Source organism: Niallia sp. HCP3S3_B10, assembly GCF_052064465.1.
Lineage (GTDB): Bacteria > Bacillota > Bacilli > Bacillales > Cytobacillaceae > Niallia > Niallia hominis.
The window spans coordinates 1-56237 of sequence record NZ_JBQHVO010000029.1; the positions used below are offsets into that span (position 1 = coordinate 1).

Annotated in this window: 54 protein-coding genes and 1 riboswitch; of the genes, 41 read left to right on the plus strand and 13 right to left on the minus strand. The window is 35.2% G+C overall.

Going from position 1 to position 56237, the window contains the following annotated elements; all coding sequences use genetic code 11:
- The first annotated feature begins 292 nt into the window (after nucleotides 1-292).
- From ACTNDN_RS13560 to ACTNDN_RS13595, 8 genes are all read left to right on the plus strand, one after another.
- On the plus strand, nucleotides 293-1315 hold the full coding sequence (locus ACTNDN_RS13560; RefSeq protein ID WP_235248897.1) for an ABC transporter ATP-binding protein: 1023 nt from the start codon (nucleotides 293-295) through the stop codon (nucleotides 1313-1315).
- Nucleotides 1312-2322, plus strand: a complete 1011-nt coding sequence (locus tag ACTNDN_RS13565) for an ABC transporter ATP-binding protein (RefSeq protein WP_251627731.1) — start codon at nucleotides 1312-1314, stop codon at nucleotides 2320-2322. The genes ACTNDN_RS13560 and ACTNDN_RS13565 overlap by 4 nt, the downstream gene beginning before the upstream one ends.
- Nucleotides 2323-2337: 15 nt before the next feature.
- Nucleotides 2338-3288, plus strand: coding sequence for an ABC transporter permease (locus ACTNDN_RS13570; protein ID WP_031539562.1), 951 nt, complete (start codon nucleotides 2338-2340; stop codon nucleotides 3286-3288).
- Nucleotides 3289-3300: 12 nt separating this feature from the next.
- Entirely contained in the window at nucleotides 3301-4227 is a 927-nt protein-coding gene (gene opp4C / locus ACTNDN_RS13575; RefSeq protein WP_251627729.1) for an oligopeptide ABC transporter permease, read from the plus strand.
- A 49-nt stretch (nucleotides 4228-4276) separates the two neighbouring features.
- A complete protein-coding gene (locus ACTNDN_RS13580; protein WP_441131316.1) occupies nucleotides 4277-5896 on the plus strand; it encodes an ABC transporter substrate-binding protein in 1620 nt (539 codons plus the stop codon).
- Between the two features lie 519 nt (nucleotides 5897-6415).
- A complete protein-coding gene (locus tag ACTNDN_RS13585) occupies nucleotides 6416-8173 on the plus strand; it encodes an ABC transporter ATP-binding protein (protein ID WP_441131317.1) in 1758 nt (585 codons plus the stop codon).
- Entirely contained in the window at nucleotides 8136-9965 is a 1830-nt protein-coding gene (locus tag ACTNDN_RS13590; RefSeq protein ID WP_031539553.1) for an ABC transporter ATP-binding protein, read from the plus strand. Before ACTNDN_RS13585 ends, ACTNDN_RS13590 begins: the two co-directional genes overlap by 38 nt.
- Before the next feature lie 346 nt (nucleotides 9966-10311).
- On the plus strand, nucleotides 10312-11010 hold the full coding sequence (locus tag ACTNDN_RS13595; protein WP_441131318.1) for a GTP pyrophosphokinase: 699 nt from the start codon (nucleotides 10312-10314) through the stop codon (nucleotides 11008-11010).
- A gap of 556 nt (nucleotides 11011-11566) precedes the next feature.
- Here ACTNDN_RS13595 and ACTNDN_RS13600 read toward each other — a convergent pair.
- The gene (locus ACTNDN_RS13600) at nucleotides 11567-12844 is read right to left on the minus strand and encodes an IS110 family transposase (RefSeq protein ID WP_441131319.1); all 1278 of its coding nucleotides are present in this window, start codon (nucleotides 12842-12844) and stop codon (nucleotides 11567-11569) included.
- 728 nt (nucleotides 12845-13572) lie between these two features.
- On the opposite strand from ACTNDN_RS13600, the gene ACTNDN_RS13605 reads away from it, so the two are divergent.
- From ACTNDN_RS13605 to ACTNDN_RS13665, 13 genes are all read left to right on the plus strand, one after another.
- Nucleotides 13573-14727 (plus strand): DEAD/DEAH box helicase, encoded by a 1155-nt coding sequence (locus tag ACTNDN_RS13605; protein ID WP_441131320.1) that lies wholly within the window; start codon nucleotides 13573-13575, stop codon nucleotides 14725-14727.
- Between the two features lie 193 nt (nucleotides 14728-14920).
- Nucleotides 14921-15154, plus strand: a complete 234-nt coding sequence (locus ACTNDN_RS13610; protein WP_284561467.1) for a hypothetical protein — start codon at nucleotides 14921-14923, stop codon at nucleotides 15152-15154.
- Nucleotides 15155-15547: 393 nt separating this feature from the next.
- The gene (locus ACTNDN_RS13615; protein WP_441131321.1) at nucleotides 15548-16684 is read left to right on the plus strand and encodes a GerAB/ArcD/ProY family transporter; all 1137 of its coding nucleotides are present in this window, start codon (nucleotides 15548-15550) and stop codon (nucleotides 16682-16684) included.
- Between the two features lie 124 nt (nucleotides 16685-16808).
- The gene (locus ACTNDN_RS13620; RefSeq protein ID WP_441131322.1) at nucleotides 16809-17927 is read left to right on the plus strand and encodes a GerAB/ArcD/ProY family transporter; all 1119 of its coding nucleotides are present in this window, start codon (nucleotides 16809-16811) and stop codon (nucleotides 17925-17927) included.
- Entirely contained in the window at nucleotides 17924-19516 is a 1593-nt protein-coding gene (locus ACTNDN_RS13625; protein ID WP_441131323.1) for a spore germination protein, read from the plus strand. Before ACTNDN_RS13620 ends, ACTNDN_RS13625 begins: the two co-directional genes overlap by 4 nt.
- Nucleotides 19513-20709 carry a Ger(x)C family spore germination protein gene (locus ACTNDN_RS13630; protein WP_441131324.1) on the plus strand — a complete coding sequence of 399 codons (1197 nt, stop codon included), beginning with the start codon at nucleotides 19513-19515 and terminating at the stop codon, nucleotides 20707-20709. Before ACTNDN_RS13625 ends, ACTNDN_RS13630 begins: the two co-directional genes overlap by 4 nt.
- Nucleotides 20710-20875: 166 nt before the next feature.
- Nucleotides 20876-21226 (plus strand): lmo0954 family membrane protein, encoded by a 351-nt coding sequence (locus ACTNDN_RS13635; protein ID WP_441131325.1) that lies wholly within the window; start codon nucleotides 20876-20878, stop codon nucleotides 21224-21226.
- A 20-nt stretch (nucleotides 21227-21246) separates the two neighbouring features.
- A complete protein-coding gene (locus tag ACTNDN_RS13640; RefSeq protein WP_441131326.1) occupies nucleotides 21247-21897 on the plus strand; it encodes a PspA/IM30 family protein in 651 nt (216 codons plus the stop codon).
- Between the two features lie 288 nt (nucleotides 21898-22185).
- Entirely contained in the window at nucleotides 22186-22920 is a 735-nt protein-coding gene (gene liaF / locus ACTNDN_RS13645) for a cell wall-active antibiotics response protein LiaF (RefSeq protein ID WP_441131327.1), read from the plus strand.
- Nucleotides 22917-23963, plus strand: coding sequence for a sensor histidine kinase (locus ACTNDN_RS13650; RefSeq protein ID WP_251627710.1), 1047 nt, complete (start codon nucleotides 22917-22919; stop codon nucleotides 23961-23963). Before liaF ends, ACTNDN_RS13650 begins: the two co-directional genes overlap by 4 nt.
- Entirely contained in the window at nucleotides 23956-24588 is a 633-nt protein-coding gene (locus ACTNDN_RS13655; RefSeq protein ID WP_031537391.1) for a response regulator, read from the plus strand. The genes ACTNDN_RS13650 and ACTNDN_RS13655 overlap by 8 nt, the downstream gene beginning before the upstream one ends.
- A 197-nt stretch (nucleotides 24589-24785) precedes the next feature.
- Nucleotides 24786-26111, plus strand: coding sequence for an oligosaccharide flippase family protein (locus ACTNDN_RS13660; RefSeq protein WP_048716773.1), 1326 nt, complete (start codon nucleotides 24786-24788; stop codon nucleotides 26109-26111).
- An 88-nt stretch (nucleotides 26112-26199) separates the two neighbouring features.
- Complete coding sequence (locus ACTNDN_RS13665; protein ID WP_031537393.1) at nucleotides 26200-26760, plus strand: RNA polymerase sigma factor; 561 nt, start codon at nucleotides 26200-26202, stop codon at nucleotides 26758-26760.
- Nucleotides 26761-26948: 188 nt separating this feature from the next.
- Here ACTNDN_RS13665 and ACTNDN_RS13670 read toward each other — a convergent pair whose 3' ends face one another.
- Nucleotides 26949-27209, minus strand: coding sequence for a hypothetical protein (locus tag ACTNDN_RS13670; protein ID WP_031537394.1), 261 nt, complete (start codon nucleotides 27207-27209; stop codon nucleotides 26949-26951).
- Nucleotides 27210-27335: 126 nt separating this feature from the next.
- Between ACTNDN_RS13670 and ACTNDN_RS13675 the strand changes: the two genes are divergently transcribed.
- The 3 genes from ACTNDN_RS13675 (at nucleotide 27336) to ACTNDN_RS13685 (ending at nucleotide 29446) form a co-directional block, all read left to right on the plus strand.
- Entirely contained in the window at nucleotides 27336-28268 is a 933-nt protein-coding gene (locus ACTNDN_RS13675; RefSeq protein ID WP_031537397.1) for a magnesium transporter CorA family protein, read from the plus strand.
- A 106-nt stretch (nucleotides 28269-28374) separates the two neighbouring features.
- Nucleotides 28375-28881 (plus strand): acyl-CoA thioesterase, encoded by a 507-nt coding sequence (locus ACTNDN_RS13680; RefSeq protein ID WP_031537398.1) that lies wholly within the window; start codon nucleotides 28375-28377, stop codon nucleotides 28879-28881.
- Nucleotides 28882-29161: 280 nt separating this feature from the next.
- Nucleotides 29162-29446, plus strand: coding sequence for a hypothetical protein (locus tag ACTNDN_RS13685; protein WP_031537399.1), 285 nt, complete (start codon nucleotides 29162-29164; stop codon nucleotides 29444-29446).
- 72 nt (nucleotides 29447-29518) lie between these two features.
- Here ACTNDN_RS13685 and ACTNDN_RS13690 read toward each other — a convergent pair whose 3' ends face one another.
- The 3 genes from ACTNDN_RS13690 to ACTNDN_RS13700 form a co-directional block, all read right to left on the minus strand.
- Nucleotides 29519-30157 (minus strand): Bax inhibitor-1/YccA family protein, encoded by a 639-nt coding sequence (locus ACTNDN_RS13690; RefSeq protein ID WP_031537401.1) that lies wholly within the window; start codon nucleotides 30155-30157, stop codon nucleotides 29519-29521.
- A gap of 73 nt (nucleotides 30158-30230) precedes the next feature.
- Entirely contained in the window at nucleotides 30231-30608 is a 378-nt protein-coding gene (gene mscL / locus ACTNDN_RS13695; RefSeq protein WP_031537402.1) for a large conductance mechanosensitive channel protein MscL, read from the minus strand.
- A gap of 138 nt (nucleotides 30609-30746) precedes the next feature.
- Nucleotides 30747-31019 (minus strand): acylphosphatase, encoded by a 273-nt coding sequence (locus ACTNDN_RS13700; protein WP_031537403.1) that lies wholly within the window; start codon nucleotides 31017-31019, stop codon nucleotides 30747-30749.
- Between the two features lie 389 nt (nucleotides 31020-31408).
- On the opposite strand from ACTNDN_RS13700, the gene ACTNDN_RS13705 reads away from it, so the two are divergent.
- A complete protein-coding gene (locus tag ACTNDN_RS13705) occupies nucleotides 31409-32527 on the plus strand; it encodes a DUF4309 domain-containing protein (protein WP_031537405.1) in 1119 nt (372 codons plus the stop codon).
- Nucleotides 32528-32631: 104 nt separating this feature from the next.
- Here ACTNDN_RS13705 and ACTNDN_RS13710 read toward each other — a convergent pair whose 3' ends face one another.
- Nucleotides 32632-33864, minus strand: a complete 1233-nt coding sequence (locus tag ACTNDN_RS13710; protein WP_031537408.1) for an aminopeptidase — start codon at nucleotides 33862-33864, stop codon at nucleotides 32632-32634.
- Between the two features lie 213 nt (nucleotides 33865-34077).
- Here ACTNDN_RS13710 and pgmB point away from each other — a divergent pair, with 213 nt between their 5' ends.
- On the plus strand, nucleotides 34078-34743 hold the full coding sequence (gene pgmB, locus ACTNDN_RS13715; RefSeq protein WP_031537409.1) for a beta-phosphoglucomutase: 666 nt from the start codon (nucleotides 34078-34080) through the stop codon (nucleotides 34741-34743).
- A gap of 50 nt (nucleotides 34744-34793) precedes the next feature.
- On the opposite strand, the gene ACTNDN_RS13720 is transcribed toward pgmB, so the two are convergent.
- On the minus strand, nucleotides 34794-36878 hold the full coding sequence (locus ACTNDN_RS13720; protein WP_441131328.1) for a DNA topoisomerase 3: 2085 nt from the start codon (nucleotides 36876-36878) through the stop codon (nucleotides 34794-34796).
- Between the two features lie 241 nt (nucleotides 36879-37119).
- Nucleotides 37120-37278, minus strand: a complete 159-nt coding sequence (locus tag ACTNDN_RS13725) for a hypothetical protein (RefSeq protein WP_162837578.1) — start codon at nucleotides 37276-37278, stop codon at nucleotides 37120-37122.
- A 113-nt stretch (nucleotides 37279-37391) separates the two neighbouring features.
- On the opposite strand from ACTNDN_RS13725, the gene ACTNDN_RS13730 reads away from it, so the two are divergent.
- From ACTNDN_RS13730 to ACTNDN_RS13750, 5 genes are all read left to right on the plus strand, one after another.
- Nucleotides 37392-37772: a J-domain-containing protein gene (locus tag ACTNDN_RS13730; RefSeq protein WP_048717939.1), complete on the plus strand. Its 381-nt coding sequence runs from the start codon at nucleotides 37392-37394 to the stop codon at nucleotides 37770-37772.
- 251 nt (nucleotides 37773-38023) lie between these two features.
- Complete coding sequence (gene motA, locus ACTNDN_RS13735; protein WP_048717941.1) at nucleotides 38024-38824, plus strand: flagellar motor stator protein MotA; 801 nt, start codon at nucleotides 38024-38026, stop codon at nucleotides 38822-38824.
- Nucleotides 38817-39617: a flagellar motor protein MotB gene (gene motB, locus ACTNDN_RS13740; protein WP_031537415.1), complete on the plus strand. Its 801-nt coding sequence runs from the start codon at nucleotides 38817-38819 to the stop codon at nucleotides 39615-39617. Before motA ends, motB begins: the two co-directional genes overlap by 8 nt.
- Nucleotides 39618-39825: 208 nt before the next feature.
- On the plus strand, nucleotides 39826-40929 hold the full coding sequence (locus tag ACTNDN_RS13745; protein ID WP_031537416.1) for a carbohydrate kinase: 1104 nt from the start codon (nucleotides 39826-39828) through the stop codon (nucleotides 40927-40929).
- Nucleotides 40930-40942: 13 nt separating this feature from the next.
- Nucleotides 40943-41854 (plus strand): pseudouridine-5'-phosphate glycosidase, encoded by a 912-nt coding sequence (locus ACTNDN_RS13750; protein ID WP_031537417.1) that lies wholly within the window; start codon nucleotides 40943-40945, stop codon nucleotides 41852-41854.
- A 300-nt stretch (nucleotides 41855-42154) separates the two neighbouring features.
- Here ACTNDN_RS13750 and ACTNDN_RS13755 read toward each other — a convergent pair whose 3' ends face one another.
- Nucleotides 42155-42484: a helix-turn-helix domain-containing protein gene (locus tag ACTNDN_RS13755; RefSeq protein ID WP_081836628.1), complete on the minus strand. Its 330-nt coding sequence runs from the start codon at nucleotides 42482-42484 to the stop codon at nucleotides 42155-42157.
- Nucleotides 42485-43269: 785 nt separating this feature from the next.
- Nucleotides 43270-43354: riboswitch (cyclic di-GMP riboswitch) on the plus strand.
- Between the two features lie 32 nt (nucleotides 43355-43386).
- Between ACTNDN_RS13755 and ACTNDN_RS13760 the strand changes: the two genes are divergently transcribed.
- A complete protein-coding gene (locus ACTNDN_RS13760) occupies nucleotides 43387-43536 on the plus strand; it encodes an anti-repressor SinI family protein (protein ID WP_081836629.1) in 150 nt (49 codons plus the stop codon).
- A 157-nt stretch (nucleotides 43537-43693) separates the two neighbouring features.
- Here ACTNDN_RS13760 and ACTNDN_RS13765 read toward each other — a convergent pair whose 3' ends face one another.
- The gene (locus tag ACTNDN_RS13765) at nucleotides 43694-44017 is read right to left on the minus strand and encodes a helix-turn-helix domain-containing protein (protein WP_031537421.1); all 324 of its coding nucleotides are present in this window, start codon (nucleotides 44015-44017) and stop codon (nucleotides 43694-43696) included.
- A 273-nt stretch (nucleotides 44018-44290) separates the two neighbouring features.
- On the opposite strand from ACTNDN_RS13765, the gene treR reads away from it, so the two are divergent.
- From treR to map, 3 genes are all read left to right on the plus strand, one after another.
- Nucleotides 44291-45007 (plus strand): trehalose operon repressor, encoded by a 717-nt coding sequence (treR, locus tag ACTNDN_RS13770; RefSeq protein ID WP_031537423.1) that lies wholly within the window; start codon nucleotides 44291-44293, stop codon nucleotides 45005-45007.
- 76 nt (nucleotides 45008-45083) lie between these two features.
- Nucleotides 45084-45602 carry a type 1 glutamine amidotransferase domain-containing protein gene (locus tag ACTNDN_RS13775; protein ID WP_031537424.1) on the plus strand — a complete coding sequence of 173 codons (519 nt, stop codon included), beginning with the start codon at nucleotides 45084-45086 and terminating at the stop codon, nucleotides 45600-45602.
- 318 nt (nucleotides 45603-45920) lie between these two features.
- Nucleotides 45921-46673: a type I methionyl aminopeptidase gene (map, locus tag ACTNDN_RS13780; protein WP_441131329.1), complete on the plus strand. Its 753-nt coding sequence runs from the start codon at nucleotides 45921-45923 to the stop codon at nucleotides 46671-46673.
- Nucleotides 46674-46797: 124 nt separating this feature from the next.
- On the opposite strand, the gene ACTNDN_RS13785 is transcribed toward map, so the two are convergent.
- Nucleotides 46798-47022: a DUF1128 domain-containing protein gene (locus tag ACTNDN_RS13785; RefSeq protein WP_031537426.1), complete on the minus strand. Its 225-nt coding sequence runs from the start codon at nucleotides 47020-47022 to the stop codon at nucleotides 46798-46800.
- 154 nt (nucleotides 47023-47176) lie between these two features.
- Between ACTNDN_RS13785 and ACTNDN_RS13790 the strand changes: the two genes are divergently transcribed.
- The 3 genes from ACTNDN_RS13790 to ACTNDN_RS13800 all read left to right on the plus strand — a co-directional run bounded on the left by ACTNDN_RS13790 (nucleotide 47177) and on the right by ACTNDN_RS13800 (nucleotide 49154).
- Entirely contained in the window at nucleotides 47177-47650 is a 474-nt protein-coding gene (locus ACTNDN_RS13790) for a low molecular weight protein-tyrosine-phosphatase (RefSeq protein WP_031537427.1), read from the plus strand.
- Nucleotides 47651-47702: 52 nt separating this feature from the next.
- Nucleotides 47703-48077, plus strand: a complete 375-nt coding sequence (locus ACTNDN_RS13795) for a YtxH domain-containing protein (protein ID WP_031537428.1) — start codon at nucleotides 47703-47705, stop codon at nucleotides 48075-48077.
- 255 nt (nucleotides 48078-48332) lie between these two features.
- Nucleotides 48333-49154 carry a YihY/virulence factor BrkB family protein gene (locus tag ACTNDN_RS13800; protein ID WP_031537430.1) on the plus strand — a complete coding sequence of 274 codons (822 nt, stop codon included), beginning with the start codon at nucleotides 48333-48335 and terminating at the stop codon, nucleotides 49152-49154.
- 353 nt (nucleotides 49155-49507) lie between these two features.
- Here ACTNDN_RS13800 and ACTNDN_RS13805 read toward each other — a convergent pair whose 3' ends face one another.
- Nucleotides 49508-51439: a heavy metal translocating P-type ATPase gene (locus tag ACTNDN_RS13805; protein WP_031537431.1), complete on the minus strand. Its 1932-nt coding sequence runs from the start codon at nucleotides 51437-51439 to the stop codon at nucleotides 49508-49510.
- A gap of 195 nt (nucleotides 51440-51634) precedes the next feature.
- Entirely contained in the window at nucleotides 51635-52810 is a 1176-nt protein-coding gene (locus ACTNDN_RS13810) for an MFS transporter (RefSeq protein ID WP_031537433.1), read from the minus strand.
- A 240-nt stretch (nucleotides 52811-53050) separates the two neighbouring features.
- On the opposite strand from ACTNDN_RS13810, the gene cax reads away from it, so the two are divergent.
- From cax to ACTNDN_RS13825, 3 genes are all read left to right on the plus strand, one after another.
- Nucleotides 53051-54115: a calcium/proton exchanger gene (cax, locus tag ACTNDN_RS13815; RefSeq protein ID WP_441131330.1), complete on the plus strand. Its 1065-nt coding sequence runs from the start codon at nucleotides 53051-53053 to the stop codon at nucleotides 54113-54115.
- A 415-nt stretch (nucleotides 54116-54530) separates the two neighbouring features.
- On the plus strand, nucleotides 54531-55142 hold the full coding sequence (locus tag ACTNDN_RS13820) for a YczE/YyaS/YitT family protein (protein WP_048717961.1): 612 nt from the start codon (nucleotides 54531-54533) through the stop codon (nucleotides 55140-55142).
- A 98-nt stretch (nucleotides 55143-55240) separates the two neighbouring features.
- A complete protein-coding gene (locus ACTNDN_RS13825) occupies nucleotides 55241-56065 on the plus strand; it encodes a YfkD famly protein (protein ID WP_048717963.1) in 825 nt (274 codons plus the stop codon).
- Nucleotides 56066-56237: the final 172 nt, after the last annotated feature.

Genomic DNA, 56237 nt, shown 5'->3' on the forward strand with positions numbered 1-56237 from the left:
AACATCAGTTCACTAACGTTCACTGTGTTTCCTTTATCGAAAGAACGTGTTCTTCCAGTTTGTACGCTGATAACCAGGCGCTTACGCTTTACGAAATAACAGGGATTAAGATTCTAAGTTAGAGACCAATCTAGCTCCAGCGCCTATCAGCTAGCAAACTTCTGATCACCTCTTTTGCGTAGTCAACATCAGTTCACTAACGTTCACTGTGTTTCCTTTATCGAAAGAACGTGTTCTTCCAGTTTGTACGCTGATAACCAGGCGCTTACGCTTTATATTTAGGAGGGGAAGTATGGGGGAGAATATTTTAGAAGTGGATAAACTGCAAACGGCTTTTCGGACGGATAAGGGAGAGGTTGTGTCGGTAGAGGAGGTTTCATTTCAGCTTCAACCAGGTGAAACCATTGGTATTGTGGGAGAGTCTGGATGTGGTAAAAGTGTAACTTCTTTATCCATTATGAGGTTGCTAGGAAAACATGGATATATCAAAAACGGTTCGATTAATCTGAATGGAAATGATTTAACAAAATTAACAGAAGCAGAAATGCGTAAGGTTAGAGGAAATGAAATATCTATGATTTTTCAAGAACCAATGACCTCTTTAAATCCAGTTTTTACAATTGGTAATCAAATGGTGGAATTGATTCGTTTACATATGGGTTTAAATGCTAAGAAAGCTAAAAGCTATGCGGTAGAAATGCTTAAGAAAGTAGGTATTCCGAGAGCGGAGGTAATTATAGATGAATATCCACATGCGCTTTCTGGAGGAATGCGACAAAGGGTAATGATAGCGATGGCGCTATCTTGTAAACCTAAGCTATTAATTGCAGATGAGCCAACTACTGCATTAGATGTAACGATACAGGCACAGATTCTTGAATTAATGAAAAGCTTAAAAAATGAGTCAGAGACAGCTATTATGATGATTACACATGACTTAGGTGTAATTGCAGAAATGGCAGATAAAGTAATTGTCATGTATGCGGGACAAGTAGTAGAAGAAGCAGATGTCTTTACTCTTTTTGATGAGCCGAAGCATCCTTACACGAAAGGCTTAATCGACTCTATCCCACACCTAGAGTATGATGCTCAGGAAAAGCTATATTCCATTCCCGGTTCTGTTCCAACGTTGCAGCAAATGCCTAAAGGCTGTAGGTTTCACACACGATGTCCTTACGTGACTGAAAAATGCATTGCCGAAAAACCTCCCCATATTAGCATAGACAATAAACGAAATCATAAAGTTCGTTGTTGGCTATATGAGGAAAAACAGCAAGAGAGTATGTCAAATGAAGAGAGGGAGGTTACTGTATGAGCATAGAAACTTTACCTATAAAAGACGGAATATTCAAACAACTACAACCGTTAGTAGAAATTCAAAACCTAAAGAAATACTATCCAATTAAGAAGGGGATTTTATCGAAAACAGTTGGTCATGTCAAAGCGGTGGATGGGCTTAATTTTTCGATTTATCCTGGTGAAACCATTTCCCTTGTCGGGGAGTCTGGTTGTGGGAAATCCACTACAGGAAGAGCAATCGTAAAGCTTGATCCGCTGACAGACGGAAAAGTGTTATTTGAAGGAAAGGATATGGCGACAATTCAGCATAAGGAATTAAGAAAAATTAGGACGGAGATGCAAATAATCTTTCAGGATCCCTATTCTTCTCTTAATCCACGTAAGCGAATAGGCGATTTATTGGCAGAACCATTAATTGCCCATCGACTTGCCACGAAAGAAGAGGCAAACAAAAAGGTAGACCAAATACTTGAAATAGTAGGATTAACTAAATTTCATAAAAGTAGATATCCTCATGAATTTTCTGGTGGTCAAAGACAAAGGGTTGGCATTGCTAGAGCGCTTATGCTAAATCCGAAATTGATTGTTTGTGATGAACCAGTGTCAGCATTGGACGTTTCTATTCAAGCACAGGTGTTAAATCTATTAAAAGATTTGCAAAAGGAATTTAACTTAACCTATTTATTTATCGCGCATGGATTAGGAGCAGTTAAATATATAAGTGATCGAATAGCTGTTATGTATCTAGGAAAAATCGTTGAAATTGGAAAAACAGAAGAAATCTTTAAAAATCCCAAGCACCCCTATACGAAAGTATTGTTAAGTGCTTATCCTATTCCTAATCCCCATCTTCGAAATAGAGAAAGGATTGTCGTGGAAGGAGATGTTCCAAGTCCAGCAAATCCACCAAAGGGCTGTAGATTTCATACAAGATGTCCAATGGCTCAAGCTATTTGTAAGGAGAAGGAGCCGCTATTGAATGCTACAGATCATTCAGTCGCCTGCCATTTTCCACTAAATTAAAGGAGGGAGATTTGATTGTTTCAATATATTATTAGGAGATTATTAATTGCCATTCCAGTGTTGCTGGGAGTAACTGTTTTTAACTTTTTCATTATTAACCTAGCTCCAGGTAACCCTGTGGATATGTATATTAATCCAGATACAACCCAGGCAGATATCGATGCGAAGAAAGAAGCATTGGGACTTAATGATCCTATTTACATTCAGTACTTTAGATGGCTCGGAAATCTTCTTCAAGGAGATTTTGGATTTTCTTATACCACGTATGAACCAGTATTGGACTTAGTGCTAAATAGAGTTGGGCCAACCTTACTTCTTATGAGCACTGCCTTAATTATTGCTTATATCATTGCCATTCCAATTGGAATCTTAAGTGCCACCAAGCAGTATTCGTGGATTGATTATTTAACAACTACCTTTTCCTTTTTAGGTGTATCTATTCCTAACTTTTTCTTAGGATTAGGAAGTATTTATGTTTTTGCTCTCGTTTTAAATATTTTACCTACAGGTGGGATGTTTACACTTGGTAGCAACGGTGGATTTGCTGATACATTATTTCACCTTATTATGCCAGCAGCTATATTAGGGACTGCCATTGCAGGAAGTACAGTCCGTTATGTAAGAAGTAGCATGCTAGAAGTATTGGGGCAGGATTATTTGCGGACTGCTCGAGCGAAGGGATTAAAGGAATTTATCGTTACCAACAAACATGGATTAAAAAATGCGCTTATTCCTATTATTACTATTATTGGGATGGAGATACCGATTTTAATTGGTGGGGCAGTAGTAACAGAGCAAATTTTTCAATGGCCTGGTTTAGGGCAATTAACGATTCAGTCCATTTCATCACGGGACTATCCAACATTAATGGCGATAAATTTTATCGCAGCACTTGCTGTACTCTTCTCTAATTTGATTACTGATATTTTATATGCTGTTGTGGATCCAAGAATAAAGTATAACTAAGGGGGAGTGAACATGAGTATTCCTAATGTGAAAATGGATACGGATTTACCAGTAAATAATGTGGTGATTCCTGTTCAAGAACAGTTGGGGAATGAAGAAAGCTACCTGAAACTAATTACAAAGCGTTTTTTTAAACATAAGCTAGCAGTTGGTGGGCTGATTATTTTTTCATTAATGGTTTTGATTGCAGTCTTTGCTCCAGTAATTGCACCACATAATCCATATTCGGTAGATGGAGAATTTGCGGCACCTCCTTCTGCTGTGAATATCCTTGGTACAGATGAAGTGGGCAGAGATTTGTTTAGTCGCCTATTATATGCTGCTAGAGTTTCCTTATCAGTAGGAGTAGGGGCAGTTGCAATCTATGTTGCCATCGGTACCATTCTAGGAGCGATTGCAGGATACTTTGGAAAATGGGTAGACATGGTCATCATGCGTATTACAGATATATTTATGTCATTTCCGTATTTAATGGTTATTTTAGTCCTTGTAAGTATAATGGGACCTAGTCTTTTTAACGTTATTTTGGTATTGGGCTTGCTTGGTTGGCCGTCAATCGCCAGATTAGTAAGAGGGTGTGTTCTAACAATTAAAGAAATGGATTATATAAAAGCGGGTGTTGCCCTAGGCTATTCAACGCCTAAAATTGTATTTCAGCATATTCTACCAAACTGTATTGCACCTATTTTAGTAAATGCTACATTTGGTATTGCTTCTGCCATTATTATGGAAGCCTCCCTTAGTTTTCTGGGAATGGGCGTTCAGCCTCCAACAGCAAGCTGGGGAAATATGTTAAACGAAGCTCAATCTATAACAGTACTAGCAACGCAGCCCTGGTTATGGATTCCTCCTGGAGTAATGATATTACTTGCCGTTTTATCTATTAACTTTATGGGAGATGGATTAAGGGATGCAATGGATCCGAAGAGCCTTAAATAATGGAGTTTGTTATTTACTAACATTATAGAAAATAGACGGGGGAAAAATCATGAAAAAATTCAAAACAATATTTAGCATGTTTTCCATTGTAATATTATTGTTGCTTTCAGCATGTGCTGGTGCAAATAATACAGCATCAACAAGTGGAAGCTCAAAAGAAAATACGATGTATCTCGGCCTAGTAAATGCTCCAGTAAGCTTTAATCCAATAAACTCTTCTGATATTGCAGCAGCATGGTTAGAAAAGTTTATGTTTGATACTTTCCTAGAAATGACGGCACCATTAGAATTCACACCAAAACTAGCAGAATCGTTTGAGACAGAGGATAATCAAACATTTACAATAAAGATTAATAAGGATGCAAATTGGTCAGATGGCACGCCAGTTACCTCAGCAGACGTTGCCTTTACTTTGAATTTAGTTGCCAATCCAAAGACTGAAACAGCTGTTGGAGCTTATTTAACCCAATTAGACGGGTTAACGGTAAATGGAAAACTTCCAGACGGTGTAACAGAAATACCTTCTTTAACGATTGTTGACGATAAGACAATTCAATTTAAAACAAAGGAACCTGTTGATCCGAATATGGTAAAAGAACAGTTAGGATCAAAATTTATGATTCTACCAGAACATATACTAAAGGACGTAGCACCAGAAAATTTACAAAAAGATCCTTTCATGATGAGTCCAACTGTAACCAATGGACCTTTCAAATTTGTTAAGTATGCGAAAGATCAGTATATCGAATATGCGAAAAATGATGACTACTATTTAGGAGAAGTAGAATTAGATAAATTATTCGTGAAAATCATGCCAGCTGCAAACCTTGTAGCCCAATTACAAACAGGGGAGATTCATATGAATGCAGCCGGAGGTATCGGGAAAATAGCAGTTCAAGATTTTGAAACAGTAGAAGGCTTTGATAATGTAACCACAAAAACAGAGAAAACGTATGGATATCAAAACATGAGTTTTAATATGGATACAATGTCAGACCAAAAAGTGAGACAGGCAATTGCATATGCAATCGACCGTCAAAAGATTGTTGATCAATTGCTGAAAGGGGAAGGAGAAATTATAGACGGACCTTATACGTCTATCAGTCCATACCTGAATAAAGATCTAGAAACATACACATATGATCCAGAAAAGGCGAAGCAACTATTAGAAGAAGCCGGATGGGATTTCGATAAGACGATTGAATTCGTTGTACCAATCGGAAATAAAGTACGTGAGCAATCAGCAAATATTATTGCAGAAAATCTAAAAGCGGTTGGCTTAAAGCTTAATACGACAACGTATGATTTCCCAACTATTATGTCAAAAGCGAAAGCTGGAGATTATGATTTAATGTTAATTGGTTTTACTAATACAATTGATCCAGATTTAACTACGATATATGGTTCAAGTGGATCAAGCAACTACACGATGTATAACAATCCAAAGGTAGACGAATTACTTGAAAAAGGAAAACAAGAACCAGATACAGAAAAACGTAAACAGATTTATAATGAACTTCAAGAAATTTGGAGTGAAGAACTGCCAATCTTTACATTATATTCTGACTATGACTTTGCAGCAGTATCGAAAGATGTAGCATTTGGAGGACCAAAGATTTTCGGTTTCCATAATGAACTATATAAATGGTCATTGACAGGTGCAAACTAATAAAAAAAGAACGACTGAGCCTATTTTGGCAACGTCGTTCTTTTTTTAGTGAGTAGGGGGATTGCTAGTGATAAGTGTTTAAGTGTAGAAAGGAAAAGAGAGAGCGGCTCTCTAAGCCCGAAAGCGAGAGAAAAGGAGTGACAAGGTAACAGAGAGCCACTCTCTAATCCGTCTTCTTTAAATAAACAATCAAAAGAGTAACAGATAAAAATTCTACATCTTGTTTCAGAATAGATACCGTAATGAGTGGTAACAAAAGTATCTGTAACTGGATAATTATAATCTGATTGCGTGTGGAGACGTCACCAATAAAATAAAACAATGTCTTTCTAGCACAATCTAACGAAAAATTCCCCCTAAATACTCCCGAAATCTTCTTCTGAAGGATGAAAATTAGTGTTTTCTAACTGACTAAAAAGAGGTATGATAAAAATAATGTTTAGTAAACCTAAAGAAATTTCATCGATGGTTGGAAAGGACGGATATTTCAACCAATCAGGACAAAGGCTGGAGGGAATAATGTCAAAAATATTTGGTAGACTTCGAGTATATAAACTAAGTATAACAATTGCTCTTTTTCTTATGTTAACAGAGCTTGCAGTAGAATTAGTTCAACCATTAATCATGGCAAAAATTATTGATGATGGATTGGCTCATCAAGATACAAAAGTTGTCCTAATTTGGGGAGGGCTGCTAATTGTATTTTCCCTTGTAGCCTTTGCTGCGGGAATCATAAATACGTTTTATTCTTCCCATGTTTGTCAGAATTTTGGCTATAGTCTTCGGAATGAGCTATATCAAATCATTCAATATTTTACCTTTTCAAGTAGTAATGTTTTTGCAAGCTCCTCTTTGATTACGAGATTAACTAATGATATTACCCAATTACAAAACACCATATTTATGGGATTGCGATTTTTATTAAGGGCACCACTTTTAATTGTAGGCGGAATCGTTATGTCCTTTCTAGTTAATGTAGAGCTGGCACTAATTCTGGCAGTGACCATTCCATTAATCGTGATTATGTTTATTTGGGTAATCAAAATAGGGAGAAAGCTTTTTCAATCTGTCCAAAAGAAGTTGGATCATGTTAATAGTGTCATGCTTGAAAATTTAACAGCTGTCCGATTGATTCGTGCTTATATACGGAAGCAATTCGAAAGATATCGTTTTACACAAACAAGTGAAGAGCTAAAGAATCTTACACAAAGAGCATTAAGAATCATGGAAACAACGGTACCGCTTTTACTTTTTGCAATGAATTTATGTATTATTGCGATACTTTGGATTGGTTCTGGGCAAATAAATACTGGTGAAGCTCAGATTGGGGAGGTAGTCGCGGTTATTAACTACACATTAAGGATAACTTCTTCTATTTCTGTAGTCAGTATGTTAGTAATGGTTATCTCCCGCTCAAAGGCTTCAGCAGATCGTATTCAAGAGATTATTGATATAGAAGAAAAGGATACGGATAATCCGGAAGGAAATAGGAATTCAAAAATTAAAGGAAAAATTAATTTTCAACATGTATCCTTTTGTTATCCTTCTAATAGAAAAAACACCATTGGAAATTTGCAATTTACCATTCAGCCAAAAGAAAGAATTGCGATATTAGGAGCGACAGGATCAGGAAAGACAACACTTTTCCAATTGATTCCCAGACTGTATGAACCAACAGAAGGAACGATCTTAATTGATGATAAACGGATCGATTCCTACTCATTAAATGCACTAAGAAAGCAAATAGGCTATGTACCACAGGAATCGATGCTCTTTACTGGAACGATTAAGGAAAATATTATGTGGGGAAATCCCAATGCTACCTTTGATGAGGTGGTGCAAGCTGCAAAGGATGCCCAAATACATGAAACAATTATGTTAATGCCCAATACATACGATACGAGAATTGGGCAAAAGGGAGTTAATTTATCGGGTGGACAAAAACAGCGTCTTTCCATTGCAAGAGCCCTTGTCAGAAAACCAAGTATTCTTCTTTTAGATGACAGTACAAGTGCTTTAGATTTGAAGACAGAAAAAAAACTGCTTGATGCAGTCGCCTCTTATCAATGCACGCTTCTGCTCATTACCCAGAAAGTATCTACTGCTATGAAGGCAGATCGGGTGATGCTAATAGAAAATGGGGAAATTGTAAGCTTTGCTCCCCATGATCAATTATATAAAACAAACAAGCTTTACCAAAAAATAGTCGAATCACAGCTAGGGGAAGGAGAGTGGGAGAATGCAAAGGGAACTAACCGATCCATTTCACTATCCTAAACCTGATATAAAGCCAGATGCTACAGTTGTTAAAAAAGGAAAAAAACCAAAGAATATGGGGAAAACTTTATATCGGTTATGGGCATATCTGGCCCAAAAAAAAGGGTTGCTGATTCTTGTTTTAGTGATGGTTGCACTAAGCTGTGCATTAGGATTATTGGGACCATATGTATTAGGGATGTCTATTGACCGCTTTATTGTAAATAGAAATTTAGACGGATTTACAGGAATGCTATTATTTCTTGGCTGTATTTATTTTCTTAATTCCATTGCATTATTTTTACAAAGCTATTGGATGATTGGAATATCACAAACAACTGTTTTTCAGCTAAGAGCAAATTTATTTCATCAATTTCATGAATTACCGATAAGTTATTTTGACAAAAAACAGCATGGGGAACTAATGAGCCGTGTTACCAATGATATTGAAAACGTAAGCTCCACCTTAAATAGCTCTGTTATTCAAATCTTTTCTAGTATAATCACTTTAATCGGGACCGTAGTGGTGATGTTTATACTAAGCCCGTTGTTAACGGTTCTGACTTTAATAATTGTTCCAGTAATGTTTTTGGGGATGAAATGGATAACAAGCAGAACGAGTGTGTTATTTAAGGAGCAGCAAAAGAACTTAGGTGACTTAAATGGATTTATCGAGGAATCCATTTCTGGTCAAAAAATCATAAAAACATTTTCCCTAGAGAAAAAAATGATTAATGATATGAAAGAAAAAAGTGATAAACTTAAGAATTCTGCTTTTTGGGCACAAGTATATTCAGGATTTATTCCAAAGCTAATGAATATGTTAAATAATGCTAGCTATGCGATTATTGTTGGAGTTGGCGGGCTGTTAGCACTGAAGTCAGGTGCTGTATCAATTGGAGTAATTGTTATTTTCGTAGAATATTCAAGACAATTCACTCGGCCATTGAATGATTTATCTAACCAATTTAATACTTTACTATCTGCAATTGCTGGTGCGGAAAGAGTATTTGAGGTATTAGATGAGGAAAGAGAAGAAGAAGATGAGAAAACGGCAAGCGAAATAAAGGAGACAAAGGGAGAAGTTCAATTCAAGCAAGTTTCCTTTTCTTATGAGACAGATAAGGAAATATTGAAGGATATTAACTTTAAAGTAAATCCTGGCGAGACAATCGCTTTTGTTGGACCAACAGGAGCAGGAAAAACTACGATTATCCAGCTTATTACGAGATTTTATGATGCAACAACTGGAAGTATATTGGTGGATGGTCATGATATAACAAAAATAAAAAGAGAAAGCCTCCGTTCACATATGGGATTTGTCCTTCAGGATAATTATTTATTTGAAGGAACGATACGGGAAAATATTCGATACGGCAGACTGAACGCAACCGATAAGGAAGTCGAGGATGCAGCAAAAATGGCGAATGCTCATGGCTTTATTGAACATCTCCCAGATGGGTATGATACGATTCTTTCTGCAAATGGAAATGGAATAAGTCAGGGGCAAAAACAATTGTTATCGATATCACGAGCAATCCTAGCTGATCCGTCCATTCTTATTCTCGATGAAGCCACAAGCAGTATTGATACCATTACAGAAGTGAAAATACAAGAGGCTTTAAAGCGCTTGATGAAAGGGAAAACTAGTTTTGTTGTTGCCCATCGGCTTAATACGATTAAACACGCAGATATGATCCTTGTCTTAGATAAGGGAATGATTATCGAAAAAGGTTCTCATGATGAATTATTGAAAACAAGAGGATTTTATTATGAACTACATCAAAATCAGTTTTCAGAAGCAGCAGAATAGTATTTTTATAAACGGAATTTTCATCTAATACACCGGTTGGTCAGTAAGGCTATTAAGCTTATTGAACAGTATTTCCCTTTCTTAATGTCTTGTATATAAAGGTTAAAGGGAGTACTGTTTCTTTTTTAATAAAAAATAGTATTGGATATAAATGATATTTGACTGACCGGTCATTTTGGTTTACTATATAAATATATTCGGTGCAAGTCAACACCCGAAAATAGCTCGAATTATATAAAGGTGGATGTTGAAAATGAAAACAATTGACCAAATTATTGAGTTTTTAAAGAGTATCGGAGTAGACGCAGAAAAGGTTTATCGGAATCCAAAGGAGACTTACTAGTAGATGGAAAGCGTAAAACACCTCAAAACATATATGGAAGATAATCATTTTGATTTAAATGAATTATCAAATGAACTAAATGAATGGAAAAATAGCTTAATCATATACAACTTTGCTCTAGAAGAGATAAATACGAAATTAAAAATTATAAATGAAGAATTTCAATTTATTCATAATCATAATCCGATTGAACATATAAAATCGCGCATTAAGGATCCAAGAGGAATCATGCAGAAGTTACATCGGAAAGGACATGCAATTTCAATTGAAAACGCGAAGAAATATATACACGATATTGCTGGAGTCCGTATTACATGTTCATTTATATCGGATATTTATGAAGTTTTTAACATTATAGAAAAACAGAATGATATTAAGGTCCTACAGGTGAAGGATTATATAAAAAATCCAAAAGCCAATGGCTATAAAAGCTTACATTTAATCATCAGTATTCCTGTATTCTTAAGTACTGGTATGCAAGAAGTATGTGTCGAAATTCAAATTAGAACAATCGCGATGGATTTCTGGGCAAGCCTAGAGCATAAAATCTATTATAAATTTGATAAAGATGTTCCTAGACATTTGCTTAATGAATTAAAGGAAGCAGCAGATGCAGCACATGAATTAGATGTGAAAATGAAGAAAATTAAAGACCGAGTCGATATTTTTCAAACTGTTGGTAAACAACAAACGTTAATATAAGTTGAGGGAGGCTGGGACAAAACTAAAAAACTAATCTTTAAAGACGAATAATCTCTAAAGTAGCTTTTAAATAAAGCTACTTTCTCATGATGGTTTTCAATGTTTTTAAATATAGTCAGGTGTAAAAACTAAGTCGTTCCATTGCGCTACAGACGGTCGATGCGCCGGGGAGGAAGCTGAGCCTCCCTCTAGAAATGTTGGAATATCAACCTTTAAAGCCGTTTTATGGCTAGAAAAAAATTTTTTTCAATCATTAACTTGTTATGAATTTCTAAAAATTCAAGAACTTGTAAGAAGATACTTACGCTTCGCTAGAGCTAATTGGAAATCATTAACTCTATCGTGCTTATGTGATGCACATTGGATCTCTGCAAAACTTATGAAGACTAACCCTCCCATGTCTCTTGGCATCTAGTGCGTACATTCCTTCGTTCGGTCTTTACATAAGGCAGAGGCTGGCGATGCTCCTCGAGGGACTCTTGGTCTTATGGCTCAAATAGTGCCGGCTTCTCCGTGTCATCCTTTTGTTTAGATTCTTAAACTACTAAGAAGTAGCTCAAGCTGCCTCTTGGAGACAATGGAGGTCTGTCATCATAAGACTTGCATTAAAATGCACATGTTTTACACACAAAGCATATAGGATTTTAAGTAGTTTCCCACTTAATACTACCATGGCTTCTTTCTTTTTCAGTGGATTGACAGTACGAGTTGTATAGTACTGATATAGAGATTTAAATGCTATGTTATGTTGAATCAAAGGAAGAATAACTCTATATAATATAGCTCTGAGTTTCCTTCTACCCCTTTTTGAGATTTTCTTATGGCCTTTATGTTTGCCAGAAGAGTTTTCCCTTAGTGTGAGTCCCGCTAATTTAATTAGTTGGCGTGGATGCTCATATTGGCTAAGAGAGCCAGTCTCAGAGAGTAATTCAACTGCTGTATTTTCACCTAGACCAGGAATAGATAAAATATACTCGTAGTCGATCAATTGTTGAGCTAGTTCAGTTAATCTTAATGATAAGACTTCTAATTGTTTTGAAAGAGCTTTGAATTGAGTAAGCAAAGTTTCTATCTCAAATCGTGCCATTTCTAATCCTTCTTTTAATCCGATGGACTTGGTGGTTAGTACTTTTAACTTTTGAATCTTAGAAACAGAAAGACATTTTAGTCCTTCTACGTTTTTGTAAAGCTGAATCAGTTCTTCCTCACTCTTCCCATCAAAATCCATTGGTAATGGTGTCATTTCAAGCACTGCGCAAGCGTTCTTCCCAAAACTTTTGAATAAGTGCTGAAACTCAGGGAAATAAAGATCTATCCAACGAATCATACGGTTTTTAATTGATGTAATATCTTCTTGTAATTTAGATCGCAGACTCGCTCCATTACGAAGTTCTGCTTCTACTCCAGTAAGTATTCGAGAAAAAGTAAACCGTCCGTCACGTATTAAGCTAGCGATAACGCGAGCGTCTTTTTTGTCATTTTTGGTTTGAAGGTTATCATCTAATTCTTTCGTTCTATTAACGTGCATTGGATTTACCATTACATATCGGATATCCTGCTCAACCAGATAGGCAGCTAAGTTCATCCAATAATGCCCCGTGGGTTCAAATCCAACGATAACCTCTGATTTTTGGTGGCAAGATTGTAAAGACTCTATTTTTTTAACTAGCTGTTCAAAACCATCTTCTGATTGATAAAAGGGAAATGATTTCTCTAATACACGACCGCGATCGTCTACCGCACATGCAAAATGTTTCTGCTTGGCAATATCGATACCAATGACCAAAGTTTTTTCAGAAACTTGATTAATTTTGTGATTAATATTACTATTCATTATATGTCCTCCTGTTTGGTGATGAGTTTCGATTGGTAAGTTGATACTCAAGCATCATACAAGAGGACTTTTTATTTTGCAAGACCCCATTAGGATTCTAAACAGGAATGCTCCTCGCTGCGAGGGCACTGAAAAAGTCTAGTTCTCCAAATAAAATGAGGTTTTATTTATTTGAAAGCGAATAATAAGTTGGTTTGGAGAGGTGTCCGCTCGACTCCTACGGGAGATGCGAGAAAGTCCGAGACCCTGCAGGAGCGTAGCGACGAAGCGGCTCGGCGCTCGCCCCGTGGAAAGCGAGCGGTAAGCCTTGGAAAACAAAAGCCTACACTAAGTTAGAATGGTTTGGTAATTACCGATTCACCAGGTAATTCACTTTTTCAGTGGCCTCCTCGCTGCGCTGCGGGGTCTCAGCCTTTCCTCTATTTCCCGCAGGAGTCGAGCATCCTCCGCTCCATTACACTTCGTTTTTTAAACCTTTTTTAAAACAATAAACACGAATTTTCATGCAAATTAATTACATAACAGTTCGAGTTTATTGTTGAATGAAATGCTTATGTCCCAGCCCCTTTTTTATTGAGGGTGATCCAAAGTAAGCGTACCCCCATCAAAAATATATATTACCTCAATAAAAAAGGTTTCATATCAATTTTTCAGTAAATAATTTATAATAAGAAGACATATTTTAAAGTTAGATGCAATTCGTCTAACTTTTTTAAAAGGAGAACGAAATGAAAGAACAGCAATTTTGGAATACATTTAAACCATTTATACAGCAGAACTGGGAAAAAGCGAATTTTAAACACGCGACATCTATCCAAGCACAATCCATACCACTTATATTGGAGGGAAAAGATGTAATTGCTGAATCCCCAACAGGAACGGGAAAAACACTAGCTTATCTATTGCCAGTTTTAAATAAAATTGATACGGACTCAAAGAATATCCAGGCGATTTGTCTTGCTTCTTCTCAAGAGCTTGTTATGCAAATTTTGGCAGAAGTACAAAAATGGGGAGAGGGTAGCGGTATTCGTTCGGCTTCGTTTATTGGTGGAGCCAATGTAAAAAGACAATTAGAAAAGCTGAAAAAACACCCTCATCTTGTTATTTGTACACCTGGAAGAGCGTTAGAGCTGATTAAACAGAAAAAATTGAAAATGCACGAAGTAAAAACAGTTGTACTAGATGAAGCGGACCAATTATTGGTATCAGAGCATATTGAATCTGTCCGACAAATTGTAAAAGCCACTTTAAAAGATAGACAAGTTGTCTTATTCTCTGCAACCTTACCAAAACATACAGAAGATATTGCCAAGGAACTTGTTCAAGATGCAGAAATTATCCGTGTGAAAAAAGATAAGGTGATTGATGCAGCAGAAGTGGAGCATATTTATTTTCAAGCAGAATATCGAGATAAGGTAAAACTTTTAGAGCCAATCTCTCGTTTGAACAATGCGAAAATTCTTGTGTTCGTAAAAGATATTGGCAATTTAAATGTAATTCATGAAAAATTGACCTATAAAAATATTCAAACGAGTATTTTGCATTCTGATTTGAATAAGATGGAGCGTCAGAAATCATTAAAAGATTTCCGAGATGGAAAGCGTAATATGCTGCTAGCAACAGATGTGGCAGCTAGAGGGCTTGATATTCAAAATATCACGCATGTGGTCCATTATGATTTAGCTACTGATCAGACACAGTATATTCATCGTTCCGGTAGAACGGGGAGATTTGGTGCATCAGGAGTGGTAGTTAGCTTAGTTACAGAAAGAGAAGAAAGAGAACTGAAGCAAATGGCTAAAAAGCTAAACTTAAGATTATCACGTAAAAGCTTTTATCATGGGGAAATCATTGATTATCAAATGAGAGAAAAAAAGAAATAATACCATTTCAATATAAAGCTGTCATTAATCCAAAAAATTGGGTAGATGACAGCTTTTTTATTTGGCAAAAGGGTAAGGGGTGGCAAGCCTAAACAGACTAATCTTAGATAAAAAATGAAAAATTAGGCATAAAAATGGAGAAATTTCACAAGATAATACCATTAATAAACAAAGCACTTAAAGGAAGGGTTAAATGGTAACTTTTGCTTATCTATTAATATTTACATCTATGGGTATTTTGACCGTTGGCTTAGATATTATTGTATTTCATGAAGGGTTTATGAAATGTTTTAAAAAAATTTATGAGGCGGAAGTTGGTGCAGGTGCAATTACAATTGTATTTACTGCAATATTTGGCTTCGTTTGGTCTGTCATTGTGGATTTTCGTTTATGGAAAAATAAAAAAAGGGAAAGCAGAAGATACTAGGATGAACATTATCTAATTATTTGAGTGTATTTTCTAAAAGACTCTGTTTTGTACAAAGTATTCAGGCTAATTCGGTAAGGTACCAGCCTAATAAAAAGAAGCAAGATAGATTCATTGGAAGTACGAATCCTATCCCAACAAAAAGAGTCATCGAAGGAAGAGGAAATTCTGAAAAAACCGACTGATGGAAGGATCACTTGATCTAGATTAAGAGACCACTTTTAAATAGCGGATTAATTTTTAGTGTGCTTTCACTCTTAGAAGAAGGTACAACTACACAGTCTTGGAAAGCAAACTTAGAACATCACAAGGTATATATAAGTACATGTTTTTTAATTGTATACATAAGGAACCAAGGCGCTTGCGCTTTTCTAAAAGGAAGTGTGTAACAGCATGTTAAAAGAAAATATTTCGTTAACTCAATTGGCTGCAGTAATTTTTAATTTCCAAATTGGTAGTACGATTGTCATTGGCCTTGGATTAAAAGCGAAGGAGGATGCATGGATTGTTCTTCTGATTGCTTTAGGGTTAGGCATAATTATTACCATGTTTTTTATTTATATGATGACATTGGCACCGGGGAAGAATTTATTTGAAATGTTTGAATATTGTTTTACGCGGCCAGTTGCCATTAGCCTCAGCCTTGTTTATGCCACTTACTTTTTTTACTATAGCTGCCGTATTATTAGGGACTTTGGGGAGTTAATTGCAAGTACGGTGCTTCCTATAACTCCAATTGAAGTATCGACAATCATGCTTGTCATGGTGATGGGATATATTATGTATATGGGATTAGAAGTTCTTGCTAGAACTGCAGAGATCTTTACTCCATATGCCTTTATCTTTATCCTACTTTTATTTATTTTTTTGTATGCAGGCAATAACTTCGATTTTTCCAATATTCGACCAATATTAAAGGATGGGTTTAAGCCACTATGGAGTATTATTTTTCCTTATGAAATTGTTCGACCATACGGCCAATTGATTATTCTAACCTACATATTGAGCAATGTTTCAAATGCCAAATACAGCAAGAAAATAATTATTTATAGTGTCATTACATCTAGTCTATTATTGCTTGTCACGTCGCTGATGATTGTTTTGTCTTTAGGACATGATATTGCCTTGCGCTCCAATTTTGCATTATTGAGTGCTGCCCGGCTTGTATCAATTGGCAATTTTTTGCAGCGAATAGATGCAATTGTAGTTTTCTGTATGATGTTAGGAACACTCGTAAAAAGCTGTATCTATATTTATGGGGGGTTAAAGGCTTTAGAATATATTTTCAATCAAACATTTCGATATTTTGCCTTTCCAATGGTATGCGTGGTTGGTGTTTTTACAACCTTAATTGCTCGGAATTATTCCGATCATATGAATGAAGGGTTGCAGTCTAATCCTTACCTACTACATATTCCTCTGCAATTTGGCTTACCATCACTAATGGTGCTTATTATGATGATTAAGCATTGGAACAAATCTAATACTAGGAAAAAGGTTAATAGAGATTATAGCGAACACGGTTCATAAAAAGTGCGATTGATTATAAAGAAGATACCATTTCGGATGAAGTGATGCTTAAATGCCAACTAGCAATGAAATAGCTGATTTAAATACTGGATGAAAATTATAACCAATAAGGTGCTGAATGATTATGTTGACAGAAAAACTATCTTTAACACAAATATTTACGATGATTATCAATTTCCTTCTTGGAAGCTCTATCGTAGTTGGCATAGGAATGGAAGCCAAGAGAGATGCGTGGCTGGTTGTTTTAATTGGAATGTTTGTCGGCTTACTTATTATGAATTTTTATCTTTATTTCATGTCATTGCTACCGGGAAAAAATATATATGAGATAATCGAATATTGTTTTTCTCGAAAAGTTGCAGTTATTCTTGCTCTTGTTTATCTAAGTTATTTTATCTATATTTCTGCAAGGGTTATTAGAGACTTTGGGGAACTAATCACAACTGCCATTCTTCCTGCAACACCTATCGAATTTACGATATTTACGCTCATGTTAGTAATTGGCTATATATTGTATCTAGGAATTGAGGTTTTAGGGAGAACAGCAGAGATATTTAGCCCCTATATGTTTGTATTTGTATTCTTGCTGTTTATTTTATTATACGCTGGAGGCAAAATAAATCTTACGAATATACAGCCAATTCTTAGCAGTGGAATAATGGAAGTTATTAAATCGACCATACCTTCCATTATTGCATTTCCTTATGGAGAGCTTGTAGCATTTACGGTTATTTTAGCAAATATAGGAGACTTTAAAGCGGCTAGAAAGGTCTGTTTAATAAGTGTATTTATTGCTAGTGTAATCTTATTGGCCTCTGTTTTTCTCATCATTGCTACATTAGGAGAAAATACAGCAACCCGCGCAAATTTTCCATTATTGATTGCTGCAAGGCTTGTTAGCATTGGTGAGTTTCTTGAAAGAATAGATGTGTTAGTTGTGTTTATTATGATGTTAGGAATATTGATCAAAAGTTCAGTGTTTTTGTATGGAGGCTTAAAAGGAATAGAGTATATTTTTAAGCTTCCATTTCGCTATTTTGCAATGCCGGTATCCTGTATAGTAGCGATGTTTTCAATCTTTATTACGATAGATTTTTCCGATCATTTGGTAGAAGGATTACATGTAGGTATATTTCTACTCCATCTTCCACTTCAATTTGGATTTCCTATTTTGATTGTGTTTGTACTGTTAATAAAAAAATGGAAGGAACAAAGGAATGAAAAAAGGGAGATAAGAGCATGAATTATTTTAAAAAGATACTGTCTATAAATAGTAAAAAAGAAATACCCTCCAATGTAGTTCCAACAAAAGCAAAAGAGATAGGCTTAGATAAATTAACATTTGAAGAGCTAAAATTAGAAATTAATAAAACCTTTGGGAATACGGCTGATTTGCAGTCTGATGACATTCGTGTAGGTAAAAGCGATGGACGTATTTACTATTTAGAAACAGTAGTTAATACAGAAATGTTAAAAGAAATGTTAGGAAATACGTTAGAGAATTCAGTGGATAAAGATATTGTCATAGAAACAGTAGAAGATTTGCATAATCTAAGTAAAAGAAGCTTTGGGGTATCAGGATATAAATTATTGAACACGATGAATCATATAGTTTCTTCTCTCTTGGAAGGCCGAATTGTAATTGTATTCAGAGGGGTTGGGCAGGCACTTAGTTTAAATTATTTAAACAGTGAGGGGAGAGCGGTAGCAGAGCCTACTACACAAACAGTAGTAAGGGGACCAAAAGACTCTTTTGTAGAGGATGCCTCAACCAATATAAATTTAATAAGAAAAAGAATACGAAACCATCATTTGCGTTTTGAGAAATTTATGCTTGGAAACGAAACGCGGACAAATGTTTATATGGGTTATATGTATTCTATTGCAAATGAAAAAATAGTAAACGAGGTGCGTTCAAGACTAAATAAGATTGATATTTCTGCCGTGTTTGAGTCTGCAAATGTCGAGGAATTAATTATAGATAAAAGCTTGACGGTCTTTCCACTTGCTATGAATACAGAACGTCCAGATGCAGTAGCAACTTATTTAATGGATGCGAAGATTGTCATTATAATTGACGGCTCCCCTTTTGTATTAATAGTTCCAGCTGTTCTTACTGATTTTTTTACATCTCCAGAAGATAACTATCAAAACTATTTTATGAGTAGCTTTGTTCGAATGATTCGCTATTTGTCCTTTATGATTGGCTTAATTATGCCGTCCGCTTATGTAGGTGTATTGACCTTTCACCCAGAGCTTTTACCAACCACCTTACTATTAAGTGTTATTGCTCAACGGGAAGATGTTCCTTTTCCAGCAGTAGTAGAGGTATTTATTATGGAGATTACATTTGAAATTTTAAGAGAAGCAGGGGTAAGGATGCCACGGGCTGTAGGTCAAACGGTTTCTATTGTTGGTGCATTAGTTATTGGACAGGCTGCGGCTGAAGCAGGAATTATTTCAAACATTATGGTTATCATTGTTGCGATAACGGCGATTGCTAATTTCGTATTCCCGAATTATAACTTTGCAAATGCATCGAGGCTAATTCGATTCGTTCTTATCATTGTTGCATCTGTATTAGGTTTATATGGTGTTCTTTTAGTGCTTGTATTTATGGTTGCTCATTTAAGTTCCCTTCGTTCTTTTGGAGTTCCATATTTAGCTCCAGTTGCTCCATTTATCGTTGAAGATCAAAAAGATGTATTTGTCCGATTTCCACTGTGGGCAATTAGTAAGAGACCATCCTATTTAAGTCCGAATGTAAAGAATAAGCAAAAGCCCCAAGGATCTCCATCTCCTCCTAAGCATGAAGGTGGGGACAAAAAGTGAAAAGAACCGGTGTCTTTCTATGTATACTAAACTGTTTATTTCTATTAACGGGCTGTTGGGATCGAAAAGAATTATCTGAAATTAAAGTAGTTGCAGGGATGGCAATTGATAAAGGGGAAAATGCAAAATATAAAGTGTCTGTAGAGGCGTTGAATGCAGCAGAATTAAGCACCCAATCTGCAGGGGGAAATGCGCCTACGGTAGTTGAAGGGATTGAAGGGGATTCTATCTCAGAAATTACCCATCTTTTTAATGAATATTATGCACAGATTCTAATATACTCTCATATGAAAGTGCTCGTAATCAGTGAGGAAGTAGCAAGTGCAGGAAGACTGGATTTTATTGATTTTTTGGAAAGAAACAGAGAGATAAGAGATGACTTTAACATTATTATCGCTAAAGAAGGGAAAGCAGAAGATATTTTAAAAATAGCTGCCCATTATAAAAAGGCATCTTCTTTAAAGCTATCTCCACAATTGGATCATTTGCTGGAGGATTGGGGAGGAGACCCTGGAATGAGTATTATTAATTTTATCTCTGAGCTAAATTTGGAAGGAAAAGAACCAGTGCTTGCTACCGTAAGGCTAAAAGGAGATGTTGAAAAGGGGATGAGTATGAAAAATATTCAGAAGGTAACCCCTGATGCAATTGTTGTGGTAGATTCACTGGCGATTTTTAAAGATGGTAAGTTAGTGGGGTTTCTGAGCTTAGAGGATACTAGGAATTATTTATGGACGAGGAATGATATAAAGACTACTTCTTTGACACTCGAATGCAAAAAGGGAGACTTTAGCGCGATTCGAGTAACAGAATCGCAAACAGAAGTAACGTCTAAGATGAAGAACGGTAAGCCTTTTTTTCATATAAGTATAAAAGCAGAAGGATTTATTGAAGGAACTCAATGTTATAATAACGTGGAAAAGCTTGGAACGATTGCTAAATATGAAAAGTTAATCAATGAAACTTTTTCAAAAAAAATAACAGATACCATTACAAAGGTCCAAAAACAATACCAAGCGGATATTTTTGGATTTGGAGAAGTAATGAGAAGGCAAGATTTTAATTCTTTTATGAAAGTAAAAGATAACTGGAATGAAGAATTTGCTTCAGGAGATGTAAAAGTAGATATGGATTTTGTTTTAAGAAGGTCTGGTATACGTTCAAAGAGCTTTTTAACCGAAACGGAAAAATAAACAGGAAACATAGAAAAAACTGGTCATTGCGAACAGTTTTTTCTATGTTTTTTTTGGATTAGCTCCATCTAAGACTAAAGTTGTAGAGGAAAATCAAGCTAAGGCACGTTATGAAAAGAACAAGTAAAAGGTAACATAGTAGATAAGAAAGGAGCGAAAACACAAAATGAAAAAATTTGGTTTATTTATTATTGGAGCAGCTGCTTCTATTATCCTTTTATCACAGATAGGTCCATTATTAGGTTTAGTAATTAGTGCAGCCATTCTTTATTTCGCTTTTAAGCAATATGTAAAGGCGACAAGTACAGCAGGAAAAGTTGGGTGGGGGATAGCTGGAATTATCATGCTTATCATAACTGCAAGTAACCTTCCAGCAATTATTGGTTTGGCAGCAGCATATATATTGTATCTTGTTTATAAAAAATGGAATAACAACAAACAATCTATTATCACAAAAAAATCATCAGATGACCCATTTCAAAATTTTGAAAAGCAATGGTCAGAACTAAACAAATAAGAGAAGGAGAGGAATTAGGCATGACGAATTTATTAGAAAGAATGAAAAATACTGTATTGGCTGATATAAATAATTTATTGGATAAGAAGGAAGAAAAGAATCCGCTTGCGCTTTTAAATCAATACGTAAGAGAATGTGAAAAAGAGACAGATAAAGTAAAGAAATTAGTGGAAAGACAATATAAATTAAAAGAGGAATTCTCAAAAGAATTACGCCAGGCAGAAGAAATGGCAGAAAAAAGGAAAAGACAGGCAGAGGTTGCTCGTAAAGCGGAAGAAGAAGAGCTTTCTTCTTTTGCTCAACTAGAACAAACTCATTATGAAGAAAGAGTAGTCCGTTTAAAGGAATCGTTGAGAAATACCGAGCAGCAATTGCATGAAATCGAAAAAAAATACATGGATATGAAGCATAAATTAAAAGATATGAAGATACGTCAAATGGAGCTAATGGCAAAGGAAAATATCACAAAGGCACATCATACAATGAATAAAGTTTTAGAAGAAAAACAAGCAAGCCCAACAAATCAAGCGCGCTTTACCGAAATGGAAGAATATATTGAAGAACTAGAGAAAAAGATAAATACAGAATACTATAAACAAACAATGGATGAAAAGTTAGCAGCTTTAGAGAAAGATATGCTAAAAAAAGAAGATGATACCATTTCTCTATAAAAAAATGATATCCTAAAAGAGGCTGGAGCTACAAAAGCCAGCCCCTTTTATTTTTGATATAGACAAACAGAAAGAATTAAATAAAATTTCAAAGATTGTTTTAATAAATTATGTAGGTAACCACGTTGTAAAACGGGTGATTGGAGTGGAAAGCAACCTACTCATTCAACGTGTATTGTCATTTTTAGTCTGTCTTAATTTAATGATTTAGTATTAGCCATTTATTTTTTGTAGGGAGAAACAATCAGATTTTCACCATAATAAAACAAAGAAGGGAGAGAATAGCCAATGTTTAAACAACTAAAAGATCATTATGCGAATTGGGTATATGTGGTTGGAGGGTTTTTATTATTAGAAATCTTTGTCTTTAATCCAGGACTAATCTTTTCCCTTCTTGTTTCCATTGGTATGATGTATATCTCAAAGAAATCTCTGCAAGGCGGAGTCGGAAAAATCCTATTTTGGGTTGGTTTACTGATTTTGATCGTTAGTATCCTAAATATGGTTACCGTAAAAATAATTTTATTTATGATTCTTGCCTATTATCTTTTTCAATTATTCCAAAAGAAGAATACTACTGATGTGATTAAACCGATAATTAAAGATAAGGAAACAGAACCATTTACACAGGAGCCAATCATAAAGAAGGAGCCCTTATTTACTAATTCATTCTATAATCGCAATATTACGCCAGATCATGTATATGAATGGCATGATATTAATATTCAATGTGGAATAACGAATACAATGGTTGATCTTAGCTATACCGTTTTGCCAGAAGGAGAAACGGTTATGATGATCAAAAATATTGTAGGAGATGTAAAGCTGTATATCCCTTATGATATGGAAGTTAGCATTAATCACTCCATTTTCTTCGGTTCTTATCATATATTTGGAGAAGAAGAAGAGAATGCTTGGAATAAAAATGTAAGCATCCGGACTGCTAATTTTGATCAAGCAGAAACAAGGGTGAAGATTTTCACTTCCTTTATTGCTGGTAGCTTAGAGGTGAAAAGAATATGAGTATTATAACTAGACAAATCTTGTGGGGAGTATGTATATCCCTTCTTTTACTTGTATTCTTTTCCATTTGTTATTTATTTGTTTTTCCTCCAGAAAACTGGGGAGCTTTGTGGGAAAAAGAATTAATGGATGTTCCGTTTGTCTTATTTATAACAAGTGTCGATATTACATTAGGTATTCTAATTGGTTATTTGTCCGGCTTTTCCTGGAAAAAACAAATTCGTTCCATGGAACAAGCTCTACATACGATGGATAAAATGGAGTACCGTCCTGTTGAGCCAATTGGTTCAACAGAGGAATTACAGTCATTGAGCTATAAGATGATTCAATTGCAGAATCAATTAGTAGAACAAACGAAGCTTTCACAAAAGCTTGTAAAAGAGAAAGCAGAGGATGAAGAGGTGAAAGTGCAAAGTATCATTATTGCAGAACGAAATAGGTTAGCAAGAGAGCTACATGATTCGGTTAGCCAGCAATTATTCGCAGCATCCATGCTATTGTCAGCGATTAATGAAACAAGACCGAAAACAAATGATCACGAGTCTCGGCAGCTACAGCTAGTAGAGGAAACGATTCATCAGTCTCAATTAGAAATGAGAGCCTTATTGCTTCATTTACGTCCTGCTGCATTAAAAGGGAAATCATTAAAAACAGGAATTATTGAATTATTGCAGGAGCTACAGCAAAAGGTCAGCTTAGAAATAGAATGGAAATTAGAAGATATTGATTTGGATAAAGGAATGGAAGATCATCTTTTTCGGATTCTTCAAGAATCTGTATCCAACACATTAAGACATGCAAAGGCAAGTTCCTTACAGGTCCAGCTTATTCAAAGAGAATCATTTGTCATTTTACGAATAATAGATGATGGAGTTGGTTTCAATATTGATAAAAGAAAGGCAGGCTCTTATGGACTTCAAAACATGCATGAAAGAGCAGCAGAAATAGGTGGGGTATTAAAGTTAATCAGTTTGGAAAATAAAGGAACACGTTTGGAAGTAAAAGTTCCGATTTTGGAAGGGGAGGAGGATATAAATGATTAGAGTATTACTTGTTGATGATCATGAAATGGTACGGATTGGCGTTTCCTCTTATTTATCTGCGCAAACAGATATCGATGTGGTGGGAGAAGCGGAAAATGGCAGCAGAGCAGTAGAGCTAGCACTCTCGTTAAAACCAGATGTCATTTTGATGGACTTAGTGATGGAAGAAATGGATGGAATAGAAGCAACACGCCAAATAGTAGAAGCATGGGAGGATGCAAAAATTATTATTGTCACTAGTTTTCTTGATGATGAGAAAGTCTATCCAGCTTTACAGGCTGGTGCAACTAGCTATATGCTCAAAACATCGAAGGCTAGTGAAATAGCAAGAGCTGTGCGCGAAACATTTCAAGGCCAAATTGTGCTAGAGCCAGAAGTCACCGATAAAATGATGACAAAAATGCGGGAAAAGAAAGCAACTCCTCTGCATGAAGAATTAACCGCGAGAGAAATGGAAATTCTTCTATTAATGGCAGAGGGCAAAAGCAATCAGGAAATTGCCGATGATTTATTTATCGCTTTAAAAACGGTAAAAACACATGTTAGTAATATACTTAGCAAACTACAAGTACAAGATCGAACACAGGCAGTCATTTATGCATTTAAGCATTCCCTTGTAGAATAAGAAAGCCAAATCCCTTTCATATTAGGAACACTCCCTTAATCAAACGTTTAAATAAGATATTTCTCTCTCTTCTATCGAGAAAAAGACAAACTAGGAAAATATTTTTCGAACTTGTCTCATATGATGGTAAAGAAGAGAAAAATAAACACACGTCTTTTACATTTACGTTTGTAGAAGATAGATTGAGGGAGAGATTCATGAGTTCATTTTACAAAGGGACCTTCTTATTAATTGTAACAGCTTTTTTTGGCGAATGTATTGAATTTATTATTAATATGATAATGGCCAGGGAACTTGGAGAACATGGACTAGGCCTATTCATGACAGTGTTGCCTACTATTTTTCTCATCGTCCTGCTAGCTACCTTTGAGTTGCCAACATCTATTTCAAAATTTATAGCAGAGAAAGATTCAAAGTATCATTTATCCATGCTTCAGCAAGTGCTAAAGTGGACCATTATATTTACTATTTTTCTAACGATCATCGCATCTATCATCATACCTTTTATCCCTATTTTTTATTCCTATCATCCACTATTAAAGTGGCTAGTCATTCTCCTGCTGCCGATTATTTCCTTCACCTCTATTGCAAGAGGTTATTTTATGGGAAAACAGCAGATGGGGAAAATTGCCGCTTCTAATTTTTTGAAAAAAATCATTCAGCTTGGATTATTGGTCTTCTTATTTCAGTGGTTTTCCTTTGACCTTAATACATCTGTATTAATTGCCTTTTTTACAATCGTTGGAAGTGATACAGTCGTCTTACTGTACTTAATGCATATGTTTTTCGTACAGTATCAGCGGATTAAAAAAGGGAAGAATGAAACCATGAATGGAAAGGTAATTTGGAAAGATTTATTATCTGTCTCTATTCCGACAACGGGACTTCGAATATTTCATGCACTGACCCATGCTATTCAGCCATTTTTAATTAAAGGTGCATTAGTGGCTTCAGGAATTACAGCAGCGAACGCAACAGAGCAGTATGGAATGCTTGCTGGGATAGCAATGACGATTGGATTTTTCCCAGCCTTTATCTCCCATAGCTTTATGACAATGCTGATACCGACCGTTTCGAAAGCATATGTCCAAAAAGACTATTCCAAACTGCAAAAACTATTGCAACAAGTAATGATAATTACCGCTATCTACGGTACTATTGCTGTTGGAATATTTTATTTTTACGCGGATACATTGACAATGACCTTTTTTCATTCCACTCAGGCAGCAATAATTGTTCAGCTTTTATGGCCGTATTTTTTGCTGCATTACTTTACCATTCCAATGCAAGCATACTTAATAGGGTTAGGGCTGCTAAAGGATGCAGTTTTTCATAGTATTTGGTCAACTTCTTTCTCCTATGCAGCAATCTATTATTTAGGTTCTTTAAGTCAGCTTCAGATGAGTGGAATTGCGATCGGCATGAATTTAGGGGCAGTCATTTTAGCCTCATTACATTATTTAACGATCTGCAAAAAAATAGGGATTTCGATATGGTTAACACCTGTAAATAAACTTCATTAAAAAATTTTGATAAATTGTGTAGGGATTCGAATGTTGTAAGACGTTTATTATGTAGAATCGTAAAAAGGGAAGGGGAAGATGAAAGAAAATGGAATCCCTAATAGATAAAACGCAATTAGCGGAAGAAAATCAAGAAGAATTATTTGAACAAGTAGTGAAAGAATATGGAAAATCAATTTATATTTATATAGTATCACTCGTGAAACATAAAGAACTTGCAGAGGATTTGTATCAGGAAGTATTAATTTCTGCTTATACATCATTTGGATACTTTGAGGATGTCCAGAAAGTGAAAAGTTGGCTATATAAAATTGCCTTAAATAAATGTAGAGATTATTGGAGAAAGGAAAAATCCTCGAAGAAATTTTGGGAAGAGACTGTCTATACATATGCACGAGATACGTCTGTTGCTTTGGAACCAGAGGAAACATTACTATGCAAATGTGATAAAGAGGAAATGATTGATACATTAGAAGAACTTCCTAATATGTATAAAGAACCATTACTCCTTTTCTATTATCATAATCAAACATTAGTAGAAATTAGTAATCATACAAAAACACCGTTATCCACGGTGAAAACAAGAATGAAACGAGCGAAGGATCAATTAAAGCCTAAGGTCATGAATAAAAACATTGCTTATTTGTAAAAAGAAAATGGAATCAGTGGGAGAAAGTTGATCTGCTCACTGATTCGTCACAGGATAATGGTGCATTGATGTTTCCTTTCGAATACTCGATAGCCTCACTAAGTTTAGCTAAGAACATATTAGCTTTGAATCCATTCATAGTAGGCATCATCATACATAGTCGCAATTCAAATCTTGTCATAATAGACTTATGTTTCTGCTAATTCATTATTTCTTTGTTTATTATAGTAATTTACCGAATACATGGCACCTTCATTTACCATATTATTGTCACCAATATCATCTGGAGCGGGATTTCCTGCTTTAGAAAGTAAATCGTCTTTTTGCGTAGAATTGAATTTGTTTTTTAAGCGATTAAACATATCTCTTCCTTTATTTGTGAAAAGAAAAAAACTTCCTACACCTGCTCCTAATAATGCAAAGGTACGCATTGAATTTTTTCCAAACATGAGAGAATCCCTCCTATTATTTTACTGGTCCTTCTTGTTTTACTACTATTCCTTTATTTACCCCATTGAGAGTTTTATAAACTATGATCAGGGAATAATAATAGAAAACTAGTAAGGGGGATAAATATGAAAAAATACCGGTTAGAAAACTGGGATTGGTATCAGTTGTTAGAAGAAGAGGATGTTGGAGAAGTTTCGTTAGAAAAAGGACCGTTAATAAATACGTGGTTTCGTGAAATAAAAGATAAACGAACGAACTATCTTCACATTGATACGTCAGTAGAAGATCAGGAAACATTAAGTGGCTCCCTTATATATCATCGGGAAGTAGATAAGAAGGAAGAGTATGAAATTTTTCATTTCTATTTATCCAATGAAGCGCTAATCACCTTTGATTACAAAGATAATAGCCTGCATATCGATAGAAGTAACTTTATCCAGGAAATAAAGAGAGCGCAAACGCCGATTGAAGGGTTTATGGTTATTTTAGGAAAAATAATGACAGAAATTTTGTATCATATTGATTCCTATGAACAGCAATTAGATGAATTGATTTGGGATGTAAAACAGAGAAATAGTATAAAGACATTAGATAAAGTATATAAATCTAGACATGAACTTCTTATTTGGAAGAATGTCATGATTCCCTTTTTAGAAATAAGATATTCATTGGAAGAGGCATTTGGAGAGAAAATTACAAAGGGAAAAGAATATGCGCGCATTAGTAAAAGAATTGACAGAGGATTAATTTTGGTAGAAGAATATCAGAAGGAATTAAATAATCTTGTCGATTTTGAAGAAGTTGTATCGCAACATCGAGGAAATGAAATTATGAAAACTCTTACAGTGTTTACTACACTATGCACTCCCATTATGGCATGGGGTGCACTATGGGGAATGAACTTTAAAATAATGCCTGAGCTAGAATGGAAGTTAGGCTATCTATTTTCTTTAGCAATTATTATTGGGTCTACTGTCGTAGTTTATTTCTTTCTCAAATCAAGAGGTTGGATGGGTGATTTACTAAAAGCGCGGAAGAAAAATTCGTTTTTTCGATAATAGATTACCAAAGAAAATTAGACTCTCCCTTATAAAGTAGCATATAATAATGAAGGTAGATATGTTATGGAAATTCAAACTCCCAAAGGTTATGCAAGGAGGATATATGGAAGAGTCTAAATTTTGTAGTGAGTCCCTTGTGGTAAAAACAAGCATTGTTTTTCCAACTGACACGAATACTTATGGTACTTTATTTGGCGGTAAGCTAATGGCATATATTGACGATACAGCTGCCATTTCAGCGATGCGACATGCAAGAAGGGGAATTGTGACGGCTTCGACTGATTCTGTCGATTTTTTGTATCCGATTCATGAAGGGAATGCTGTTTGCTTAGAAGCTTTTGTGACCTATACAGGATCTTCATCGATGGAGGTTTTTGTTAAAGTAACTGCGGAAGATTTAATTTCCGGTGAACGGCATTTATGTGCACTCAGTTTTCTAACAATGGTTGCTATTGATGAACATGGAAAACCAACAAAAGTTCCTAAAGTAATACCGCAAACGGAAGAAGAAAAAAGTTTATATGAGTCTGCGAAAGAACGAGCAGAGGCAAGAAAGAAACGGAAGAAAGAAACAGAAGAGCTTGCAAAAAAATATAGAAGTTTAGGATGATCAATCGAGAAATCCCATTTTCTTTATATGGAACAATCTCTAAACAATAGGGGAAGAAGTTGTCGAAGGGAAAATCGTTAAATGAATAAGATTCCTCGAATGGTAAAAAAACGATATTAGATGCTGTCGAAATATCAAATTATTTTCCAGGAAATGATGGGGAATTTCCGATATCTTGTCTAATATCATTGTCTGATTTTGCAGGGGGGATAGATTTCCGTTTTTCCTTGCCCATGTAGTATCCTCATTACTATCAAGGGATAGATGCTAGGAGGTAAAAATGAAAATATTTTCCCTTTCCTATTTTGTGATCACAAGGAAGATTGACTTACATATTCAAATCGAAGAAGAAGAAAAAACGCTCATTTTATGGAGTGATAGAGTTACAAGTGAAGAGCATACATTTCCGTTAAATGCGATACATGACATTTCATTTAAACCATCTCCAAATCGCTATAAAATCCTTTACTTGCACACAAATAGAGGTGTTTTCTCTTTTGTTGTAAAAGACAATCCAGAGGAAATGATTCGACAAATCAAAAGTCGTTTGGAAGATTATTTTTAAAGGGATAAATGTCGTTTTTTTAGCAAAAAAGGTTTGAGCAAGGAGGTTTTGGACCTCTTTACTCAAACCTTTTTAATCTCTACTGGACAGTATGCCGAATATACGTAGGATACTTATAAATAAATTTAGAAAATCAAGATACAAATTAAGCGCCATTAAAGGAACTTGATCTGCTGTAACGCCATAATGCTTCATTCGATTAAAATCATATAGCACATAGCCGCTGAATACAAGCACACCGATGAAGGAATATGCAAGCATACCGCCTGTTGCTAATGGCCAAAAGATATTAAAAATCCCGATAGTAATTAAAGCGATTAAGGAAGCCAGTAACATTCCTCTTAAGAAAGAGAAGTCTCGCTTCGTTTTTGTCGCGTAAATAGCGACACCAGCAAATACAACAGTTGTGGTTCCTAATGCATTAATAACCACATTTCCCCCGACAGTTGATACATAATAAGATACGATTGGAAAGGTAGTAATTCCTGAAATAAACGTAAAGATAAATAAAAAACCATAGGATAATGATTTTCCTTTTCTCGCAAAAATGGCAATTAATAAAAGAACAACTTCTAAAATAGATAAAGGCAAGAATAAGTAGGTTGGTACGAAATTACCAATCATCGTGCCGATAAAAGCTATTCCTAGTGAAAGGGCAAAAGTTCTTAAAACAGAGGGCATATATTCATTGCTTGGACTATATGCATACATTTTTTCTTCACTCCCGTATTGAGTTATGATTTATAGATTACTACGAAAACAACCTCTAAAAAGTTTCACTTTATTATTCTTTTTCACGAACAGCTTCTGCTTTTAATAAATCGCGAATTTCCTTTAATAATTCTTCTTTTGTATCTACTGTTACAGCTTCATCTTTGACTTCTTCTTTTTTCTTAAATTTACTTATTAACCGAACTACGAGAAAAATCGAGAAAGAAATAATGAAAAAATCAACAATTCTTTGTATGAAATTCCCATAATGAATACCAGCATAAGTCCATGAAGAAAAATTTACTCCGACAATAAAATGAGCAAAGAGAGGCATAATTAAATCCTCCACTAAAGAACTGACAATTTTGCTGAATGCTGTGCCAATCACTACCCCAACGGCTAAATCAATTACGTTTCCTTTTATTGCAAATGCTCTAAATTCTTTCCACATATTATCCTCCTTAAAATATCACTTTTGTTTCCATTATTGGTTATTAAAATATAATTATTCTTACATGAAAAATGTTTAATTTCAAGCTTCTGCTTTTGCTAAAATAGAGTGAAGAGGGATAAGGAGAAGCCTATTTGATTAATAGATTACTTTGAAAATCGAAAATGGTTCTTTCGGCTCACTTTCCGTTATCGCTATATGCTGTACTTTAATGAAACGATTTCCTTTTTTTATTTTTTCCACGAAAGCATGGAGTGTGTCAAGCGGAGCAATGGCGATACATTCCACAGTACCATCTGCTTTATTTCGAACCCATCCAGTTATGTGGTTTTCTAAAGCTAATGTTTGGACAAAATAACGAAAACCAACTCCTTGCACCCTTCCGCTAACAATAAGATGAAATTGCTTCATTTTTTACCTCCTTAAGGTACACCTTCTTATGTGAGATAATTTTTATTAATCATCTCATATTTATTTGTATTGTCGCAAGGTGGGTCAATAGATGTGAAGTGGAACTTGCAGAAAAATAGTCCATATGTTGTGTGTGAATGGTCATGGAGGATAAGAGGAAAGTAATTGGAAAAAGCTAGATTTGTAGATTGGAGAGCAATTTGGTACTATAAATAGGTGTGTGTCAGGCTTAAACAAAATGTTAGTACTATTTTTTGTTAGCCTTAAATAAAATAACTTATGGTGAGAGTGCCATTTTCTTCAATGATAAAGGCAATAATTAACCGTAATCGAGATATTTATTCTCCAAATAGAGAGAATAGATGTGTTTGAAAAATAGGAGAAAAATAATGAAAAGAAATAAATATATCTGGTTATTATGGGTAGGGGTAATGATAATTGCAGGAATTTTAGTGGCTTCCATGGTGAATTCCTATTTAGCAGAAAAACAAAAGAACGAGATGGACAAAAAGCATGTCGTTATTAAGAAAGATTTACAGTGGGTAGAAGAAAATGCTTATTTTGAAATAGATATGAAAGTCAAAGAGAAAGTGTATCAGGTATTTATTGTAGGAGAAGGGGAAAGAAAGTATCAACAAGTCGAAGATAATGAGCTTGGGAAAAAAGATGATACAATTGTATCCGGAGACTTTTCCTTTTACGTATGGACAAAGGAGTACGGAAATGAGGTAGTGAAACAAGAGCTAGAATTACCAAATCCACTGATTTTTAATTTGTCCCAAAAAAATATTGAAACATTTCTTGTTAATCAGCAAAATATTGCTGCTGTTTTTCAAGGGGAAGAAGCAAATGAAGTAATGGCTTATTTCTATACTATTCATAAAGAGAAATTGGTTGCCTTGACAGATTATGGCATGAAAATATACAGCAAAAGTATCAAAAACATTCAACAAAACTATATACAGACATTAAGAAAAAAAGATAATGAAATAATGGAATTTGATACATGGATGCTTGAGCCAACTAATGAAAAATTATTAAAAGTGGATGGAACTTCTATTGAGAATAAGGAAATCATTAAAAATTGGCTTGAGCAGGAAGAGTTTTATTTTCCATATAAAAATTTAAGTGTTACGACAAGTTTACTAAATTTAGCGGAACAAGGCATGTTAATAGGTGCTCAATATCCGATTGGTACCAATATAAACGAAATAAAGAAAATAAACTCGAGCTATACGGATACTGAGTATAATCAGAAATACAATCAATTAGATCTTCCAGAGGTCACTTATTACTATGATAAGGATACGAAACTGGTTACCTCTATTTCGATATCTGGAATTCGATTAAAAGAATCGGTGCAGGCCATTCAAGATACATTAGGAAAGCCTGAGGAATATGTTACAAAAGATGATGGGTATGTTGCGACATACTTAGCAGGAAATTATAAGCTACTAATCCAATTAGAATTATCGCAAAAGATTAAATCGATTCGATTAGTAAAATAGGGTTTTTATCGAAGCAAAAATAAGGATGTTTCATGGAATGGCTATAAATTGTAACCAATCCATGAGACATCCTTTATTTCATTTTATTTTTGGGAGGCTGGCGCTTAAAAAGCCCAATCACCATTACGGAACACGGCTTCTACAGTACCATCTGCTGTAATACCATCAATGTTCATTTTGTCTGAACCAATCATAAAGTCGACATGTGTAATGCTCTCGTTAAGTCCTTTTTCTGCTAATTCTTCGCTAGACATCTTTTTCCCACCTTCAATACAGAATGCATAGGCACTTCCAATTGCTAAGTGGTTTGATGCATTTTCATCGAATAATGTATTGTAGTATAGAATATTAGATTGTGATATTGGAGAACGATGTGGCACTAAAGCAACCTCTCCAAGATAATGAGAGCCTTCATCTGTTTCTACTAACTGGCGAAGAATTTCTTCTCCTTCCTCAGCCTTCACATCCACAATACGTCCATCTTTAAAGGTAACAGAGAAATTATTAATAATATTCCCACCATAGCTTAATGGTTTTGTACTTGATACAGTTCCATTTACACCTGTTTTATGAGGAACGGTGAAAACTTCTTCTGTCGGCATATTTGCCATGAATTCAAAACCTTTTTCATTGATAGAGCCTGCTCCACACCATAGATGTCCTTTTGGAAGATCGATGGTTAAATCTGTACCTGGAGCTGTGTAATGAAGCTTTTCATATGCTTTCTCATTTAAGTAATCTACTTTTGTATGAAGTGTTTTGTCATGTTCTTGCCAAGCTTGGATTGGATTTTCCTGATCCACTCTGATTGCTTTGAAAATAGCATCCCAAAGTAATTCTACTCTAGAATCTTCTGGAGCGTCAGGGAAAACAAGATTTGCCCATGCCTTTGAAGGCACAGCAATTACTGTCCAGCTTACTTTATCGGACTGTACATATTTTCGGAACTGGCTTAAAGCGGTGCCAGAAGCTTTTTGGAAATTGCTGATTCTTTCAGAAGGAATCCCTTTTAAAAGGTCTGGACTTGAAGATACAACAGACATGAAGGCTGCTCCTTCTTCCGCAAGTGCAATTGTCTCTTTTGCTCTCCATTCGGGATATTCGGTGAATGCTTCGTCTGGTGCCAATTCAAATTTTGTGCGAGTAACGACATCATCACCCCAGTTAACAACGACATTTTTTGCACCGATTTGGTATGCCTCTTTCACTACTAAACGAACAAATTCAGCAGCTTCAATAGATGTATTGATAACAAGTGTTTGTCCGTTTTGGATATTAACGCCGACCTTTACTGCAAGTTCAGCATATTTCTGAAGATTTTCTTGAAATGTACTCATTTTCATTCTCCTTTTCTATAAGCTATTAGCTCTATGTATGAGCATAAATCCCAAGGATGGAATGGATGCTGCTTCTATTGTAGCTTTTTTAGAATAAGAAATAAACTGATTGATCGTAACATTAGGATAATAATTGATGGTATTTAGAGGAGCGTGACAACTAGGCTGTATTTTTTGTTAGAATAGACGTGACGATTATTCAAGGAGGATTATATGGCTAATAAATTACAGGCAGTTATCTTTGACTTTGATGGTGTCATAGCAGATACTGTCCCTCACTATTACGAAGCAACGAAAAGAATGGCGATGAAAATCGGAGTCCCATTTACAAAAGAGGATAATTTAAGGTATCAGGGTGTACCAAGAAAGATTCTGATTGATGATTTAGTGGCAAGAACAAATAATGTTTTTTCAGAATCAGAAAAAGAAGCGCTAGGAAATCAGAAAAGTGATTATTATAAAGAATTAATTAGTGAATTTACTGTTGAAAATATGTTGCCAGGAATGTATGTGTTTCTAAAAGAATTGAAGGATGCCGGGATAAAATTTGGAATTGCGTCCTCTAGTTCCAATGCTCCGTATCTTTTGGATCGCTTTGGAATTAGAAACTGGTTCGAATGCATCGTAGATCCTCATTCTCTAACAAAAGGAAAGCCTGATCCAGAAATATTTTTAGCAGCTGCGGATTGTTTAGGGGTTGATTATGCTAATTGTGCTGCAATAGAGGATGGGCAAGCAGGCTTGAGCGGAATATTGCAAACACCTATGTTTGCTGTTGGTATTGGGGAGGGAGAAGTTTTTGAGAAAGCAAATTGGCGAGTTTCCTCTACCTTGGAATTAAAAGCTAATACTTTATTAGAAAAGTTCCATAATAGATAGAAAAAATCCAAACAATCATATGTATCGTATGATTGTTTGGATTTTACTATTTAATCTTCGTCTTTCTTCATAGCGGCTTTCAATAAGTCACCTAAACTGTTTCCAAAGCTTTCGTCTTTGCTATATTTTTGAACTAATTTTCGTTCTTCTCTTTTATTTATCGTTTTTTTACGATCTGTCGCTTTTTCTACAACGTTACAGTTTCTGCATTGGAAATAGGTTCCTGCCACTCCGTTATGAATCTCCATTTTCTTATGGCATTGCGGACAGCGTTTATTTGATAGCTTAGGATCCTTTCTTTTACTGAAAGAACACTCTAGACTGGAGCATACAAGAATTTTTCCGTTTTTTGTATTCTTTTCCTTCAAGAAGGAACCACACTCAGGACACTTGGAGCCCGTTAAATTTTGCATTTTATATGATTTATCACTATGTTTAATTTCACGGACAAATCGTTTGGTTTGATCCTTGATTTGCTCCATAAACTGTTGAGCATTTGCTTTTCCCTTTGCTATATCCTCTAACTCATTTTCCCACTTCGCTGTCAAGTCAGGAGTAGTCAAATCATCGTTAACAAGATTAATCAATTGTTTCCCTTTAGAAGTAGAATGTAATTTTCCGTTTTGTCTTTCCAACACTTCAGAGGAAAGGAGTCTTTCAATAATTTCTGCACGTGTAGCAGGTGTTCCAAGCCCAAATTTCTCCATTTTCCCTAGAATATCAGCTTCCGTAAAGCGTGATGGAGCTTCTGTGAATTTTTGCTCCATTATCACGGATTGTACTGTTAACTTTTTTCCTTTTTGAAGCTGAATCTTTTTGTCAGAATCTGTTTTACGGTTATCTAAAGCTTTAAAGCCTAAATCCAATACATTCGTTTCTTGAGCAACAAATGTTTCTCCATTGATGTCTAACATAGTAGAAATCGTTTCATATTTGTATTTTGGATAAAATAATGTCAAAAATCTTTTTACGATTAAATCATAAATTTTTACTTCCTCATTATCTAAACGATTTAAAAAAACGGGCTGTTCCGTTGGAATGATGGCATGGTGATCAGAAACTTTATTGTTATTGAACACATTATTTGCCTCGATTTTTCCTTTATTACGTAAGACCGGTTGCACCTCTTCTTTAAATGCGCCAGCAATACTTTCTAAGCGATCAAGCATGGTAGCCTTCATATCTGTTGTTAAGTAACGTGAGTCCGTTCTAGGATAGGTTACTAGTTTATGCTGTTCATATAGCTTTTGCAATACATTTAGCGTCTTTTTAGCAGAAAAGCCAAATCGTCTATTTGCATCACGCTGCAACTCGGTTAAATCGTAAGGCAATGGTTGATGTTCTGTTTTTTCTTTTATAATAAGGGATTCTACTGTAGCTGGCTTTCCCTTTGACTTAGCCACAATCTCTTCTGCTTTTTCTTTAGAAAAGATTCTTCGCTCCTGGTTATTTTCGTATTTTGCTTGCAGTGAGTCTACGTTTGCAGTGATGGTCCAATATTCTTTCGGAACAAAGGATTGAATCTCTTTTTCTCTTTCTAGAACCATGGAGAGGGTTGGTGTTTGAACTCGACCTGCAGACAATGGGTCATTGAACTTAGTAGTTAAGGCTCTTGAAACATTTAATCCAATTAGCCAATCAGCTTGAGCTCTACATACAGCTGATTGGTATAAGCGATCAAATTCCTTCCCTGGTTTTAACTGCTTAAATCCATCTTTTATTGCACGGTCGGTTTGAGACGAAATCCATAAGCGCTGCGTTGGTTTGTTAAAACGGATTTTTTCTAATATCCACCTTGCAACTAATTCTCCTTCTCGTCCTGCATCGGTTGCGATAATGCATTCTTTAATCTCTTTTCTTTTTGCTAATTGTTCAATGGCTTTGTATTGATGACTTGTTTGTTTCATGACCTTTAATTCCATCTTCTGTGGAATTATTGGCAAATCATCTAGATTCCAATTTTTATATTTAGGATCATAGTGCTCTGGCATTTTTAATTCAATTAAGTGGCCTAAAGCCCAAGTAACAATATACTTATCTGATTCTAAATAGCTTTTATTTGATTTATTGCAGCCAAGTACTCTTGCAATTTCTCTCGCAACACTCGGTTTTTCACATAAAACAAGTGACTTCATTTAAACACCTTCTAACAAAAAATTTTGGGCCGTTTCTTGATCTTAAATAAAAGTTGGTTGATTTCTGTTTATTCAACTTAAGGAAAAGCTTCTTAAGAATAATACGATACATTCTAGTATAACATGAGTTGAGGCTGGTAATAGGATATAGTGTTGAATGAGAGGGGCTGTGCTTTAGTTTATAGGAAATATGAGGAACGGCGTCCATTCTCTTTTTTTGAACGCCGTATGTTGATTTGTCTTACTCTTCTTCTTCGATTCGATTCTTAAATGCTTCTTGTGTTACAATAAATTCTTCATCTCCAGGAGCATCCTCTGTATGTGTATGCTTTCTTGTGTCTTTTGGAAGCGGTCCAGGATGATGTTTCTTTTTATGATTAAAATGTTCTCCACGTGCCATTGATAACACCCCTTTCTTACCTTTCTATTTTTCATAAAAATGGTCTATCCTATACGAAAGGGAATGGAAAAATATATAATGAAACTAGGTATATAAAACAGGAGGGGATGGGAATGGATTTTTCGTTTCTTGTTTCAGAAGACAAAATTAAAAAAGCGTACCAAAATGGTGAGTTTAACAATCTTCCTGGGTTCGGTAAACCACTTCCAAAAGATAGCTTAGCCTCCGTACCAGAAGAATTGCGAATGGCTTATCGCGTATTGAGAAATGCCGGATATTCTTTAGAGGAAGATAAGATTAGGCAGGAATTGTTGTCAATGGAAGATTTAATCCGTTCTTGTGAAACAGAAGAAGAGAAAGTGGATTTGCAAAGAAAATATAATGAAAAATTATGGAGATTTAATAAAATGATGAAAGAGCGAACAGGGACTAATCATTCAAAGCATTTTTCTAATTATCAGAAGAAGGTTGAGGAACGGTTATTTCCTCAGTAAGTCTTTGGGTATAGTTTTTTGGCTTACGTCGTAAGATTGACTGCTTATTCGATTTTTATCTTTTAAAAGGATAGAATGATTAACACAAGGGGATAAAACATCGCCCTTTTTTTTTGAAAAAAACAGGACTATTGGCATAAATCAAGAAGTTAACAAAATTTACATAAAATAAAACTAAAAAAAAGAGGAGATTTGTCGAAAAAAAGGATAAGACTTAGAAACGAAATTTTGGAATAAGATAGGTGAACAAGATGGATAAAACATCCTTGATAGGAATTATACTTGCCATTATTGCTGTTGGAGTAGGGATGGTTTTTAAAGGAGTTAGCCCAATCGTATTATTGAACCCAGCGGCTATTCTCATTATTTTAGTCGGTACAGTTGCGGCAGTAGTTATTGCCTTTCCAGCTTCTGAAATTAAACGAGTTCCAAAGTTATTTGGTATCCTGTTTAAGGAACAAAGAATACAGGATACGAAAGAGTTAATCCGTTTGTTTTCAGAGTGGGCACAATTAGCTAGAAAAGAAGGTTTACTTGCTTTAGAAGCCAAAACAGATGATATTGAAGATCCATTTTTGAAAAATGGCTTATCTTTATCTGTTGACGGACAAAGTGCAGAGTATATTAGAGATGTATTAACAGAAGAAATAGAGGCGATGGAAGAAAGACATCGCACTGGATCACAAATTTTTACACAAGCGGGAACTTATGCCCCTACATTAGGAGTGCTAGGTGCAGTAATTGGACTTATTGCGGCATTGGGAAATATGTCAGATGCCGAAGCACTTGGACATGCTATTAGTGCTGCGTTTGTCGCTACTCTAATGGGAATTTTTACAGGATACGTTTTATGGCATCCATTTGCAAATAAGTTGAAAAGAAAATCACAAATGGAAGCAAGCCAAAAATATTTAATGATAGAAGGAGTTCTCTCTATTTTAGAGGGAGAAGCACCTAGAGTAATTGAACAGAAACTTGCATCGTATTTACCAGTTTCAGAAAGAAGAAAATTTCTGGAGGAAAATGAAAGTAGTGTGAATGCGAATGAGTAAAAAGAAGAAAAAAAAGAGAGTTCATCATGATGAACATGTAGATGAATCTTGGTTGGTTCCGTACGCAGATATTCTGACGTTATTGTTAGCTTTGTTTATCGTATTATATGGAATGAGTTCTGTCGATGCAAAAAAATTCTCAGCACTAGCAGATGCATTTAATAGAGAATTACAGGGAGGGACAGGTTTCTTTGAATATCCTAGCCCCACACCATCCATGGAGGAGAAAGAATCAGATATTAATATAGATGATAAAGAAAAACAGGAAGAATCAAAGGAGCTCTCGGAAGAGGAATTAAAGGAATTAAAGAAACAGCAAGATCAAAAGGAATTGGAAGATATTCAGAAAAAGGTAAATGCTTATATTGATGAGAATAAATTAGGTAATAAGCTTGATACGAAGCTTACTGGGGAAGGCTTACATGTATCGATTAGAGATAATGTCCTATTTGCTTCAGGAAGTGCAGATTTACGAAGCAAGGATAGAAAAATCGTTTCAGAAATTGCCAATTTACTGGTGATGGATCCTCCAAGGAGTATAATCATAAGTGGGCATACTGATAATGTTCCAATTAGTAATTCTCGTTATGATTCAAACTGGGAACTAAGTGTAACGAGAGCGTTAAATTTCATGAAATTACTCCTTGAAAATAAAAAACTTGATCCGAAATCATTTAGTGCTAAAGGTTACGGCGAGTTTCAACCGATTGCCAGTAACAAGACTGCTGAAGGAAGAGCGCAAAATAGAAGAGTGGATATTTTAATTCAACCACGAATAGCAACAGAAGACTAACGAATGACAGTCTTTCTGTTGCTGTTTTTTTGTAATTAGGAAGAAGGATGCTCGTTATAAGACGAATAGATAAAATTTTTGCAGGAATGAATAAATTATTGTCTTTCTATAAACAAAAGTTTATAATATAAACAAAAGTTTTGTTAGGCAAGAGTACAAGTTTTTACACATTATATTATTGTTAGTTTCACTTTAACCTGAGGGGGAAATGGAAGTGAATGATAAAGAGATGTACATCCTTCGGCTAATTAAAGAAAATCCCTTTGTTACGCAAAATGAATTAGCTGAGAAACTGGGGCTGTCCCGTTCTGCTGTGGCAGGGTATATTTCTTCTTTAACAAAAGAAGGAAAATTACTTGGAAGAGCTTATGTACTACCGAAAAAGAAAGAAGTTATTTGTATAGGCGGAGCCAATATTGATCGTAAGGTTCAAGCAGAAGAAACGATTCAGTATGGGACATCCAATCCAGCCTCAACCAGTCAGTCACCTGGAGGAGTAGCAAGAAATATTGCAGAGAATTTAGGTAGACTGGGTATCGATACCTCTTTATTCACTATTGTAGGAGAGGATCATGAAGGGGAATGGTTATTAGATAATACGCAGCACTATGCGGATATCACTCCTTCTCTGTTGTCTAATCTAAATAGAACTGGTACCTATACAGCGCTGTTAGATTCAGATGGTGAGCTCGCTGTGGCTTTAGCGGATATGTCTATCTATGACAGCATTGATAAAGATACAATTGATAAAAAATGGGGCTATATAGCAGCATCGGAACTAGTCATATTAGATACTAATTTTTCAGGAGATGTATTAGAGCATATTATTGTTCGATGTAGACAAGAAAATATGGCATTATGTATTACCCCTGTATCCGCACCTAAGGTCAAAAAATTGCCCGATAATTTACAGGGAGTAACATGGCTTATTGCAAATAGTGATGAAGCCGAGGTACTTACTGGAATGAAAATTAAAGAAGAGGGAGATTTCTTTAAGGCTGCCGAAAAAATTATTGCCAAGGGTGTAGAAAAAGTCGTTATAACTCGAGGAGATAAAGGCCTGATCTATTTTACAAAACTTGGTGAAGCAGGGGTTATTTTAACTCCAGAAGCAGAAGTGATTGATGTAACAGGAGCAGGAGATTCACTCGTTTCAGGCATCATGTATTCGCATATCAAAGGGCTAAACACAGAAAATGCATGCAAAATTGGAATTGCTTGTTCGATTATAACATTGCAATCAAATCAGACAGTAAACCCTTTATTAAATAATAAAAAGCTACAAGAAATTTTCGGAAAATACTTTCGTTAAAAGGAGCATGAACATGAAAACAGAATGGCTAGAATTTTCAAAAGAAGTATTGGAAGCAAAGAAAAACAATCAACCGATTGTCGCATTAGAATCAACTATTATATCACACGGTATGCCTTATCCTCAAAACGTAGAAACAGCTAAAGAAGTAGAAGATATTATTCGTAAAAATGGAGCAGTACCTGCAACAATCGCCATTATAGAAGGAAAAATTAAAATTGGTTTATCAGAGGATGAGATTGAATTTTTAGCTAAAAGTGACAATATTGAAAAAGCAAGCAGACGCGATTTACCTTATCTGATTGCTGGCAAGAAAAATGGTGCAACAACGGTTGCTGCTACGATGATTTGCGCAGAACTTGCAGGAATCAAAGTGTTTGTAACAGGCGGAATTGGTGGTGTTCACAGAGAAGCTGAACAAACAATGGATATTTCTGCAGACTTACAAGAGCTTGCTAAAACAAGTGTAGCAGTTGTGTGTGCTGGTGCAAAATCAATTTTAGATATTGGTTTAACGTTAGAATATCTAGAAACATATGGTGTCCCGGTTGTTGGTTATGGATCAAAATCTCTTCCAGCCTTTTATACAAGAACTAGTCCATTTGAAGTGAATTTTTCTGTAGAAACTGCAAAGGAAGCAGCAGATATGATTCAAACAAAATGGGAGTTAGGACTAGATGGCGGGGTTGTAATTGCTAATCCAATTCCAGAAAAAGATGCGCTTGAGGAAAAATATATTACGGATATTATTGAAAAAGCATTACAAGAGGCGAAGGAGAATAATATTACTGGTAAAAGGGTAACTCCATTTCTATTAAGTAGAGTAAAAGAGCTAACAGAAGGTACAAGCTTAGTAGCTAATATTGCATTAGTTAAAAATAACGCAGAAGTTGGTTCTAGAATAGCAGTCGAGTTAAATAAATAATACAAGGACTAGTTAAAGTAGAATGCCGCCTAAAATCGGATGCTAATTCTGCTTTAACTAGTCTATTTTTATCCCGTATTTACACCCCAGTAAGACTCTCCACCGATTGCTTAATAGAATACGAGGAAGATAGGTGGAGATTCACCCATTTCCGAACGGTGCCACTAATCAATAGTGAGGAAAGTATAAAATGTCCCATGTTGGTTAGTTGCACTTTATTAGAAATGAGCTTCTTCTTCTAGAAAGCCGAAGCCCATTCTGTGTGGTACCTGCGCTTATTCCATTGCGCATTTCGCGTTACTAGTCTTTTTGTCTTTTTTTGAACTTAACGTATTCAAGAATACCGGCAAAATCTTCTTTGGTAACCCCATCCTCTATAGCTTCTTCTACTAAACTCATCCAGTCTTCATCTATTCCGTCAATTACTGTATTGTTATTGTCTAGTAGTTCTTCTACATTGGTATCAAGGGTGTGGGCGAGTTTCGTAAGCACTTGAAGGGAGGGGTTTTTTTGAATGCCCCTTTCAATATAACTTAAGTAGGATTTCGAGACACCGGATCTATCGGAAAGTTCATTGATAGAATAACCTCTTTTTAATCTTAGCTTCTTTATCTTTATTCCAACCAACATGAATATTCTCCTTACCACATATAGAAGTATAATTTCATTATAACGAACGTATCGTTCAATAAAAAATACAAAAAAGCTAGAAAACGAGAGTAATTTTGAGAAAACGAACGATTTTTGTTCGTTAAAGAGAAATAATGGCTGTTTTTGGAATTTTTGAAAATGATAGATTTGCACTATACTAATAAAAAAAGTTCTTTACTAAGAACGGTTTAGATGTTTATAGAACTAATCGATTATACTACAACACAATGATGTAAGGAGTTCGTTATAACGGTCCGTAAAGTCCGATTGTTCTACTAACCTTCAGTAGGGGATGGTGGCAAAACTCCAGTGATGGAAGTTTCACTTATAAAGCTAAATAAATAAAGAGGGTGAAAAATGTATAGGAAAAATTGTGATAAATGCTTTAGACCGTCATTTAGTAGTAGTGAACTAGGAAATTGGATTTGTCCTATATGTCAAAATGATTTAACGGAATATCCTTTTTTTGACGCGATTACATATGAACAAATTCATATTAATTATTCGTTTAAAAAAGTGATAAAAAGCTATACAACACAATACTATAATAGAAAGTCACATTAACTAGTAATGCAGGCATATAAAAAGAAGTAAATAATGCGTTTGTAGGATTATTTCGATAAAATTCGCGGGAGATAACTTTTTTTGTAGAAACAGCAAGAAATCTTTTAGTAATTTGTCCTAATTTTATGACAAATTACTGCATCTTTTAAATGTAAAAAACGCTATAATGATAAAACAGTAAAGGACAAGTGAAACCATTATGATGTTAAGGGCAAACCAATACGAAAGTTTGGGACGCAAAGTCACGGATCTAATGTTTTATACAATGATGGCCGGACTGCCAAAATACAAATGTATTTTTGGGGAGGAAGAATTAAGTGATTAATAGTCAACTTTTTACCGAAGAATTGGATTCAGAATGGATTCAATTAATTAATGAAGCCAAAAATATTGGAATGAATTTGCAAGAAGTAAGAGCATTTCTGCGAAGTGAGAAGGATTACTTAATTCAGGAAAATCCGAAATAGTCATTTGTATAAAAGTAGATTTATAATGTTAAAGGCAAAAAAAAGAATGTCTACGTTGAATTTCTCACAATTAGTATGATGAGCTAATTATGAGAAATTCAATGTAGAAAAATCTCTTTCGAATTTTTATGTCTTTATATCATATTTAGGCATGGAATTATTTTTTTTGTTCCAGTCTCCATCTATTAAATTCCAAAAACTCACGAAATTCTTTTTTGGATACACCAGAATCCATAGCTTCTTTTACAATTTTTAACCATTCTGAATCTAAGTCATCCTTGTTTTGATGGTCATTTATCAAATGATCAACTGGTATATTGAAAACAGCTGCAATTTTTTCTAAAAATTGAATCGATGGATTGGATTGTAAATTTCTTTCTAAAGAACTTAAATATGATTTTGCCACTCCTGCTTGTTCTGCTAATTCCGATAAGGACATTCTTTTCTCTAAACGTAGCTGCTTAACACGATCCCCAATCATACGCTCACTCACTTTCACTCTTAACGGTATGTATATTTATCATAGCATTTATAGATGAAAAGTTCCATATAAAGAACGAATTGTTCTATCCACTATGCTTAAATAGAGAGATGAATTTCATTTTTTGTTCATAATATTGAAATGTCTCATTAGTATTTACCCTTTCCTACATAAAATGAAACATTTTTTTAGTTGTTTTTCAATCCTTTTTAGACAATTTGTCTGAAAAAGAGTAGAATGGTAACGAATAATTTGAAAATGTTGGTGAATTACGTGTTGAATAAATATTATGTGATATTTGAGGAGCTTGAAGCTGCGATAAGAAATGGGAAGTACCCGCCAGATACTATTTTACCATCTGAAAATGAATTAGCAGAGCAATATAATACATCTAGAGAAACCATTCGTAAGGCTTTAAATATTTTATCTCAAAAAGGATATATCCAAAAGCTCAGAGGGAAGGGTTCCTTAGTTCTTGATTTAGAAAAATTACAATTTCCCATTTCAGGATTGGTTAGCTTTAAGGAATTGGCTGATAAAATGGGACATTCCTCTGTAACGATTATTGAGCGTTTTATGAATACACAGCCATCCTCGCTTTTACAAAAAGAAATGCAGCTTAAGAAAGAAGATTCGATATGGGAAGTTTTTCGAGTTAGAGAAATTAATCAGGAACGGATTATTCTAGATAAGGATTATATCGTTCGGAAGTATGTGCCAGGATTAACGGAAGAAATATGTAGAAACTCTATTTTTGATTATATAGAGAAGGAATTGAACTTAAAAATTAGTTTTGCTAAAAAGGAATTTACAGTGGAAGAACCGACAGAAGAGGACTATAATTTGCTTGATTTAGAAGGATTTCATTCCATTGTTGTTGTAAAAAACTATATCTATTTTGAAAATGCCACTTTATTTCAATTTACAGAGTCTCGACATCGACCAGATAAGTTTCGCTTTGTTGATTTTGCAAGGAGAAATGAAGCATAAAAAGAACGATAGCATGTTTTATTTTCTATCTATGGGGAACGTTACATATAGAAAATAGGAAAAGGAGATGCTATATATGAGTAAAAAAATTGCAACTTTAATTACTGATATGTTTGAGGATTCTGAGTACACAGAACCGGCTAAAGCATATAAAGAAGCTGGACATGAAGTAGTAACAATTGAATTGGAAGCTGGAAAAACAGTGGAAGGAAAGCAAAAAGAAGCGACGGTTAAAATTGATAAGGGGATTGCAGATGTGACTCCAGATGAATTCGATGCTTTATTTATCCCAGGTGGCTTTTCTCCTGATCAGCTTCGGGCAGATGATCAAGTAGTTGCCTTTACTAAAGCCTTTATGGATGCAAAGAAACCAGTCTTTGCAATCTGTCATGGCCCTCAATTGCTTATTACTGCAAAAGCGTTAGAGGGTAGAAATGCTACTGGCTATAAATCCATTAAAGTGGATATGGAGTATGCAGGTGCAACCTTTAAGGATGAAGAAGTAGTCGTATGTGGCGATCAATTAGTGACAAGTAGAACCCCAAAGGATATACCGTCCTTTACTAGAGAGTCTTTAAAGCTTTTAAATAAATAAGGAAAGTAAGATAGGAAGAGTCTGTACGTACACCTATTCATGATAAGGAGAATATAATCTTTTTATCATGAGTTGGAGTAGGTATAGGCTCTTTTTTGTGTTAATCTTAAGGAGAGATCATTGTACTTTTGGATTATTTGAAGCAATGCTTGTTGTTTTCCAAAACAAGTCAACGAAAGAATGGTAAATTACATTCTCACTTATAAGTAGCATACTTAATAAAAACCGCAAATAGGAAGAGGATATATCAGGGGGAATAGATGAAACCCTATTTTTTTAATCCTTAGCGGTAACTTTAGATAGAAAGAAGGATTGAAAATGATTGTTTTAAAATCGAAACGAGAAATAGAAAAAATGAAGAAGGCAGGCGAGATTCTGGTTGGTTGTCATAAAATGATTGCTAAGCTTGTAAGACCAGGAATTACTACTTTTGAAATTGATCAAAAGGTAGAAGCGTATTTAGCGGAAAAAGGGGCAACGCCTGAGCAAAAAGGGTATCGTGATTATGCATATGCAACTTGTGCAAGTATAAATGACGAGATTTGTCATGGCTTTCCAAGGAAAGAACCACTGAAAAAAGGGGATATTGTAACAATTGACATGGTTGTTAATTATAATGGAGCATTGGCTGATTCTGCATGGACATATGCGGTTGGAGAAGTATCAGCAGAGCTACAGAAATTAATGGATGTAACAAAAAAGGCATTGTATATAGGGATTGAACAAGCAAAACCAGGAAATCGAATCGGAGATATTGGATTCGCAATTCAACAGTATGTAGAGGAACAAGGACTTTCTGTTGTACGAGACTTTATCGGCCATGGCATTGGAAAAGTAATTCATGAAAAACCAGAAGTTCCTCATTTCGGGTTAGCGGGAAAAGGGCCACGTATAAAAGAAGGCATGGTATTCACAATCGAACCTATGGTCAATATTGGTGATTATAAAATGAAAATGGATAACAATGGCTGGACAGCAAGGACGATGGATGGCAAGCACTCTGCACAATATGAACATACGATTGCCATTACAAAAGAAGGACCTGTGATACTTACAGATCAAGATGCTTGATCTGTAAAAGCTACATATGAGAAGGCAAAAAACAATTGTTAATCTCTTGTAAGTTAAAATGAACTGGCTAAAAACAATAATCAGTGAGATGTGTCCACTGATTATTGTTTTCTTTATAGGTAAATTATTGCTTACGCAAGTTTCCTAATTCTTCAGCAATTGCCTGCATTTCATTTGGACTAAAAGAATCTCTTTTCATGACATGTTCATAAATTTCTTTAATTTCATCATAAAGATCTTCATCAAAATGAGTGGATTTAATGGCGCCGATGTTTAAAACCTTTAGCTTTTCTTTTATTTTTTCAATCATGAAATTTACGTTTTCTGTCGTTTTATTATCTAAATTCATACCTTTCCCCTTTCTTGGACAATAAAGTTGTTCTATTCATCTTTTCATGCAAACATAGAAATGTCAATATAGAGTATTAATCGCCAAAATAGATTGGTTATAATTACTTTAAAAGTAATCAAGTATGTAAATACAAAAATGGAGGAAAATAAAAATGAAAGTACGTGTTTTATTTATTTGCTTAGGAAATATTTGTCGCTCCCCAATGGCTGAGGCTGTATTTCGTGATTTAGTGGAAAAAGAAGGATTACAAGAAAAGATTGTTTGCGATTCAGCTGGAACAGGCGGATGGCATATTGGAAATCCGCCTCATCATGGAACAAGAGATATCTTAAAAGTAAATAAAATTAAGGATACGGGCATATTTGCTCGTCAATTAGAGGAAAAGGATTTAGAAGATTATGATTATCTAATTGCAATGGATAACAGTAATATTGCAAACATTAGAAAGCTAAATGAAATGTTAGATTATACAAAGGTTCGACTATTAATGGATTATACGCACCATGCTGTGGGAAAAGAAGTACCAGATCCGTATTATACGGGCAATTTTGAAGAAGTTTTTGCGTTAGTGAAGGATGGCTGTGAAGGTTTGTTACAAGATATAAAAAATAAGTATGGCTTGTAATCAAATCAATTCCATCCTTCATTGATTAAAAAAAGAAGGGTGGAACTAGTGGATGAAAATGAGTATATCAAAAGGACTTTTTATCGGGAGCCTTATTGGAACAGCCATAAGTCTATTGGACAAGCATACAAGGCAAAATGCCGTTACGAATATGCAGCATGCAAAAGATGTGGTAACGGATTATGAGCATATGACAACTAGCCTTAATAGTACTGCGGAAAAAATAAAAAGAACAGCGGTGAAAATTTCGGATGATGCAGTTTTTGTAAAGAAGCAATTGGAAGAATTAAAAGGGATAACACCAGTAGTAGCAGGCATCATTCACGATACGAAGGAAGCATTTTTCAATGGTGACACGAGAAATCAGGAAAGAAAGCTTGTTTCTAGCATTAACTATATACCTGAGACAGGATCAGAAAGAAGATAATATTTTAGAGAATTGTTCTCCTCCTTGCATTTGTTACTAAAATATAAGGGGAGTAATACTCGAGGGAAAAGGTTTAGATGTGCCTAAATGATAGGGAAATCGCTATTTCAATCTATCATTTAGGCATGTATGTTTGCCCAGTTTTTCTTCCTTTTCTCCTTAATAGATGCCTTTTTTTATCAGTGCCATATGTTTTAATAGGGCTGTAAAGGGCAATAGACATACATAAAAGAACTGTTAGGACGGTGATTTTGTATGGGAGAGGTCATTCCATTTATAAAGGTTCTCATCAAGAAAATCCAACAAGATAGTGTATTTGATCTTGCAGCACAGTTATCCTATTATTTTCTCTTATCTATTTTTCCGTTACTTATTTTTGTTATGACGCTCCTACCCTATCTACCGATATCAAAGGAAGACTTATTAGGAGTAGTCGATGGTTTTGCACCTGGAGATATCATGGATACGATTGAAACAAATATCGATCAAGTGTTGAGTAGAAATGTTAGTCTTTTATCATTCGGGATTATTGCAACAATATGGTCTGCTTCTAATGGATTAAATGCTATCGTAAAGGCACTAAATAAAGCCTATGATGTCGAAGAAACTAGATCTTTTATTGTTGCAAGGGGAATGTCTATTTTATTGACGCTTGGGATGATTGCAGTAGTGGTAGTAGCTTTACTGTTACCTGTGTTTGGAGAACAAATAGGGATGTTTTTATTTTCCCAATTTGACTTAACAGAAGAATTCTTATCGATGTGGAACACATTAAGGTTTCTTGCTTCTCCAATCATTTTATTTATTGTGTTTCTTGCTCTTTATTGGGTTGCTCCCAATAAGAGACTTAGATGTATTTCTGCTATTCCCGGAGCCATTTTCGCAGCGATTGGTTGGGTTCTTGCTTCTTTAGCATTTTCCTATTATGTAGGTAACTTTAGTAATTATTCGGCGACATATGGAAGTATTGGAACGATTATTGTTCTAATGATTTGGTTTTATATAACAGGAATCATCATTATATTAGGTGGCGAAATTAATGCCTACTTCACCGAGAGAAAGAAAGAGCCTTGTTAATGGTATCCGTTTTTTACCTTTATAAAAGGAGGCAATCGGAACAAACTATTAGAGGGGAAAACATTAAATAAGGGGGAACTTAGAATGACAAAGCATACAAAAAAAGATGGCGGTACTAAACAAAAAGGAAAAAGCAAGCCGAAGCATAAAACATCTGGATCTGCCAACGGGCAAAACGGCTATCACTAACTAAAAGAACTCCCATTATAGTATTCACTATGATGGGAGTTCTTTTAGATTAACAGGCGGAACTTTTCTTTAAAGTATTATAAGAAGAGCCTTAAGGGTATCGTTCTGATGAATTTCGCTCCATCGAATCCATATTGAAATTCGTCTCTTTAGAGCTGTTTGTATTAACTTTTTAACAACCGCAAGCTATTCAAAATAACCAAGATTGTACTTCCTTCATGTCCAATCACTCCAAAAGGAAGGGCAACGACTTGTAAGAAGTTCGAAACGATAAGAAGCATGATAACAGAGATAGAGAAGATAATATTCTGTTTAATAATTCGATTCATTCGTTTGGATAGATGAATCGCTTCTGCAATACGTGGTAAATCATTTTTCATTAATACGACATCTGCGGTCTCTAAGGCAACATCTGTTCCTTCTCCCATCGCAATCCCTACATTTGCTGTTGCAAGCGCTGGCGCATCATTAATTCCATCTCCTACCATTGCAACGATACCATATTTCTCTTTCAACTCTTTAATGGAAGTTACCTTCTTTTCTGGTAGGCATTCAGCAATATATTCATTAACATTGCTTTCTTTGGAAATGGCTTTGGCCGTTTTTTCGCTATCTCCTGTAATCATAACAGTATAAATACCGTTTTGCTTTAAGTGTTCAATTGCTTTTTTCGACTCTTTTCGGACTATATCCTTTAAGGCAATCAACGCTATTATTTCGTCATTTCGCTGGACAAATACAGCGGTTTTTCCTTCTTCTGATAACTGATTAAATATTTCATTCTGGAAATTTTTCGCTTCTTTTTCTCCAACAAAAGCGGCTTTCCCGATTTTCCATTCTGCATTATCCATCTTTGCAGTAACACCCCAGCCGGAATTATCCTGAATGCTTTCAGGCTGTTTTAACGGTTCTTTATATTTCTGCTCAGCGTATCGAACAATTGCTTTTGCTAAAGGGTGGTTCGAATGGCTTTCAATGCTAGCTGTTAATTGGATAATTTCTTTTTCTGAATATTCGTCATGAACAATCACATTTGTTACGACAGGCATACCTTTTGTTAACGTTCCTGTTTTATCAAAAGCAATCGCTTTTACATGGGCAAGATTTTCCAGATGAACTCCACCTTTAAAAAGGATTCCTGCTCTTGCTCCGTTTGATATCGCAGCAAGGGTAGCTGGCATAATACTTGCCACTAATGCACAAGGTGATGCTACAACTAAGAAAATCATTGCTCGGTAGAACGTTTCATTCCAAGACCAACCTAGAAAAAAATGAGGAAGGAACATAAGCAGGACAACAATTGACAACACTATTTTGACATAGGCCCCCTCAAACTTTTCGATAAATGCTTGAGAAGGCGATTTCTCACTTTGAGCAGATTGAATTAATGTAATAATCTTTTGGAATAGTGTTTCATCTGCATGTTTTGTAAGTATCACAGTAATAGATCCACTTAAATTTACCGTACCTGCAAACACCTCATCATTTATTTCCTTCGTTAACGGTATCGATTCGCCTGTAATGGCTGCTTCATCTATGGCAGTTGTTCCTTTCACAATTTTACCATCAACCGGGATTCTTTCACCTGGCTTAATTAAAATAGTGTCTGAGACGGTAAGAGAGGAAACAGGAACTATTTCTTCGCGACCATCAGGCTGTATTTTTACTGCTTCCTCAGGCTGTAAATTCATGAGCGCAGATATTTCCTTGTTGCTTTTATTCATTGTATATGTTTCTAACGCACCGCTTACAGCAAAGATAAAGATTAGTATGGCTCCTTCTGCCCAATAGCCGATAAGACATGAGCCAATCGCTGCAAAGATCATCAACATTTCCACATTTAATTCTTTATTTGCAATTGTCTCTTCGATACCTTCCTTTGCTTTGGCATAACCACCAATCACAAAAGCGAGCAAGTATAAAGCGATAGATAGATGCGAATAATCCAAGTGGTTTAAGATCCATCCTATCAAAATAAAAATTCCACTTATCCCAGCAGCAATAAGTTCGAGATGGGGAGCTAGCTTTGCAAATAAAGATGGCTTCACTTCTAAAGTTGATTGTACGAAGGATTTTAATTCAGTTTCTGTGGACATTTTCATTTCCTCCTTTAAATAACTAAATATTTTTGATTTCTTTATCTCTTATTGAGAGAGAGAATCAAGTTCAATACCCTTAAAAAACACGAAAGCTGCCACCTAAAAAGGTGACAGCAGAAAAAACAAATAGAAATAATTCTTTGATATTTAGTTGTATGTGTTTATCCTACCACATATCGTATGTGCTGAACATCATTTTGCTTCTGCCAAACGATGGTTTTTTCTTTCTTTTTTTCCAAAGATAAAAATCACCAAGCAAACAGCTAATAAGATGGTAGCTATCACTACAAAATAGCTAATATGCTGGAAATATTGAATAAATACTCCTCCTAAATAAGGGCCAATTAAACTACCGACACTAAAGGCCATACCGCATAGAAGATTTCCAGTAGGCAGTAGATTGGATGGAACTAAGTCAGTCATATAGCTAATTCCTAAAGAGAAGGTAGAGCCAACTGCCATTCCAGCAAGGAAAAGACAGATAATTAAACCGATTAAATAAGTCTCCAGGATGCTGGCAAAAGAAAAGCAGACAGTGCCGATAAATAAAATGGTTATAAGTGTCTGTCTTCTACCGAACTTATCGCTAATCATTCCTAAAGGAAGCTGAAAGACTATTGCACCGATGGAAAAGGCAGTAAGTAAAAACGAAATTTGGACAACTGTCAATTCGATTCTCAAACCATACACTGGAAAACTTGAATTTAAGCTTGATTCCAAAAATCCATAGGCAAGCGGTGGAAGAAAGGCAATCCAGGCATACTTCATAGCACTGGAAAAGCGTTTCATCGTATCGATAAAGGAATTAGTTTCTACCGTTTGCTCTGGAAAATCATTTTTAATCCATAAAATAAAGATCCATGCGATAAAGCACATAATGGATGAAAGAATGAAAGGAAGGGATTCATTAATTTTGATTAAAGGTGTTAATAATGGTCCCACTGCGAATCCTATACCAAAGAAAACCCCATATAGAGAAATATTTCGTCCCCGTTTTTCTTTAGGTGATGCTGTCGTTATCCAAGTTTGTGTAGCGAAATGAAGGGCGTGATCACCAATTCCGATACATAAACGAAGGAGGAACCAAAACCAAAAGGTCTTCCATAGTGGAAAAAGGGCTAATGAAAGGATGACAATCAACCCGCCGAAAACAATTACAGGTTTATAGCCATATTTACGCAAAGGATATTCCATAAACGGAGAAATCAGAAGAATTCCTATATAGAGTCCCACTGCATTTAAACCATTTAAACTAGAAGAAAGACCATCATTTTCAAAAATGACTGCTATTAATGGAAGCAGCATTCCTTGACTAAATCCAGAAATACTGACAATGCTAATTAGTACTGCAAATTTTTTACTGTTCATATTATTCTCCCCATTGATTTACCTGTTGTTTATATTTAGTCTCCCTAAAGATGTTAAATGGGATTGAACAGTAATGCAATAGATTTTTTAAAAGGGTTAAGAAAGTTAATGGACAAAAAGAAAAGCAGAAACATTTTTTTAGAGAATTGGTTATATTTGGGCAAAGTAGCTGTATAATAAGTTTAGCCTCCGGTTGGATGGGAAATTATATGAAAGTGATAGAAGAAAGGAAGCGAAAAAATGGTTAATAAAATATTTATGATTGCAGCTTTTATCGGGGTTCCAGTATCGATAATTGGCACATTACTCCATTGGTCAAGCATTGTTATGTTTGTAATTTACTGTCTTACAATCATCGCTTTATCTAGTTTTATGGGAAGAGCGACAGAAAGCTTAGCAATTGTTGCTGGTCCTCGAATTGGTGGATTATTGAATGCAACCTTTGGTAATGCAGTAGAATTAATCATTGCTATATTTGCATTACGTGAAGGTTTAACGGAAGTTGTATTGGCATCCTTAACTGGATCTGTTTTAGGGAATTTATTGCTTGTGGCAGGTTTGTCCTTCTTCATTGGGGGTTTAAAGTATAAGAGACAGCAATTTAATGTTTTTGATGCTCGCCACAATTCTGGTCTATTAATTTTTGCGGTAATCGTTGCATTTGTTATTCCAGAAGTATTTACGATGAATATGAATGAAGGAAAAACACTTTCTTTGAGTATCGGAATAGCTATTATTTTGATTTTATTATATTTAGGTGCATTATTGTTCAAGCTTGTAACTCATCGTGGAGTTTATCAAGTCGAAAAGAATGGCGAAGCTGGACATGGTCATGAGGAAACTCCAGAATGGTCCGTGAAAAAAAGCATCACCATTTTAGCAATCGCAACACTTGCTGTTGCTTATGTGTCAGAAAACTTAGTACATACCTTTGAAGTAGTAGCAGAGTCCTTTGGATGGTCAGAGTTATTTATCGGAATTATCATTGTTGCTATCGTTGGAAATGCAGCAGAACATGCTTCAGCGGTTGTAATGGCTTATAAGAACAAAATGGATATTGCTGTGGAAATCGCAATAGGATCGACGCTGCAAATTGCCATGTTTGTTGCTCCATTATTAGTGCTGATCTCTTTATTTTTCCCGAGCGGAATGTCACTAGTATTTACCCTGCCAGAACTTATTAGTATGGTAACAGCGGTGTTATTAATGGTGAGTATTTCGAATGACGGAGAAACGAACTGGTTTGAGGGAGCAACATTATTAGCTGCTTATGCGATTATGGGAATAGGATTTTATTTGCTTTAAAGTAGGAGAAATAACGAGGCCTAGCCGCTTTCTTTACAGCAGCTAGGCTTTCTTGTGTAAATTTCACCTCTTATTTATACATATTAGTCTTTTTTAAGTATTTGTAGATTTAAATGATGTATAGGGAATCTATCATGTCGCTTCCATCGGATCACCAACCTCTTTTCCTTTTATTGTTGAATAAAATTCTGATTGATGAATATTCAAAGGTTTTTATTTTCCTCCTTTACTAAAATACAAGCGATCTAAAATAGCTACCCTCCTTTTATTTGATGCCTTTATTATACCGTGAAAATAAAGAAATGTAAATATTCTGATTATTTTATTTTGCGAATTTTGGACAAGTTTCTTATTTCTTATGCATATGTATGAAAGTAACGATAAAAGCATGTATGAGGAAGGAGTAAAAAGGGGAATGTCATGGTTTTTTCGAAGCACTATCTATGTTGGTGGGCTTTTTATATTAGCATTTGGGGCTACGTTGACTATTAAGGCAAACCTAGGAGCAGGTCCTTGGGATGCACTCAATGTAGGACTATCTCATCTAGTGGGACTTACTATAGGAAGCTGGATTGTTATTGTAGGAATCGTCCTTATATTCGTTAATGCTTTTCTTTTACGCAAAAAGCCCAATTTATTATCACTTGCAACGGTATTTATTTTAGGTTTTTTTGTTGATTTCTGGATGGCACATCTCGTCAATCAGCTTCATTATTTTATATTTGCGAGCCAATTACTTTTACTTATTACAGGATTAATTATTATTGGTTTAGGCATAGCTCTCTATTTACAATCGGAATTTCCATTAAATCCAATCGATCATTTTATGGTTACTATTCAAGAAAGATTTGGCGTAAATCTTATGACAGCCAAGTTAATTGGAGAAATACTTGCGTTATTGTTAGCCTTTTTAGTAAATGGCCCAATTGGACTTGGTACCCTCATTATTGCTTTTGGACTCGGTCCTTCCATCCAATTTTTCCATCATTATTGCTCAAAATTAACAGGGAAATTTGTAGTGAAATAGAAGTTAGAAAAAAAATAATGTAATAATGGATAATCTAGGCGAACTCCGAAAAAAATAATCATAGTTATGGATGATTATTTGAAGGGAGTTCACTTGCTATGTATAAGAAAATTATGATTGTGCTTTTATCTTTTTTCTTAATGCTTCCAATGTTAACTTATGCGGAAAAAGCAAAAGAGAAAGAAAAAGAGGAAAGTCTATCGAAATCCAAAATTATTACCATACCCAATTCTGTTATGAATATAACAAAGGAAAATACGTATCCTAATCCGACTCAGGATGTGCCTAAGCTACAGCCTAGTGAATTAACGCAAAAACTTATTAATTCTTCTAAGGTGAAAATCGACAATCCAGATTTAATCCGGATGCTGAATGAGTCCACGGTGAATAGTACGCCATTTGCTCTCGGCTATAAAGCGATTGTATATTTAGGACAATGGCCCCTTAACTATGAATCAACAGAGACAGCACCGAATTGGGAGTATCAAAAAATAAATACTAATTTTTACGATAACCGTGGTGGCAAGTCCCCATATCAAATCCATTATGTACAAGAATCACAGAAAACAATAAGAGGTGGATTAACTGCCAAGGTGCCTAATGCGGAGCAAGTAAAGAAAATGATGCTTGTGAAAGCAACACAGAATTCAGGATTATCTCTTGCTTTTGAAACAGTAATTGGTACAGGGACTAAGAAGGATCAAGTTTATAATATTCCTCCTAAAAGACTGGGATATTTATATGGATATGCTCCTGCTGTCAATGAAAAAGGGAAAGTGACATATGGAGAAGTTTATATCATGCTTAAAGGAAGCAAGAAATCAATAGTCGTTAAGAATGTAACTTCTCAAGGAATTGGTGCATGGATTCCAGTACAGGATCATGTTTCCTTTGGATTTTTGGCGAGCGAAAGACCGAAATAAATAGGGAAAGAAAAGGCTGACTATTGGTTGTCAGTCTTTTTTTATGGGGGGGGAGATTTTGGAATGAATGGTGGGGGGGAAGTAGTTTTGATGGAGGAAGAACGCCAAAAAAGCAACAGGAAGAGCAGAGAGTAGTTTTCAAAAAGCTGTTACATACTCAAAACTAATTAAA

Bases quoted from the DNA above. Each gene is read 5' to 3' on its own strand.
- ACTNDN_RS13560 (WP_235248897.1), top strand. From the start codon at position 293: ATGGGGGAGAATATTTTAGAAGTGGATAAACTGCAAACGGCTTTTCGG.
- ACTNDN_RS13565 (WP_251627731.1), top strand. From the start codon at position 1,312: ATGAGCATAGAAACTTTACCTATAAAAGACGGAATATTCAAACAACTA.
- opp4C (WP_251627729.1), top strand. From the start codon at position 3,301: ATGAGTATTCCTAATGTGAAAATGGATACGGATTTACCAGTAAATAAT.
- ACTNDN_RS13580 (WP_441131316.1), top strand. From the start codon at position 4,277: ATGAAAAAATTCAAAACAATATTTAGCATGTTTTCCATTGTAATATTA.
- ACTNDN_RS13585 (WP_441131317.1), top strand. From the start codon at position 6,416: ATGTCAAAAATATTTGGTAGACTTCGAGTATATAAACTAAGTATAACA.
- ACTNDN_RS13590 (WP_031539553.1), top strand. From the start codon at position 8,136: ATGCAAAGGGAACTAACCGATCCATTTCACTATCCTAAACCTGATATA.
- ACTNDN_RS13595 (WP_441131318.1), top strand. From the start codon at position 10,312: ATGGAAAGCGTAAAACACCTCAAAACATATATGGAAGATAATCATTTT.
- ACTNDN_RS13600 (WP_441131319.1), bottom strand. From the start codon at position 12,844: ATGAATAGTAATATTAATCACAAAATTAATCAAGTTTCTGAAAAAACT.
- ACTNDN_RS13605 (WP_441131320.1), top strand. From the start codon at position 13,573: ATGAAAGAACAGCAATTTTGGAATACATTTAAACCATTTATACAGCAG.
- ACTNDN_RS13610 (WP_284561467.1), top strand. From the start codon at position 14,921: ATGGTAACTTTTGCTTATCTATTAATATTTACATCTATGGGTATTTTG.
- ACTNDN_RS13615 (WP_441131321.1), top strand. From the start codon at position 15,548: ATGTTAAAAGAAAATATTTCGTTAACTCAATTGGCTGCAGTAATTTTT.
- ACTNDN_RS13620 (WP_441131322.1), top strand. From the start codon at position 16,809: ATGTTGACAGAAAAACTATCTTTAACACAAATATTTACGATGATTATC.
- ACTNDN_RS13625 (WP_441131323.1), top strand. From the start codon at position 17,924: ATGAATTATTTTAAAAAGATACTGTCTATAAATAGTAAAAAAGAAATA.
- ACTNDN_RS13635 (WP_441131325.1), top strand. From the start codon at position 20,876: ATGAAAAAATTTGGTTTATTTATTATTGGAGCAGCTGCTTCTATTATC.
- ACTNDN_RS13640 (WP_441131326.1), top strand. From the start codon at position 21,247: ATGACGAATTTATTAGAAAGAATGAAAAATACTGTATTGGCTGATATA.
- liaF (WP_441131327.1), top strand. From the start codon at position 22,186: ATGTTTAAACAACTAAAAGATCATTATGCGAATTGGGTATATGTGGTT.
- ACTNDN_RS13650 (WP_251627710.1), top strand. From the start codon at position 22,917: ATGAGTATTATAACTAGACAAATCTTGTGGGGAGTATGTATATCCCTT.
- ACTNDN_RS13655 (WP_031537391.1), top strand. From the start codon at position 23,956: ATGATTAGAGTATTACTTGTTGATGATCATGAAATGGTACGGATTGGC.
- ACTNDN_RS13660 (WP_048716773.1), top strand. From the start codon at position 24,786: ATGAGTTCATTTTACAAAGGGACCTTCTTATTAATTGTAACAGCTTTT.
- ACTNDN_RS13665 (WP_031537393.1), top strand. From the start codon at position 26,200: ATGGAATCCCTAATAGATAAAACGCAATTAGCGGAAGAAAATCAAGAA.
- ACTNDN_RS13670 (WP_031537394.1), bottom strand. From the start codon at position 27,209: ATGTTTGGAAAAAATTCAATGCGTACCTTTGCATTATTAGGAGCAGGT.
- ACTNDN_RS13675 (WP_031537397.1), top strand. From the start codon at position 27,336: ATGAAAAAATACCGGTTAGAAAACTGGGATTGGTATCAGTTGTTAGAA.
- ACTNDN_RS13680 (WP_031537398.1), top strand. From the start codon at position 28,375: ATGGAAGAGTCTAAATTTTGTAGTGAGTCCCTTGTGGTAAAAACAAGC.
- ACTNDN_RS13685 (WP_031537399.1), top strand. From the start codon at position 29,162: ATGAAAATATTTTCCCTTTCCTATTTTGTGATCACAAGGAAGATTGAC.
- ACTNDN_RS13690 (WP_031537401.1), bottom strand. From the start codon at position 30,157: ATGTATGCATATAGTCCAAGCAATGAATATATGCCCTCTGTTTTAAGA.
- mscL (WP_031537402.1), bottom strand. From the start codon at position 30,608: ATGTGGAAAGAATTTAGAGCATTTGCAATAAAAGGAAACGTAATTGAT.
- ACTNDN_RS13700 (WP_031537403.1), bottom strand. From the start codon at position 31,019: ATGAAGCAATTTCATCTTATTGTTAGCGGAAGGGTGCAAGGAGTTGGT.
- ACTNDN_RS13705 (WP_031537405.1), top strand. From the start codon at position 31,409: ATGAAAAGAAATAAATATATCTGGTTATTATGGGTAGGGGTAATGATA.
- ACTNDN_RS13710 (WP_031537408.1), bottom strand. From the start codon at position 33,864: ATGAGTACATTTCAAGAAAATCTTCAGAAATATGCTGAACTTGCAGTA.
- pgmB (WP_031537409.1), top strand. From the start codon at position 34,078: ATGGCTAATAAATTACAGGCAGTTATCTTTGACTTTGATGGTGTCATA.
- ACTNDN_RS13720 (WP_441131328.1), bottom strand. From the start codon at position 36,878: ATGAAGTCACTTGTTTTATGTGAAAAACCGAGTGTTGCGAGAGAAATT.
- ACTNDN_RS13725 (WP_162837578.1), bottom strand. From the start codon at position 37,278: ATGGCACGTGGAGAACATTTTAATCATAAAAAGAAACATCATCCTGGA.
- ACTNDN_RS13730 (WP_048717939.1), top strand. From the start codon at position 37,392: ATGGATTTTTCGTTTCTTGTTTCAGAAGACAAAATTAAAAAAGCGTAC.
- motA (WP_048717941.1), top strand. From the start codon at position 38,024: ATGGATAAAACATCCTTGATAGGAATTATACTTGCCATTATTGCTGTT.
- motB (WP_031537415.1), top strand. From the start codon at position 38,817: ATGAGTAAAAAGAAGAAAAAAAAGAGAGTTCATCATGATGAACATGTA.
- ACTNDN_RS13745 (WP_031537416.1), top strand. From the start codon at position 39,826: ATGGAAGTGAATGATAAAGAGATGTACATCCTTCGGCTAATTAAAGAA.
- ACTNDN_RS13750 (WP_031537417.1), top strand. From the start codon at position 40,943: ATGAAAACAGAATGGCTAGAATTTTCAAAAGAAGTATTGGAAGCAAAG.
- ACTNDN_RS13755 (WP_081836628.1), bottom strand. From the start codon at position 42,484: ATGTTGGTTGGAATAAAGATAAAGAAGCTAAGATTAAAAAGAGGTTAT.
- ACTNDN_RS13765 (WP_031537421.1), bottom strand. From the start codon at position 44,017: ATGATTGGGGATCGTGTTAAGCAGCTACGTTTAGAGAAAAGAATGTCC.
- ACTNDN_RS13775 (WP_031537424.1), top strand. From the start codon at position 45,084: ATGAGTAAAAAAATTGCAACTTTAATTACTGATATGTTTGAGGATTCT.
- map (WP_441131329.1), top strand. From the start codon at position 45,921: ATGATTGTTTTAAAATCGAAACGAGAAATAGAAAAAATGAAGAAGGCA.
- ACTNDN_RS13785 (WP_031537426.1), bottom strand. From the start codon at position 47,022: ATGAATTTAGATAATAAAACGACAGAAAACGTAAATTTCATGATTGAA.
- ACTNDN_RS13790 (WP_031537427.1), top strand. From the start codon at position 47,177: ATGAAAGTACGTGTTTTATTTATTTGCTTAGGAAATATTTGTCGCTCC.
- ACTNDN_RS13795 (WP_031537428.1), top strand. From the start codon at position 47,703: ATGAAAATGAGTATATCAAAAGGACTTTTTATCGGGAGCCTTATTGGA.
- ACTNDN_RS13800 (WP_031537430.1), top strand. From the start codon at position 48,333: ATGGGAGAGGTCATTCCATTTATAAAGGTTCTCATCAAGAAAATCCAA.
- ACTNDN_RS13805 (WP_031537431.1), bottom strand. From the start codon at position 51,439: ATGTCCACAGAAACTGAATTAAAATCCTTCGTACAATCAACTTTAGAA.
- ACTNDN_RS13810 (WP_031537433.1), bottom strand. From the start codon at position 52,810: ATGAACAGTAAAAAATTTGCAGTACTAATTAGCATTGTCAGTATTTCT.
- cax (WP_441131330.1), top strand. From the start codon at position 53,051: ATGGTTAATAAAATATTTATGATTGCAGCTTTTATCGGGGTTCCAGTA.
- ACTNDN_RS13820 (WP_048717961.1), top strand. From the start codon at position 54,531: ATGTCATGGTTTTTTCGAAGCACTATCTATGTTGGTGGGCTTTTTATA.
- ACTNDN_RS13825 (WP_048717963.1), top strand. From the start codon at position 55,241: ATGTATAAGAAAATTATGATTGTGCTTTTATCTTTTTTCTTAATGCTT.